General features: G+C 70.1%; 46 protein-coding genes and 1 tRNA gene (1 of these 47 running past the window's edge). 35 read left to right on the top strand and 12 right to left on the bottom strand.

The window, feature by feature from the left end; translation table 11 throughout:
* Positions 1–76 carry the 5' portion of a fasciclin domain-containing protein gene (locus BM070_RS09205; protein WP_092939299.1) on the bottom strand. It extends 485 nt beyond the left edge of the window, so 76 of the gene's 561 nt are visible here — the first part of the coding sequence; it begins with the start codon at positions 74–76; the stop codon falls past the left edge of the window.
* Between the two features lie 262 nt (positions 77–338).
* Between BM070_RS09205 and BM070_RS09200 the strand changes: the two genes are divergently transcribed.
* A tRNA-Gly gene (locus BM070_RS09200) sits at positions 339–412 on the top strand.
* A 55-nt stretch (positions 413–467) separates the two neighbouring features.
* On the opposite strand, the gene BM070_RS09195 is transcribed toward BM070_RS09200, so the two are convergent.
* Positions 468–1,403, bottom strand: coding sequence for a pseudouridine synthase (locus tag BM070_RS09195; protein WP_092939298.1), 936 nt, complete (start codon positions 1,401–1,403; stop codon positions 468–470).
* 279 nt (positions 1,404–1,682) lie between these two features.
* Here BM070_RS09195 and BM070_RS09190 point away from each other — a divergent pair, with 279 nt between their 5' ends.
* Entirely contained in the window at positions 1,683–4,067 is a 2,385-nt protein-coding gene (locus BM070_RS09190; protein ID WP_092939297.1) for an AsmA family protein, read from the top strand.
* Positions 4,068–4,116: 49 nt separating this feature from the next.
* On the opposite strand, the gene BM070_RS09185 is transcribed toward BM070_RS09190, so the two are convergent.
* From BM070_RS09185 to thiD, 3 genes are all read right to left on the bottom strand, one after another.
* Positions 4,117–4,926 (bottom strand): hypothetical protein, encoded by an 810-nt coding sequence (locus BM070_RS09185; protein ID WP_139222788.1) that lies wholly within the window; start codon positions 4,924–4,926, stop codon positions 4,117–4,119.
* 363 nt (positions 4,927–5,289) lie between these two features.
* The gene (locus BM070_RS09180; RefSeq protein WP_092939295.1) at positions 5,290–8,496 is read right to left on the bottom strand and encodes an error-prone DNA polymerase; all 3,207 of its coding nucleotides are present in this window, start codon (positions 8,494–8,496) and stop codon (positions 5,290–5,292) included.
* A gap of 62 nt (positions 8,497–8,558) precedes the next feature.
* Entirely contained in the window at positions 8,559–9,413 is an 855-nt protein-coding gene (gene thiD / locus BM070_RS09175; protein ID WP_092939294.1) for a bifunctional hydroxymethylpyrimidine kinase/phosphomethylpyrimidine kinase, read from the bottom strand.
* Between the two features lie 304 nt (positions 9,414–9,717).
* Here thiD and BM070_RS09170 point away from each other — a divergent pair, with 304 nt between their 5' ends.
* The 4 genes from BM070_RS09170 to BM070_RS09155 are packed head-to-tail and all read left to right on the top strand — an operon-like array spanning position 9,718 to position 12,872.
* Positions 9,718–10,845, top strand: coding sequence for an FAD-dependent oxidoreductase (locus BM070_RS09170; protein ID WP_092939541.1), 1,128 nt, complete (start codon positions 9,718–9,720; stop codon positions 10,843–10,845).
* A gap of 14 nt (positions 10,846–10,859) precedes the next feature.
* Positions 10,860–11,057 (top strand): sulfur carrier protein ThiS, encoded by a 198-nt coding sequence (gene thiS, locus BM070_RS09165; protein WP_092939293.1) that lies wholly within the window; start codon positions 10,860–10,862, stop codon positions 11,055–11,057.
* 44 nt (positions 11,058–11,101) lie between these two features.
* Positions 11,102–11,926, top strand: a complete 825-nt coding sequence (locus tag BM070_RS09160; protein WP_092939292.1) for a thiazole synthase — start codon at positions 11,102–11,104, stop codon at positions 11,924–11,926.
* Complete coding sequence (locus tag BM070_RS09155) at positions 11,919–12,872, top strand: thiamine phosphate synthase (protein WP_092939291.1); 954 nt, start codon at positions 11,919–11,921, stop codon at positions 12,870–12,872. Before BM070_RS09160 ends, BM070_RS09155 begins: the two co-directional genes overlap by 8 nt.
* Positions 12,873–12,973: 101 nt before the next feature.
* Here BM070_RS09155 and BM070_RS09150 read toward each other — a convergent pair whose 3' ends face one another.
* Positions 12,974–15,034 (bottom strand): hypothetical protein, encoded by a 2,061-nt coding sequence (locus tag BM070_RS09150; protein WP_139222787.1) that lies wholly within the window; start codon positions 15,032–15,034, stop codon positions 12,974–12,976.
* 180 nt (positions 15,035–15,214) lie between these two features.
* Between BM070_RS09150 and BM070_RS09145 the strand changes: the two genes are divergently transcribed.
* The 5 genes from BM070_RS09145 (at position 15,215) to BM070_RS09125 (ending at position 21,022) form a co-directional block, all read left to right on the top strand.
* Positions 15,215–16,738 (top strand): 3-hydroxyacyl-CoA dehydrogenase, encoded by a 1,524-nt coding sequence (locus BM070_RS09145; protein WP_092939540.1) that lies wholly within the window; start codon positions 15,215–15,217, stop codon positions 16,736–16,738.
* Positions 16,739–16,792: 54 nt separating this feature from the next.
* Positions 16,793–17,572, top strand: a complete 780-nt coding sequence (locus BM070_RS09140) for an oxepin-CoA hydrolase, alternative type (protein WP_092939289.1) — start codon at positions 16,793–16,795, stop codon at positions 17,570–17,572.
* 249 nt (positions 17,573–17,821) lie between these two features.
* Positions 17,822–18,541 carry a Crp/Fnr family transcriptional regulator gene (locus BM070_RS09135; RefSeq protein WP_092939288.1) on the top strand — a complete coding sequence of 240 codons (720 nt, stop codon included), beginning with the start codon at positions 17,822–17,824 and terminating at the stop codon, positions 18,539–18,541.
* A 34-nt stretch (positions 18,542–18,575) separates the two neighbouring features.
* A complete protein-coding gene (locus tag BM070_RS09130; protein WP_092939287.1) occupies positions 18,576–19,661 on the top strand; it encodes a phosphotransferase in 1,086 nt (361 codons plus the stop codon).
* Positions 19,662–19,747: 86 nt separating this feature from the next.
* A complete protein-coding gene (locus tag BM070_RS09125) occupies positions 19,748–21,022 on the top strand; it encodes an acyl-CoA dehydrogenase family protein (RefSeq protein ID WP_092939286.1) in 1,275 nt (424 codons plus the stop codon).
* 116 nt (positions 21,023–21,138) lie between these two features.
* Here BM070_RS09125 and BM070_RS09120 read toward each other — a convergent pair whose 3' ends face one another.
* Positions 21,139–22,596: an aminotransferase-like domain-containing protein gene (locus BM070_RS09120; protein ID WP_092939285.1), complete on the bottom strand. Its 1,458-nt coding sequence runs from the start codon at positions 22,594–22,596 to the stop codon at positions 21,139–21,141.
* A 502-nt stretch (positions 22,597–23,098) separates the two neighbouring features.
* Here BM070_RS09120 and BM070_RS09115 point away from each other — a divergent pair.
* The 19 genes from BM070_RS09115 to BM070_RS09025 all read left to right on the top strand — a co-directional run bounded on the left by BM070_RS09115 (position 23,099) and on the right by BM070_RS09025 (position 46,984).
* The gene (locus BM070_RS09115; RefSeq protein ID WP_245785162.1) at positions 23,099–25,414 is read left to right on the top strand and encodes a TonB-dependent siderophore receptor; all 2,316 of its coding nucleotides are present in this window, start codon (positions 23,099–23,101) and stop codon (positions 25,412–25,414) included.
* Positions 25,415–25,499: 85 nt separating this feature from the next.
* Positions 25,500–27,224 carry an ABC transporter ATP-binding protein/permease gene (locus BM070_RS09110; protein ID WP_092939283.1) on the top strand — a complete coding sequence of 575 codons (1,725 nt, stop codon included), beginning with the start codon at positions 25,500–25,502 and terminating at the stop codon, positions 27,222–27,224.
* A gap of 49 nt (positions 27,225–27,273) precedes the next feature.
* Positions 27,274–27,606 (top strand): thioredoxin, encoded by a 333-nt coding sequence (gene trxA, locus BM070_RS09105; protein ID WP_092939282.1) that lies wholly within the window; start codon positions 27,274–27,276, stop codon positions 27,604–27,606.
* Between the two features lie 4 nt (positions 27,607–27,610).
* Positions 27,611–30,421, top strand: a complete 2,811-nt coding sequence (locus tag BM070_RS09100; protein ID WP_092939281.1) for a S9 family peptidase — start codon at positions 27,611–27,613, stop codon at positions 30,419–30,421.
* The gene (locus tag BM070_RS09095; RefSeq protein ID WP_092939280.1) at positions 30,421–31,584 is read left to right on the top strand and encodes a PLP-dependent cysteine synthase family protein; all 1,164 of its coding nucleotides are present in this window, start codon (positions 30,421–30,423) and stop codon (positions 31,582–31,584) included. Before BM070_RS09100 ends, BM070_RS09095 begins: the two co-directional genes overlap by 1 nt.
* A gap of 61 nt (positions 31,585–31,645) precedes the next feature.
* Positions 31,646–32,371, top strand: a complete 726-nt coding sequence (locus BM070_RS09090; protein WP_092939539.1) for an energy transducer TonB — start codon at positions 31,646–31,648, stop codon at positions 32,369–32,371.
* Positions 32,372–32,444: 73 nt separating this feature from the next.
* Complete coding sequence (locus tag BM070_RS09085) at positions 32,445–33,326, top strand: MotA/TolQ/ExbB proton channel family protein (protein ID WP_092939279.1); 882 nt, start codon at positions 32,445–32,447, stop codon at positions 33,324–33,326.
* A gap of 2 nt (positions 33,327–33,328) precedes the next feature.
* On the top strand, positions 33,329–33,748 hold the full coding sequence (locus tag BM070_RS09080; RefSeq protein ID WP_092939278.1) for an ExbD/TolR family protein: 420 nt from the start codon (positions 33,329–33,331) through the stop codon (positions 33,746–33,748).
* Positions 33,749–33,763: 15 nt separating this feature from the next.
* Positions 33,764–34,189 (top strand): ExbD/TolR family protein, encoded by a 426-nt coding sequence (locus BM070_RS09075; protein ID WP_092939277.1) that lies wholly within the window; start codon positions 33,764–33,766, stop codon positions 34,187–34,189.
* Between the two features lie 44 nt (positions 34,190–34,233).
* A complete protein-coding gene (locus BM070_RS09070) occupies positions 34,234–35,712 on the top strand; it encodes a leucyl aminopeptidase (RefSeq protein WP_092939276.1) in 1,479 nt (492 codons plus the stop codon).
* 8 nt (positions 35,713–35,720) lie between these two features.
* Positions 35,721–37,550 (top strand): aminopeptidase P family protein, encoded by a 1,830-nt coding sequence (locus BM070_RS09065; protein ID WP_434803184.1) that lies wholly within the window; start codon positions 35,721–35,723, stop codon positions 37,548–37,550.
* Complete coding sequence (locus tag BM070_RS09060) at positions 37,547–39,613, top strand: M3 family metallopeptidase (protein ID WP_092939275.1); 2,067 nt, start codon at positions 37,547–37,549, stop codon at positions 39,611–39,613. The genes BM070_RS09065 and BM070_RS09060 overlap by 4 nt, the downstream gene beginning before the upstream one ends.
* Positions 39,614–39,794: 181 nt before the next feature.
* Positions 39,795–40,763, top strand: coding sequence for a threo-3-hydroxy-L-aspartate ammonia-lyase (locus BM070_RS09055; protein ID WP_092939274.1), 969 nt, complete (start codon positions 39,795–39,797; stop codon positions 40,761–40,763).
* Between the two features lie 133 nt (positions 40,764–40,896).
* Positions 40,897–41,526: a uracil phosphoribosyltransferase gene (upp, locus tag BM070_RS09050; protein ID WP_092939273.1), complete on the top strand. Its 630-nt coding sequence runs from the start codon at positions 40,897–40,899 to the stop codon at positions 41,524–41,526.
* A 107-nt stretch (positions 41,527–41,633) separates the two neighbouring features.
* Complete coding sequence (locus tag BM070_RS09045; RefSeq protein WP_092939272.1) at positions 41,634–42,647, top strand: BMP family protein; 1,014 nt, start codon at positions 41,634–41,636, stop codon at positions 42,645–42,647.
* A 42-nt stretch (positions 42,648–42,689) separates the two neighbouring features.
* Entirely contained in the window at positions 42,690–44,312 is a 1,623-nt protein-coding gene (locus BM070_RS09040) for an ABC transporter ATP-binding protein (protein ID WP_092939271.1), read from the top strand.
* Positions 44,309–45,370, top strand: coding sequence for an ABC transporter permease (locus BM070_RS09035; protein WP_092939270.1), 1,062 nt, complete (start codon positions 44,309–44,311; stop codon positions 45,368–45,370). Before BM070_RS09040 ends, BM070_RS09035 begins: the two co-directional genes overlap by 4 nt.
* Positions 45,367–46,290 (top strand): ABC transporter permease, encoded by a 924-nt coding sequence (locus tag BM070_RS09030; RefSeq protein ID WP_092939269.1) that lies wholly within the window; start codon positions 45,367–45,369, stop codon positions 46,288–46,290. The genes BM070_RS09035 and BM070_RS09030 overlap by 4 nt, the downstream gene beginning before the upstream one ends.
* 43 nt (positions 46,291–46,333) lie before the next feature.
* A complete protein-coding gene (locus tag BM070_RS09025) occupies positions 46,334–46,984 on the top strand; it encodes a GNAT family N-acetyltransferase (protein WP_092939268.1) in 651 nt (216 codons plus the stop codon).
* Positions 46,985–47,003: 19 nt separating this feature from the next.
* Here BM070_RS09025 and BM070_RS09020 read toward each other — a convergent pair whose 3' ends face one another.
* Positions 47,004–47,390 carry a VOC family protein gene (locus BM070_RS09020; protein WP_092939267.1) on the bottom strand — a complete coding sequence of 129 codons (387 nt, stop codon included), beginning with the start codon at positions 47,388–47,390 and terminating at the stop codon, positions 47,004–47,006.
* A gap of 150 nt (positions 47,391–47,540) precedes the next feature.
* Here BM070_RS09020 and BM070_RS09015 point away from each other — a divergent pair, with 150 nt between their 5' ends.
* Positions 47,541–48,815, top strand: a complete 1,275-nt coding sequence (locus tag BM070_RS09015; protein ID WP_092939266.1) for an amidohydrolase family protein — start codon at positions 47,541–47,543, stop codon at positions 48,813–48,815.
* Positions 48,816–48,894: 79 nt separating this feature from the next.
* On the opposite strand, the gene BM070_RS09010 is transcribed toward BM070_RS09015, so the two are convergent.
* Positions 48,895–49,614 (bottom strand): YebC/PmpR family DNA-binding transcriptional regulator, encoded by a 720-nt coding sequence (locus BM070_RS09010; RefSeq protein ID WP_092939265.1) that lies wholly within the window; start codon positions 49,612–49,614, stop codon positions 48,895–48,897.
* Positions 49,615–50,080: 466 nt separating this feature from the next.
* Here BM070_RS09010 and adh point away from each other — a divergent pair, with 466 nt between their 5' ends.
* The 3 genes from adh (at position 50,081) to BM070_RS08995 (ending at position 53,427) form a co-directional block, all read left to right on the top strand.
* Complete coding sequence (gene adh, locus BM070_RS09005) at positions 50,081–51,601, top strand: aldehyde dehydrogenase (RefSeq protein WP_092939264.1); 1,521 nt, start codon at positions 50,081–50,083, stop codon at positions 51,599–51,601.
* 235 nt (positions 51,602–51,836) lie between these two features.
* Entirely contained in the window at positions 51,837–52,868 is a 1,032-nt protein-coding gene (adhP, locus tag BM070_RS09000; protein WP_092939263.1) for an alcohol dehydrogenase AdhP, read from the top strand.
* 130 nt (positions 52,869–52,998) lie between these two features.
* Entirely contained in the window at positions 52,999–53,427 is a 429-nt protein-coding gene (locus BM070_RS08995) for a DUF779 domain-containing protein (RefSeq protein ID WP_092939262.1), read from the top strand.
* Between the two features lie 131 nt (positions 53,428–53,558).
* Here BM070_RS08995 and BM070_RS08990 read toward each other — a convergent pair whose 3' ends face one another.
* Both BM070_RS08990 and sbcB read right to left on the bottom strand, forming a co-directional pair.
* Positions 53,559–54,437: an NAD-dependent protein deacetylase gene (locus BM070_RS08990; protein WP_092939261.1), complete on the bottom strand. Its 879-nt coding sequence runs from the start codon at positions 54,435–54,437 to the stop codon at positions 53,559–53,561.
* An 8-nt stretch (positions 54,438–54,445) separates the two neighbouring features.
* Positions 54,446–55,885 carry an exodeoxyribonuclease I gene (gene sbcB / locus BM070_RS08985; protein WP_092939260.1) on the bottom strand — a complete coding sequence of 480 codons (1,440 nt, stop codon included), beginning with the start codon at positions 55,883–55,885 and terminating at the stop codon, positions 54,446–54,448.
* Between the two features lie 60 nt (positions 55,886–55,945).
* Here sbcB and BM070_RS08980 point away from each other — a divergent pair, with 60 nt between their 5' ends.
* Positions 55,946–57,328, top strand: a complete 1,383-nt coding sequence (locus tag BM070_RS08980) for a lytic murein transglycosylase (RefSeq protein WP_092939259.1) — start codon at positions 55,946–55,948, stop codon at positions 57,326–57,328.
* 8 nt (positions 57,329–57,336) lie between these two features.
* Here BM070_RS08980 and BM070_RS08975 read toward each other — a convergent pair.
* Positions 57,337–57,671, bottom strand: a 335-nt coding sequence (locus tag BM070_RS08975; protein ID WP_139222786.1) for a transposase, incomplete at its 5' end; no start/stop codon positions are given.

Here is a 57,671-nt window from a genome sequence, read left to right as displayed (position 1 = left end):
TGGAGGGCATGGCCACGGCGGAAAGAGCCAGGGTCAGGCCGGCTGCGGCCATGCGAGCGGTCGTGCGAAAGGTCATGTGAGTTCTCCTGAGTGTGTTGACTGAAAGTCGCTGCCCGAAGAACCGGGCAGCTGTGGGCTCTTACGCGGCCCATCGGGCAATGGATTGCAAAGATTCAGGCAACACCGCAAAAAGAGGAACGTCGGGCATTTCGCCTACATCGCGGGCGGGCCCCGGCTCACACGGCGGGGTGGCCCGCAAATCTGGATAGAATCGCGCCACCAAACCTGCGGCCCAGCAGGTTTCGCAGACTCAGCCGGCACTCGGCCCGGCCGCTGATGCGGGTGTAGTTCAATGGTAGAACGGCAGCTTCCCAAGCTTCATACGAGGGTTCGATTCCCTTCACCCGCTCCATCTCTCGTTCTCGTGCCAGCGGCCACCGCACGGCAACTCCCCAATCCCCGCACACTCACTTCGGCCCAGCAGCTTCCAGCGCCTGCAAGGGCAGCAGTTCGCGCCGGCTTTCGAAGCGGCGCAGCTCGCCCGTGACCGGGTCGGTGAATTCCAGTGAGCGCGCCAGCAACTGCAGCGGCCGCGAATAGTCGCCAGCCGGCGGATCGTTCACCACCGGGTAGAAAGCGTCACCCCAGAGCGGCAAGCCCAGCGCGGCCATGTGCACGCGCAGCTGGTGCCGCTTGCCGGTGACGGGCGAGAGGCGATAGCGCGCCCAGCCGCCGCTGCGCTCGATCACCTCCATGTGCGTGCAGGTGTTGGCCTCGCCTGGCACTTCGTGCATGCGAAAGAACTGCGGGCTTTCCTCGACCCGGCTGACATGGCTGCGCGGAAAGGCGACGTCTTCGCGCCAGGGCGCGATGGCTTCGTAGGTCTTGCCGACCATGCGATCGCGGAACAGCGCCTGGTAGGCCCCGCGCGTGGCGCGCTGCACCGACAACAGCACCAGGCCTGCGGTCGCCCGGTCGATGCGGTGGACCGGCGACAGCTCGGGCAGGCCCAGCTGGCGTTTGAGCCGCACCAGCAGCGTGTGCTGCAGATACGGGCCGGTGGGCACCACCGGCAGGAAATGCGGCTTGTCCGCCACGACCAGATGCTCGTCCTGGAACAGCACGGCCTCCTGGAAAGGAATCGCGGCCTCTTCGGCCAGCTCGCGGTAGTAGTAGAGCCGCAAGCCAGGCACGAAGGCGCGATCCGGCGTGGCGGGCTGGGCATGCTCATCCACGACCTCTCCGGCCTGCATGCGAGCCTGCCATTCGGCCCGCGTGACGGCCGGCAGGCGCTGCGCCAGGAAGTCGAGCAGCGTGCCCGAGCCCTGCGACGGCAGCGCCACGCAGCTCGGGCTCACGCCGTCGCGCATGGGCAAAACCTTGGGATCCTGACGGTTGTACATGCGCGGCGATTGTAGGCGGCCTTCCAGTTCCGCCACTATGAAAGCCATAGCACGCAACGGCCCAGACACGGGCGCTGCAGGCGCATGGCGCCGCCCCAAGCGACGCTGCACGAAACCTGTAGGACAAACGCGGCAAACGGGGCCCAATACCGCCATCGCATCAGGCGCCGCAATAGCATCCAGCCAACGGGCCCTTGCATAGGGGCTGCAGGCCTTGCCGCCCCCGTTGCGCCCCGGCCCCCGAAAGGCTCGCAACGGCCCCACCCCATTGATGATTCCATGCCCACCTCAGCCCCCACGCCCTCTCAAGACAACGCCGCTCCAGCCCCTCCGCCCACGCACACGCCGGGGCGCCTGATGCGCTGGACGCTCGGCGTGCTGGGCCTGGTGGCAGCCTTGGCCGTCGCCGCAGTGATCGTGCTCACGCACTGGGACTGGAACCGGCATCGCCCGTGGATCAACGCCAAGGCCAGCGAGGCCACGGGCCGCCACTTCGCCATCAACGGCGATCTGTCGGTCAAGTGGCACTGGCCGCAGCCCCTGGAGGCCGGATGGCGCCGCTGGATCCCGGGCGTGACCATCCAGGCCCAGCAATTGACGCTGGACAACCCGCCCGGCTTCACGGTGGCCGAAGAACCCGCGCGCGGCGACAAGGAATTGCCGGCCCTGCCCCGCAAGCCGCCGGCAGCGGCCGCTCCCCAACAGGCCATGGCGCGCACCGCAGCGGCCTCGCAGCCCGCCACGGCGGCCAGCGGCCCGGCCTCCAGCGCCTCGGCAGACGCCCAAGCGCAGGCCCGTTCCGCCGATGCCGCACGCGCCCTGTCGCTCGAAACAGCCCATGCCGACACGGCCGCGCCACCGGCCCGCGGCGCCCAGACCATGGGCACGCTGGCCAGCGTGAGCGCCACGCTGCGCCTGTGGCCGCTGCTCGCGCGCAAGGTGGTGCTCGATACGGTGGTGCTGACCGCCCCCGATGTGGTGCTGGCACGCAAGGCGGATGGCACCAACAACTGGACCTTCCAGGCTCAGCACAATGACGCCGCGTCGGAATCAGGCAGCGACAACCCCTGGGATCTGAACGTGGGCCAGCTCATCGTTCGCCAGGGCTGGCTGGGCTATGCAGATGGCAAGAAGGACCTGGCGCTGCGCGCGCGGATCGACACCATCGACCCCGCCGCCGAAAACGCCGGCAAGGCACAGGCCGCGAGCCCCTACGGCGTGCGCCTGGCGCTGCAGGGCCGCTACGCCAAGGCGCGCATCGAGGCCCAGGGCGAGGCCGGGCCGATGCTGTCGCTGCGCAAGCAGGTGGTGAACTACCCGATCCGGTTCCGCGCGCGCGCCGGCAGCGTGCAGGCCGAGGCCGAAGGCATTCTGGCGAACCCGGCCGATCTGTCGGGCCTGGACTTCCAGGTGATGCTCAAGGGCGCCAGCATGGCCGACCTGTACGACCTGACCGGCATCGTGCTGCCCAATACGCCGCCCTTCCAGACCCGGGGCCATCTGGTGGGCAGCCTGGCGCCCAAGAGCGCCACCTGGCAATACCAGGACTTCAAGGGCACGGTGGGCGAAAGCGACCTGCAGGGCAGCCTGACCTACACCTCCGCCGAACCCCGCCCCCAGCTCAAGGGCACGATGACGTCGCGCCAGCTGCGGCTGGCCGACCTGGGCCCCGTGGTGGGCGCGCCGAGCGGTGAAGGCCGGCCAGAGCAGGGAACTTCCAAGCGCCCCGGCAAGGTCTTGCCTGATTCCCCCTTCGCCACCGACCGCTGGAACGCAATGGACCTGGACCTGACCTTCACCGGCCAGCGCATCGTGCGGCCGGACAGCCTGCCCATCGAAGACCTGAGCGTGCACGCCAAGCTGCAGGACGCCCAGCTCACGCTCGCTCCGCTGCGCTTCGGCGTGGCACAGGGCAAGATCGATTCGCGCGTGGTGCTCGATGCCCGTGACGGCCCGCTGAAGACGCAGCTCAACGGCTCGGTCGAAGGCCTGCGCCTCTCGGCGCTGTTCCCGAAGGTGGAGCTGATGGAAAAGAGCTTCGGCCGGCTGGACGGTGGCGTGGCACTGTCGGCCACCGGCAATTCGGTGGCCCGCATGCTGGGCAGCAGCTCGGGCGAAGCGCGGCTCTACATCCGGGACGGCACCTTCAGCAAGCAGATGCTGGATCTGGCGGCGCTCAACGTGGGCAGCGTGGTGGTGGCCAAGCTCTTCGGGGAGAACGAGGAAGTCAAGCTGCGCTGCGCGGTCGCCGACTTCGCCGTGCGGGACGGCGTGGCGCAGGCGCGCTCGGTCAAGCTCAGCACCGACGAAGCGCTGGTGGAAGCCACCGGCACGGTGGATCTGCGCAACGAGCAGCTCGACCTGCGCATCAAGCCCGAATCGCTGAACTGGAAGTTCCTGTCGCTGCGCACGCCGCTCTACGTGCGCGGCACCTTCGATAAGCCCCGGGTGGGCCTGGAAGCCGGCCCGCTGTTGCTGCGTGCCGGCGCGGCGATCGCCGCTGCCGCCATCGCCCCCGTGGCGCTGGCGCTGGTGCCCATCACGGTGCCCGCCGCCGAAGACGATGAACGCTGCGCCGACATGCTGGCGCGTGCGGGCGATGCGGTGAAGGCCGGCAAGGCGGGCGCGGCTGCACGGCCCCCGGCCAAGGGCAAGGCCCCCTGAACGGCCACGGCAGGCCGGCGCACAAGGCGCAGCGGCCTGCCGCAGTGCATCAGGAGCCCGAAGCCTTGGTGCCGACGAAGACGAAGCCGCTGTTGCGGCTGGCGTTCAACCCTGCAACGTAGAGGCGGTTGCTCGCCGGGTCGAAGTAGGCGGCTCCGCTCTGGGTGGAGGTGCCCGCCAGGCATTCGCCGCCGTTGTAGCGGATGGACACGTCGAACGCGCCCACGCCATTGCGCGGAGACACCGTGCCGTTGAAGGAGCAGCCCAGGCTGCTGGTGCCGGAAATCGCGCCTGAGGCATTCACGGTCAGCGACACGGATTCCGGCCCTGCGGGGCTCACCGACGTGCCGGTGAAGCGGCCGGTGACGGCCGAGAGCGTGGCCGGCGTGTCGTAGGTCGCGCTGTAGTTCGCATTGAGCGTCACGCTGCCTGCCGCGCTCGCATAGTTGAGCTGGCTGTTGAAGGAGCTTCGGGGCTGGTAGGTGCCCACGATCGACGAGATGGAGAGCACGCCGTCGCCCTCCAGGTTGTAATCGCGGCCATCGGACGAAGCGAAGCTGCTGCCGTTCACGGTGTAAGTACCTTGCACCACACCGCCGATCACCGACGGCTTGCCGACGGCGGAATAGATCGCCCAGTAGGTCCCGTTGTCGAGCACCAGGAGATTCACGGCGCGATTGGCGCTGGAAGAGCCCAGCCAGAGGCCGTCGGCCTTCTGCGCGGAAGGGCTGGCGCCACTGCCGCCGTTCCCACCTGCAGCGCCGCTGCCGTCACTGCTGCTGGAGCCACCACCTCCACCGCCGCAAGCCGCCAGTGTCGCAGCCGCCACGACCAGAAGTCCTTTGATCCATTTCTGCATGTCACCCTCTCTTTGCGAGTTGAAGATGACGCGCAGGTTATCGGCGAAGCGGCAATGCTTTTACCAAAGCTGTAAGAACGTGTTCACGTTCTAACTTCAGGTTGGATCTGGAATCGTAATGTGAACGATGAGGCCGCTGAACAGCAGCTTTTACTCAACTGCCAGGCTGCTCTAATGAGCGCGGCAGATAACTCATGCCACCACAGCCCTTCAAGCGAGCGAGGCAGAGATACTGCAATGAGTTACTAAGCACCCCACTTTGCCTCCAGCGGTGGCCTGACGCTGCGCCACACACACACACACATGCGCTCGGCTCCCGTCCCCGAGCTAGCAATCCCAGTGCCCTGAAACTCCCGGTCACCGCTAGTGGAAATCCCGGCTGCCGTCCAGCGCCCGGGCCATGCGGCCCAGCAGCGGCGTCAGGTCACGGAAGCGCTGCGCCACCAGGTGACGCACGGGCGTGCCGCCGCCTTCGGGGACAGTGCTCTGCCACTGGCCCTGCACGGCCAGCAGGCGCGAGCGCAGCAGCGGCGCCCGCCAGCGCTCCACCAGCGCGGGCCAGACGATGACGTTCACCGTGCCGGTTTCATCCTCCAGCGTGACGAACATCGTGCCCTTGGCCGAGCCCGGCCGCTGGCGCACGGTGACGATGCCGCAGGCCCGCACCGTGCGCCCGTGCGGCACGGCCTGCAGCTGCAGCGCGCTCAACAGGCGCCAGCGGTCCAGGCGCGGGCGCAGCAGCGCCAGCGGGTGGCGGCGCAGCGTGAGGCCGGTGGCGGCGTAGTCGAACAGGATCTCTTCGCCCTCGGGCGCTTCGGGCAGCGCGAGCGATTCCTCCTCCACCGGCGCATCGCGCAGCAGCGGCGGCGCGCGCAGCTGGGCCGCCGCGTCCCAGACCTGCTGGCGGCGGTGGCCCGCGAGCGAGCGCAGCGCGTCGGCCGCAGCCAGGGCCTGCAGGTGTTGCCGGTCCAGCCGGGCGGCGAGCGCCATGTCCTGCACCGATGCGAAAGCGCCTTGTGCCGCATGGCGAGCCACCACCAGCCGGGCGGCAGCAGCGGTCTCCAGCCCGGCCACCAGCCGCAGGCCCAGGCGAACGGCCGGCTGCGGCAGGGCCACGCCGGGCAGCGGCTCCATCGGTTCTTCCAGCGTGCTGTCCCAGTCGCTGTGCGATGCGTCGATGGGCAGCACGCGCACGCCGTGGCGGCGGGCGTCCTGCACCAGTTGCGAAGGGCTGTAGAAGCCCATGGGCTGCGAATTGAGCAGCGCGCAGAGAAAGGCCGCCGGCTCGTGCCGCTTGAGCCAGCTGCTGGCATAGGCCAGCAGCGCGAAGCTGTAGGCATGGCTTTCGGGAAAGCCGTATTCGCCGAAGCCCAGGATCTGCTGGAAGAGGCGGTCGGCGAACTCCTGCGGATAGCCGCGCGCCAGCATGCCCTGCTTCAGCTGATCCTCGAAGCGGTGCACGCCGCCCTTGCGCCGCCACGCGGCCATGGAGCGGCGCAGGTCGTCTGCCTCGCCCGGGGTGAAGCCGCCCGCCAGCATGGCGATCTGCATCACCTGCTCCTGGAAGATCGGCACGCCCAGCGTGCGGCCCAGGGCATCGGCCAGCGCCGGGAACTCGATGGGCAGCGGCTCGGTGTGGCCCGCCGCCCGCCACTGGCGTTCACGCTCGCGCGCATGCAGGTAGGGATGGACCATGCCGCCCTGCACCGGCCCGGGCCGCACGATGGCGACTTCCACCACCAGGTCGTAGAGCTTGCGGGGCTTCAGGCGCGGCAGCATGCTCATCTGCGCCCGGCTCTCGATCTGGAACACGCCCACGGTATCGGCGCGGCAGATCATGTCGTAGGTGGCGGGGTCTTCCCGCGGGATGTCGGCCAGGCCCCAGCGCTCGCCGCGCAGCGTGGCGCGCAGATCCAGCGCCCGGCGCAGCGCGCTGAGCATCCCCAAGGCCAGCACGTCCACCTTCAGGAGGCCCATGGCGTCCAGATCGTCCTTGTCCCACTGGATGATGGAGCGCCCCGCCATGCTGGCCGGCTCCACCGGCACCAGCCGCGTGAGCGGCCCCTGCGTGAGCACGAAGCCGCCCACATGCTGGCTCAGGTGGCGCGGAAAGCCGTGCAGTTCGCGCGCCAGCGCCAGCCAGTAGGCGGCGGTGTGCGCGGGCAGCGGTGTGCCGCAGGCGGCGGCCAGCTCCTGCAAGCGGTCTTCGGCCACGTCGTCGTCGAACCAGTGGTGGTCCTTGGCGAAGGCGTCGATCAGCGCGGGGGCCACGCCCAGCGCCCGGCCCATGTCGCGCAGCGCGCTGCGCGTGCGGTAGCTGATGACCACCGCGGCGATCGCGGCGCGGTCGCGGCCGTATTTGCCGTAGATGTACTGGATGACTTCCTCGCGCCGGTCGTGCTCGAAGTCCACGTCGATGTCGGGCGGCTCGCTGCGCTCCTTGCTGATGAAGCGCTCGAAGAGCAGGTGCGAGTGCGAAGGGTCCACGGCCGTGATGCCGAGGTAGTAGCACACGGCCGAATTGGCCGCCGATCCGCGCCCCTGGCAGAGGATGCCCTGGCTGCGCGCGAAGCGCACGATGTCGTGCACCGTGAGGAAGTACATCTCGTAGCCGCGGTCGGCGATGAGGTCCAGCTCCTTGTGGATCTGCGCCTCGATGCGCGGCGGAATGCCTTCGGGGTGGCGCCCGCGCACGCCCTCCCAGGTCAGCCAGGCCAGGGTCTGCTGGGCCGTCATGCCGGGCAGCACTGTCTCCAGCGGATAGCGGTAGCGGATCTGGCGCAGGTCGAACGTGCAGCGCGACGCCACCTTGAGCGTGGCGGCCGTGAGGTCGGGCGGGTAGATGCTGGCCAGGCGCACGCGCGGGCGCAGGTAGCGTTCGGCATTGGCCTGCAGCGCCCAGCCGCATTCGGCCACCGGCCGGCCCAGGCGCACGGCGGTGATCGCATCCTGCAACGGCTTGCGGCTGCGGCTGTGCATGTGGACGTTGCCCGCGGCCACCAGCGGCAGTGCCAGGGCAGCGCCCACATCGCGCAGGCTCTGCAGCCAAAGGCCGTCGTCCAGCGAGAGATGCAGCTCCACCGCCAGCCAGGTGCTGCCCGCGCCGTGCGGCGGCAGGCATTCGAGCGCGGCGGCCAGAGCGGTGCGGAGGACCGCCTCGTCGCCCGCATCGGGAAAGTGGCTGCGATCGGGCGCCAGCAGCAGCTCGCAGCCCTGCAGGAGCGCGAAGGGCGAATCCGCATCGACGCGGTAATCGCCCTTCGTGGCGGCCCGGCGCGCCGCGGTGATGAATTCGCACAGGCCGCCCCAGCCTTCCACGTCGCGCGCCAGTGCCACCAGGCGCAGCGGCCCCCAGGCGAACTCGGCCCCCACGATCAGCGGCAGGCCCACGCGCAGCGCCGCCGTGTGGGCGCGCACCACGCCGGCCACCGAGCACTCGTCGGTCAGTGCCAGCGCCGCATAGCCGCGCTCGGCGGCGCGCTCCACCAGCTCGGCGGGATGCGACGCGCCGCGCTGGAAGCTGAAGTTGGAGAGGCAGTGGAGTTCCGCGTAGTCGGGCAGTGCAGGCACCGCCGCATTGTGGCGCGCCCCTCGCGGCGCTGCAGCGGGCGGGCCAGCCGCCCCGGCTTCATTCAGCCCAGCACGCGCTGCGGCACCGGCGCGTAGCCGTGGTTGAGCGGGCCGTGGCCCCGGCCGGTGTGCACGTCGGCCCCGGCCGCGATGGCGCCCAGGATGTAGCTGCGCGCCGCCTGCACGGCCTGCGCCAGCGGCAGGCCCAGCGCCAGGTGCGAGGCGATGGCCGACGACAGGGTGCAGCCCGTGCCGTGGCCGTTGTGCGTGGCGATGCGGGCGGACTGCAGCCGCTCGCGCTGGCCGCCCGTGCAGGCCAGCACATCGACCACCCAGTCGCCCGGCAGGTGGCCGCCCTTGAGCAGCACGGCCTGCGCGCCCATGGCCAGCAGCGCGTCGGCGGCGGCATCCAGCGCCTCGATGCCTTCGACCGGCCGGCCCAGCAGCCAGCCGGCCTCGTCCAGGTTGGGGGTGATGACCTCGGCCAGCGGGAACAGCTCCTGAACCATGGCGCCCACGGTCTCGGTGGCGATCAGCCGGTGGCCGCTGGTGGCGACCATCACCGGGTCCAGCACCACATGCGGCAGGCCGTGGGCGCGGATGGCCTCGGCCACCACGTGCACCACCTCGGGCGAGTGCAGCATGCCGATCTTCACGGCATCGACGCCGATGTCCTCGACCACCGCATTGATCTGCGCCTTCAGCATCTCCGGCGGAATGCCGTGGATGCCGCGCACGCCCTGCGTGTTCTGCGCGGTGATGGCGGTGATGGCCGTCATGCCGTAGCAGCCGAGCGCGCTGAAGGTCTTCAGGTCGGCCTGGATGCCCGCGCCGCCGCCGCTGTCGGAGCCGGCGATGGACAGCACGCGCGCATAGCGCCGGCCTGCGGGCCGCGCTTCGTTGTTGTGGTGGTTCATGGGCAAAAATTATCCGGCATGCGGACGGTGCCATCAGCCATGGCGGCCCCATCGCGGTCCCATGGCAGACCCTGCGGCAGATCAACCGACAGGGTTATGTCGATGTGCTGTAATCCTCCCCACGGACGAAACAGGGGTGTCCCGCCACGGCAAAGCCCATGGCGAGCGACTGAGAAATACCCTCGGGCCTGCCGCCATGGCCGGCCCCGCTACCCGATCCAGGTCATGCTGGCGTGGGGAGTTTCAACATCGGAATCACCCCCGTTTTGTCTGCCCCTGCAACGGCCCGACCAGAACGATGACGATGTCCGCCCCCCTCATCCACAACGCATCCGCCTCCATCACCGTGCTGGGCGCCGGCCTCATGGGCCGCCTGCTGGCCGTGGCGCTGGCCCGCCAAGGGCACCGCGTGGCCCTGCACGACGCCGGCGGCCCGGGCGCCGAAGGCTCCGCCGCGCGCGTGGCCGCCGCCATGCTGGCGCCGCTGGCCGAATCCGCGGTGACCGAACCCGGCGTGGTCCGCATGGGCCAGCATGCGCTCGCGCGCTGGCCCGCGCTGCTGGCCGAGCTGGCCGCGCCCGTCTTCTTCCAGCAGAACGGCACGCTCATCCTCTGGCACCGGCAGGACGCGGCCGATGCCGCCCGCCTGCGCGCCACGCTGGAGCGCAACCAGGCCGCCCAGCCCGATCTGCCCGCCATGCAGCCGCTGGACAGCGTCGGCGTGGCCGCGCTGGAGCCCGCCGTGGCGAACCGCTTCGCCCAGGGCATGTACCTGCCCGGCGAAGGCCAGCTGGACAACCGCCAGCTGCTGGCCGCGCTCGAAAAGACGCTGCAGCAGCTGCAGGTGGCGCTGCACTGGCACAGCCCGCGCTCGCCGCAGGACTTCGCCCCCGGCACGCCGGGCCAGCCCGACTGGGTGATCGACTGCCGGGGCCTGGGCGCCCGCACGCACTGGCCGGCGCTGCGCGGCGTGCGCGGCGAGGTCGTGCGCCTGCATGCGCCCGAGGTCACGCTGCAGCGGCCCACGCGCATCGTGCACCCGCGCTACCCGATCTACATCGCGCCCAAGGAAGACCATCTCTTCGTGATCGGCGCCACCGAGATCGAATCGGACGACCTCTCCCCCGCCAGCGTGCGCTCCACGCTGGAGCTGCTGAGCGCGGCCTATGCGGTCCACAGCGGCTTCGCCGAGGCGCGCATCATCGAAGCCGCCACCCAGTGCCGCCCCACCCTGCCCGACAACCTGCCCGCCGTGCGCGTGACGGCGCCGGGCGTGCTGGAGGTGAACGGCCTCTACCGCCACGGCTTCATGATCGCCCCCGCGCTGCTCGACGTCGCGCTGCAGGTGCTGGACACCGGAGAATCGCCGCTGGCAGCGCGCTTCGATCTTTCGCTGCAGCTGCACGGCCAACCCGACTGCATCCCCGCCTGACTGAACACCGCCCCATGAACGTCTTCATCAACCAGCAGCCCGCAGAGCTGCCCGCGCCCGCCACCGTGGCCGACGCCGTGGCCCATGCCGGCGCCCGCCCGCCCTTCGCCGTGGCCGTGAACCTGCAATTCGTGCCCAACACCCGCTATGCCGCCCATGCGCTCCAGGACGGCGACCGGGTGGAGATCATCGCGCCCGTGACCGGGGGCTGAGCCCCTCCGCCCGCCACGCTCCTTCATCGCTTCACCGCCCACCCATGCCCTCCACCACCACTCCCGAGACCGCACCGGCCGATGCGCTGGTGCTCTACGGCCAGACCTTCCAGAGCCGCCTGCTGCTGGGCACCGCCCGCTACCCTTCGCCCGCCGTGCTGGAGGCCGCCGTGCGCCGCGCCAGGCCGGCCATGGTCACCGCGTCGCTGCGCCGCCAGGGCAGCAACGCCGCCGAAACCGGCGCCAGCTTCTGGGAACTGCTGCGCCAGCTGGACGTGCCCGTGCTGCCCAACACCGCCGGCTGCCACAGCGTGCAGGAGGCCGTCACCACCGCGCAGATGGCGCGCGAGGTGTTCGGCACGCCCTGGATCAAGCTCGAACTCATCGGCGACGACTACACCCTGCAGCCCGACACGCTGAACCTGGTGACCGCCGCCGAGCAGCTGATCCGCGACGGCTTCCAGGTGCTGCCCTACTGCACCGAAGACCTGGTGCTCTGCCAGCGCCTGGTGGACGTGGGCTGCCAGGCCGTCATGCCCTGGGCCGCGCCCATCGGCACCGGCCGGGGCCCCGTCAACCCCTATGCGCTGCAGCTGCTGCGCGAGCGGCTCGACGTGCCCATGCTGGTCGATGCCGGCCTGGGCCTGCCCTCGCATGCCTGCCAGGTCATGGAATGGGGCTATGACGGCGTGCTGCTGAACACCGCCGTGGCTCTGGCCTCCGACCCGGTCGCCATGGCCGGCGCCTTCGCCGACGCCGTGGCCGCCGGCCGCGCCGCCCGCACGGCCGGCGCCATGACGGCGCAGGACGCCGCCCAGCCCAGTACCCCCGTGCTCGGTACCCCCTTCTGGCACCACGACCATGGCTGAAGCACACATCACCGCCCCCGATACCGTGCAAGCCATGGCCGACGCCATCGTGCAGCAGCACGGCGCCGCCTACGAAGCCTTTCCGCCGCAGCCCGCGCCGGCGGCCGGCGAGAGCCGCGACTCTGTGCACCGCGCCGCGCTGCAGGCCTGCAGCCAGCTGGGCTTCATCGCGCACGACGCCGAGACGCTGGCCCGCGCCTGGGCCGCGCAGACGCGCCGGCTGGGCGGCTTCGACGCGGCGCGCTGGCCCGACGAGCCGGCCGACTTCGGCCTGCAGCCGCGTCCGCACGCCCAACCCTTCGCCGCCTGCCCGCAGGACCTGGGCCTCTACGCCGTGCTGCCCGATGCGCAATGGGTCGGCCGCATGGCCCGCGCGGGCGTGCCCACGGTGCAGCTGCGCTACAAGTCGGAAGACGCCGATGCCATCCGCCGCGAAGTGCAGGCCGCCGTGCAGGCCGTGCGCGGCACCTCGGCCCTGCTCTTCATCAACGACCACTGGCAGGAAGCCATCGCCGCCGGCGCCTACGGCGTCCACCTGGGCCAGGAAGACCTGGACGCGCTGCAGCCCGCGCAGCTGCAGGCCATCCGCGACGCCGGCCTGCGCCTGGGCGTCAGCACCCACGGCTATGCCGAGATGGTGCGCGCCGATGCGGCCAGCCCGAGCTATGTGGCCATGGGTGCGGTCTTTCCCACCACGCTCAAGAAGATGGCCACCGTGCCCCAGGGCGTGGCACGCCTCACGGCCTACGCGCGGCTGATGCGCGGCTACCCGCAGGTCGCCATCGGCGGCATCGGGCTGCCGCAGTTCGCCGAGGTGCTGGCCACCGGCGTGGGCTCCATCGCCGTGGTGCGCGCCCTGGTGAACGCGCCCCATCCTGAGGCGGCCGCCGCCGAGCTGATGCAGGCGCTGCGCGAGCGGGGGCAGGCCCAGCCGCCGGCACGTTGACCGCACAGGGATGGGGGGCAGCCCCAGCGGCCCACCAGCCCACACCGCCATGAAAAAGGGGCCCTGCGGGGCCCCTTTCGTTAGGTGATCGACGGCGAGCGTCAGTCGGTCTTGCGCGGCCCTTTCGGGTCCAGTTCGAGATGCAGGTCGAACGGATCGTCCAGCGGGCTGTTCGGAACCTTCGGATAGGCAGCGGGGGCCGGCGCCTTTGGGGCCACCGGCGCGGGCGTGAAGGCGGACAGGTCGAGATCCAGCCCCAGATCTTCCGCCTGCGGTACGGGAGCCGGCGTCTGGGCCGTGGCGTTGGCGGAAGGCCCGCGAGGCTCCAGCGACAGGCCCTCGGCCAGGGAGTCGAAGTGGATGTCCGGCAGCGTCTGCATACCGATGGCCGACAGAGAGAACGGATCCGATGCATCGCCTGGAGCACCTGCGGCCAAGGCAGCCTGAGGGGCGCCCAGCGGTGCGGCGAACGCAGCGGCCTCGGCGCCCGGAGCCGCAGCCTGCGGCGTGGTGCGGGTGCGCGGGGGCGGCAGGCCGCGCTGGCCGGCAGGCGTGGTCTGCGCGATGGCCAGCAGCAGCAGCAGGTCTTCGTAGGCAGCGAGGTCGAACGGCTCGGGGCAGGCCGCGTCGTCGCTGCGCACCACGCAGGTCTGGATCAGGCCGACGACCGTCTCGGTGGACCAGATGGCTTCGATCTGGGCGAGCGTTTCCGGGTACTCCATCAGCGTGCGGCCCTGGCGATGGAACGCGCTGAAGACCGGCACATGCGCATTGAAGAGCGCCTGGAAGCGCTCGCTCAACTGATTGAAGGCCTCTGCGCGGCTGAGCGTATGGAAGAGGCGCAGCAGTTCGAGATAGGCGGTGGGCGACGAATCGCCGTGCGTGGCGATGTAGGCCTCCAGCACGCCGATGGCCTGGTCGTGCTCGCCGACGGACACGAAGAATTCGGCCTGCTGCTGCACATCGAACAGCTCTTCTGGATGGACTTCGCCGAAGTGGTGGGCCGGGCGGGCCACCGGCGCCGGAGCGGCGGCCACCGCGGCTGCCGCCGCCGTTGCCACGGCAGCCGTGGCAACGGCCGCACGGGGGGCGGCCGGGGCCGGTGCGACGGGGGCCTCGTTCGGTGCCCAGCGGTCATCCGGATGCGGCTCGACCGAGAGCGACTCCGCTCCCTCGGAACCCGCGAGGATGGCGCCGCCACCGGCGTAGCCGCTGGCCTGCACGGAATGATCCCAGGCGCTGACGGCTGCGCGGCGCGCGCGGCTCCAGAGCCAGTAGGCGAGCGCCAGCGCCGCCAGCAGCAAGGCGATCAGGCTGTAGACAATGATTGCCGGAAAGCTGCTGGACTCCACCGTTTCCAGGCGCTGGCGCAGATCGGCGGCCGCGGCGCGCTCGGCATTGACCTGGGCCCGCTGCCCTGCCGCAGCGGCTTCGAGCTGGGTGATGCGGCCGGCGGCCTGCTGCACCTCTTCGGGCGGCGTGTTCAAGGCGCGCCACAGGGCGGCGGCTTCGGCGCGCTGCGCGTCGGTGGTGGTAGCCACCGGCGCGGGCAGTTCCTGCGCCGTGCGCAAGGTCAGCGGAGCGTCGAGCCAAGCACCGCCCAGCGAATCGAGCGGCTCCATGATCAGGCGCGGACGGGCAGACTCCGCAGCGGCGGACGCCCCACCCCGCGGAGATGCGGAGGCACGCCGCTCGGCCTGCGCAGCTGCGCGGGAGGCCCGCGGCGGTGCGGCCTCGCGGCGCCTGGCCGGCGCGGCGGAAGAAGACGCAGCCGTGCCGGCGCCGGCCCGGCCCGTACCCGATCCACCGGCCAGGGAACCCGAAGCGGCCGGCACGCCCGGCGAGAGACGTGCCAGGTCGAGCGGCAGGCTGCCGGCGGACGAGGCGGAAGCGGTGGCCGCCGATTCGGGCAGCTCGGCCAGGAAGGTGTATTGCCGCGTGATGGCGCCGGAGCAGCCGCCCGTCAGCGTCACCGTGAGCACGGGCTCATCGGCCGTGATGAACGCACGCACCCGCACCTGCGACGCGCCGGGGCTCTGCACGGGCGTGACCTGCACCTTGGAGTCGGAAACCGGCGTCGAGCCCGAGACCAGCTTGGCGCTGATGCAGGACGAGGCCACGTCGCTGCCCGGATCGGGAGTGACGTTGAAAGTCAGATCCACGGGGGTGCCCAGCACCACAGCACCCCGGCTGCTCCCCAGCGACAACGCTGCAGCGCTGGAAGCCGCCGCAGCCAGACTGACACCGACGATTGCGTTACTTATCTTCACAATAGTTTCTTTTTTTCTCTCGTCATTCTGGCACATGAGCCCCTCCCGGAATGGGTCGCGATAATGCGCCCCATGATCAAACCATTCAGTACAGTCGGTATCGTAGGCGCTGGAGCGATGGGGCAAGGCATCGCTCAAATCGCGGCCCAGGCCGGCATCCATGTTTCCTTGTTCGACACCCGCCCGCAGGCGGCAGGCCACGCCATCCAGGCCATTGCCCAGCAGTGGCAGCGCATGGCGGACAAGGGCCGCATCGAGCCCGCCCAGGCGGCGCAGTGGCGAGAGTTTCTGTCTGCCGCCGACACGCTGGATGCCTTCAAGAGCTGTGAACTGGTGGTGGAAGCCATCGTTGAACAACGAGACGCTAAACGCGATTTATTTCTTCAATTGGAAACCATTGTTGCAGCAGATGCGCTCTTGGCAAGCAATACCTCGTCGCTTTCCATCACGGCGCTGGCTGCGGGCTTGACAAGGCCCGAACGCTTTGCCGGTTTCCACTTCTTCAATCCGGTGCCTTTGATGAAGGTGGTGGAGGTGATCGGCGGCCTGAAGACGGCGCCGGAAACCTGCGAGCGCCTGTCTGCACTCGCCCGCCAGATGGGCCACGCGCCCGTGACCGCGCAGGACACGCCGGGCTTCATCGTCAACCACGCCGGCCGGGGCTTCGGCACCGAGGCGCTGCGCATCGTGGGCGAAGGCGTGGCCGATTTCGCCACGGTGGACCGCATCCTGCGCGACCAGGTCGGCTTCCGGCTCGGGCCGTTCGAGCTGATGGACCTGACCGCGCTCGACGTGTCGCACCCGGTGATGGAATCGATCTACCACCAGTATTACGAAGAGCCGCGCTTTCGCCCGAGTGTGATCACCGCGCAACGCCTGGCCGGCGGCATGCTGGGCCGCAAGACGGGCGAAGGCTTCTACCGCTACGTGGAGGGCGCCGCCCAGGTGCCGGCCGAGCAGCCCGTGCCGCAGGTGAACGAGATCCCGCCGGTGTGGGTCTCGCCCCGCGCCTCGCGCCGCGCCGAGCTCTACCAGCTGCTCAAGGATCTGGGCGCGCGCATCGAGACCGGCACATCGCCCTCGCCCACCGCCATCACCCTGGTCGCTCCGCTGGGCTTCGACGTGACCACCGTGGCCGTGGTCGAGCGCCTGGACCCGGCGCGCACCATCGGCATCGACATGCTGGTGGAAGACGCCGCCACCAAGCGCCGCGTGCTGGCCACCAACCCGGCCACGCGCCGCGACATCCGCGATGCCGCGCACGCCCTCTTCGCGCGCGACGGCAAGGCGGTGAGCGTGATCCGCGACAGCGGCGGCTTCGTCACCCAGCGCGTGGTGGCCACCATCATCAATATCGCCAGCGACATCTGCCAGCAGGGCATCTGCACGCCCAAGGACCTGGAAACCGCCGTCACGCTGGGCCTGGGCTATCCGCTCGGGCCGCTGGCCATGGGCGACCGCTGGGGCCCGACCAACATCCTGGAAGTGCTCTTCAACATGCAGACCGTCTATGGCGACACGCGCTACCGGCCCAGCCCCTGGCTGCGCCGCCGCGGCGCCATCGGCCTGAGCCTCACGCACGTCGAAGAAGACTGAACCCACCGCGCCCGAACGGCCCGGCCCCCTGCCCGCGACATTCACGCCCTCCTCATGCCCGCAGAACTCCTCAGCACCAGCCAGGGCCAGACCCTGATCCTCACCCTGCGCAACCCCGAGGCGCGCAACGCCTTCGACCCCGCCATCTACGCCGCCGGCATCGAGGCGCTGAGCGTGGCCGAGCGCACCGACGACGTGCGCAGCGTGGTCATCACGGGCGCGGACGGCATCTTCAGCGCCGGTGGCAACCTGCAGCGGCTGCAGGCGCGCCGCCAGGAAGGCGCCGAGGCCCAAGCGCAGGGCGTGGAAGGCCTGCACAGCTGGATCGAGACCATCCGCACCTACCCCAAGCCGGTGATCGCAGCCGTCGAAGGCGCGGCGGCCGGCGCGGGCTTTTCGCTGGCGCTGGCCTGCGACTTCATCGTGGCGGCGCGCAACGCGGCCTTCGTGATGTCGTATTGCCGCATCGGCCTTTCGCCCGACGGCGGCGCGTCGTGGAGCCTGGCGCGCGCCCTGCCCCGCCAGCTGGCGACCGAATGGCTGATGTGCGGCGACCGGGTGGAGGCCGAGCGCCTGCATGCGCTGGGCCTGGTCAACCGCCTGTCCGAGCCGGGCCGGGCCCTGGCCGACGCGCTGGCGCTGGCCGCCACGCTGAACGAGCGCGCGCCCAACGCGCTCGCCAGCATCAAGGAACTGCTGAGCGAAGCGCCCGGGCAGACGCTGGACGCGCAGCTGGGCGCCGAGCGCGACCACTTCGTGCGCAACCTGCAGCATGCGAATGCGGGCGAGGGCATCGCCGCCTTCCTCGAAAAGCGCGCGCCTCGCTATCAATAGCATAGCTGCATGCGCTTGATCCGCGAGCGCTAGCGGGCTTTTTCGCTCCTCTCTTCATCCCACCGAACCGGCCTCGCCGGGGCGAGCGCAGTGGCGCCCGCTCCCGCGGGGCCGGCGGCATGGCGCGCCTTGCGCTGGCGGGCCTGCGCCCCTTCCCTGCCGCTTGACACGCAGGCGACAAAACCCGACGGAGCGGGCCGGTCCCCCACGCGACAATGGTCCGCATCCCAGTCACGCAAACGACAGAACATGGACGACCCCATTCTTACCATCGAAGAACGAGAGGCGATCAACACCGGTCGCTGGTTTTCATCCCTATCCCCTTCACTACGGCACGACATTCTTCGATGCGCCTACGTCAAACGCTTCAAGGACGGCGGACTGATCGCCGCACGCGGCGATCCGCCCGAGGAGTGGATCGCCTGCGCCAAGGGGGCCGTGCGCGTCAGCTCCACCTCCATCTCGGGCAAGCAGATCACGCTGACCTATGTGGAGCCGGGCATCTGGTTCGGCGACGTGGCGATCTTCGACGGGGACCGGCGCACGCACGATGCCTATGCCCACGGGGACACCACCATCCTCTGCGTGGCCAAGGCCGACTTCCGCAAGATCCTGGGACTGCACACCGAGCTCTACGAAGCCATGCTGCGCCTGCACGCGCGGCGCATCCGCCAGCTCTTCGGGCTGGTGGAAGACCTCAACACCCTGCCGCTGCGCTCGCGGCTGGCCAAGCAGCTGCTGCACCTGGTGCGCAGCTACGGCATCCCCAGCCTCTCGCATGGCGACGAGATCCGCATCGGCCTGCAGCTGGCGCAAGAGGAACTGGCCCAGCTGCTAGGCGCCTCGCGCCAGCGCGTGAACCAGGAACTCAAGGCCATGGAGCGCGAGGACATCATCCGCATCGAGCCGGGCGGCCTGGTGGTGCGCGACCGCGACGCGCTGATGCGCATCGCCGACTCCGATAGCTGACGCCCTCCTCCACACCGACCGCACCGCCCGATCCATGAGCAACTTCGACCATTTCGTCGGCACCCGCCCCGTTTCCGATCAGCACGCCTTCGACGTCCAGGCGCTCACGGCCTGGCTCGCTGCGCACCTGGACGGCTTCGCCGGCCCGCTGACGGTGGAAATGTTCAAGGGGGGCCAATCCAACCCCACCTACAAGCTCATCACGCCCACGCAGAGCTACGTGATGCGCGCCAAGCCGGGGCCGGTCGCCAAGCTGCTGCCCTCGGCCCACGCCATCGAGCGCGAGTTCGCGGTGATGAGCGGCCTGGCAGGCACCGATGTGCCCGTGCCCCGCATGCTGGCGCTGTGCGAGGACGAGGCGGTGATCGGCCGCGCCTTCTACGTGATGGAGTTCATGCAGGGCCGCGTGCTCTGGGACCAGTCCCTGCCCGGCATGCAGCCGGCCGAGCGCGCCGCGATCTACGACGAGATGAACCGCGTCATCGCCGCGCTGCACACCGTGCCCTTCGCCGAACGGGGCCTGGCCGGCTACGGCAAGCCGGGCAACTATTTCGAGCGGCAGATCGGCCGCTGGAGCCGCCAGTACCAGGCTTCCATCACCCAGCCCATCACCGAGATGGACCGGCTGATGGAATGGCTGCCCGCGCACATGCCCGCAAGCGCCCGCGACGAGCGGCGCGTCTCCATCGTGCATGGCGACTTCCGGCTGGACAACCTGATGTTCCACGCCACCGAGCCGCGCGTGATCGCCGTGCTGGACTGGGAGCTGTCCACGCTGGGCCATCCGCTGGCCGACTTCAGCTACCACTGCATGGCCTGGCACATCCCGCCGGGCATGTTCCGCGGCATCGGCGGGCTGGACCTGCCCAGCCTCGGCATTCCGAGCGAGGACGACTACATCCGCCGCTACTGCCAGCGCACGGCCCAGGCCACGCCCGAAGAACTGCGCGAAGGCTGGAACTTCTACATGGCCTACAACCTGTTCCGCCTCGCCGCCATCCTGCAAGGCATCGCCAAGCGGGTGGAAGACGGCACGGCCTCCAGCGCCCAGGCCCGCGCCTCGGGCGAAGGCGCCCGGCCGCTGGCCGAAATGGCCTGGCGCTTCGCGCAGCAGCAGTGACATTGGCTACATCCCTACCGCAGCCAACGCCCATCGCTGAAGACCGGCGCCGCCGCGCACTGCACCCGATTTCACACGGAGACCCCATGGACTTTGACTATTCCCCCAAGACCAAGGACCTGCAGGCACGGCTGCTCGGCTTCATGGACGAGCACATCTACCCGGCCGAGGCGACCTACGCGGCGGAGCTGGCGGCCAACACCGCCGCCGGCCGGCGTTGGACGGCACTCAAGACCATCGAAGACTTGAAGCCCAAGGCGCGCGCCGCCGGGCTCTGGAACCTCTTCCTGCCGGTGGACAGCGCCGCCGCATCGGGCTACGAAGGCGCGGGCCTCACCAACCAGGAATACGCGCCGCTCGCGGAGATCATGGGCCGCGTGCCCTGGGCCAGCGAGGTGTTCAACTGCTCCGCGCCCGACACCGGCAACATGGAGACCATCGCCCGCTACGGCAGCGAGGAGAACAAGGCGCGCTGGCTCAAGCCCCTGCTCGAAGGCCAGATCCGCTCGGCCTTCGCCATGACCGAGCCCGAGGTCGCCTCCAGCGACGCCACCAACATCGAGACGCGCATCGAGCGCCAGGGCGACGAATACGTCATCAACGGCCGCAAGTGGTGGATCTCCGGCGCGGCCGACCCACGCTGCGCCGTCTTCATCACCATGGGCAAGACCGACCCCGAGGCCGCCCGCCATTCGCAGCAGAGCATGGTGCTGGTGCCCGCCGACGCGCCCGGCATCACCGTGCTGCGGCCGCTGAACGTGTTCGGCTACGACGACGCGCCCCACGGCCACGTGGAGATGACCTTCGAGAACGTGCGCGTGCCCGTCTCCAACATCCTGCTGGGCGAAGGCCGGGGCTTCGAGATCGCCCAGGGCCGCCTCGGGCCCGGGCGCATCCACCACTGCATGCGCCTGATCGGCCTGGCCGAGCGCGCGCTGGAACTGATGTGCCGCCGCGCCTCCTCGCGTACGGCCTTCGGCAAGCGGGTGGCGCAGCAGACCGTCACGCAGGAACGCATCGCCGAGGCCCGCTGCAAGATCGACATGGCCCGCCTGCTCACGCTGAAGGCCGCCTGGCTGATGGACATGGCCGGCAACAAGGTCGCGCGCACCGAGATCGCGATGATCAAGGTGGTGGCGCCCAGCATGGCCTGCCAGGTGATCGACTGGGCCATGCAGGTGCATGGCGGCGGCGGCATGTGCGACGACTTCCCGCTGGCCTATGCCTACGCGAACGCGCGCACGCTGCGCTTTGCCGACGGGCCCGACGAGGTCCACCGCAACGCCATCGCCAAATGGGAGCTGGGCAAGTACGGCAGCTACGGCGCCGATGCCGGCGTGCCGATCACGCGCGGCAGCTGACGCAACGGAACGGGCCGCGAAGGCCTGGCCGCAAGCAAAGCAAAGCGAAGCAAACAAAGCAAAGGGGGGCACGAAGCCCCCTTTTTTCATGCTCGATGCGCGCCTGCGCGGCGGGGTCAGGCGGCTTTCGACGACGCCTCGATGGCCTGGGCGATGAGGTCCAGCATCCGGTCGTCCGTGCGCGCCACGTTCAGGCGCACGAAGGACGCCATCTCGGCCCGGTAGCTGAAGGCTTCGGCATTGGCGATCAGCTCGCCCTGCGCGAACAGGGTGCTCCAGACGGCCCGGGCCTTCACGCCCTGGCCCAACGACACCCACAGGTACATGCCGCTGCCGGTGTCCAGCGCCTCCCAGCCGCGCGCACGCACCTTGTCCAGCAAGGCCTTGCCGGCCTGCGCCAGCTGCTTGTGCAGCCGCTCGCAGTGGCGCTCGTAGTCGCCCTGCACCAGCAGGTGGTGCACCAGCTGGTCGGTCAGGGCCGGCGCCTGGATCGACGAGACCGAACGCATGAGCAGGATGCGCTCCAGCCGCTCGCTGCTGGCCGCCACGAAGCCGGAGCGCACACCCGGGCCCAGCGTCTTGGAGAAACTGCCGATGTGTATCACCCGCTCCAGCTGGTCCAGGGCCGCCAGCCGGGCGACCGCGCCCAGGCGGCTGCGGGGCAGCAGGTCGCCATAGGTGTCGTCGTCCACGATCCACATGTCGTACTGCTCCGCCAGCTTGAGCATCTGGTGGGCCTTGCGCATGGACAGGCTCGTGGAGGTCGGGTTCTGCAGGATCGAGCTGCAGAAGATGGCCGAAGGCCGGTGCTTCTCGCACAGCTCCGCCAGCTGCTCCAGATCGGGGCCGTCTTCCTGGCGGCGCACGTGCAGCAGATTCAGGCCGCTGGCCAGCAGCCGCTGGATGTGGATGAAAGGTGCAGGGTCTTCCACCACCACCGTCTTGCCGGGGGCGAGGAACGACCACACCACCAGGTGCAATGCATCGCTGGCACCGGCCGTGGTCACGATCCGCTCCGGCCCGGCCTCGATGCCGGCCGCGCCCAGCCGGGCGCTGATCGCCTCGCGCAGCGGCAGTCCGCCCTGGCTGCCCGCATAGCCGAACAGCTCGTTGCGCGGATGCGCCGCCAGCACCTGCAGCGCGGCCGAAACGCTCTTCGCGTCCATCCAGTCGGCCGGCAGCGAGCCTGTCGCCGAGCCGCCCGGGAACCGGTCGGCCTGCACCAGCCGCTCCCAGTAGGTGGTCGATGGCCGGGACCAGGCCTCCAGCGCCGCCGCCTTGCCCACCTGCCGGGCGCCCTGGGCCACATAGAAGCCGGAACCCCGGCGCGCCTGCAGATAGCCCGCGGCCGTCAGCTTGTCGTAGGCGCGCAGCACGGTTTCGTTGCTGATGCCCCGGCTCGCCGCCATGGCACGCACGGAAGGCAGGCGCTCCCCGATCTCCAGGGACATCTGCTCGATGCGCCCCTTGATGTCATCGAAGATCTGGTCGAGGAGCGGACTGGCGCCGTGCGCTGCTGCGGCGGCGGTCTTCTGGCGGGTGGGCTGGGGTTTGGCTGGATGGGTGGCGGACATGGCGGCGGGAAGGCGCGAACCGGGGAAAGCTGACGGTCCAGCATAACAGAGCCCTGCCGCAGAAAGAAACTGCTTCCCACAATTCACCGACACCTGCCCAACCGGCTCCAACACTTTCAGGATGGCACGACCGAGCGCCCCGTGCACCAGCTCCGCGCAGTCGGCGCTCCCGCCGCACCATCTCAAGCCAGAGCGCACCACCGCCGTGCGACATTCCAGTGACAGATCGGTGAATACCCCAATCCCTCGCAATCCGTCCTATGCAAAAATTCAACTGTTACGAACACTTTCCGAAGAAGCTTTCCTGAATTTCGTGCTTGGCCTTCCTCTATGGGCGCCAGGAAGATAGAACGAGACAGATGCAAGGCAATGCGTATGGAACGCTTATTGCATTTGTTCACAGCGATTTCCCAACCCACGTCCTGAGGACCCCGCAATGTCTCACCTTCAACTCCTGAGCGCTCGTTCGGCCCCCTTCCGTCATTCCTTGATCTGCGCAGCCATGGCCCTGGCCCTGCCAGCCGCCGCACAGGCCCAGCAAGGCGGCGCCACCGCCCCGGCGAAAGCCGCAGCGCCCGCCGGCAAGCGCTATACGATTCCGGCAGGCACACTGTCGGCAACACTGAAGGCGATCGCCGCCATCAGCGGCAAGGCCGTCGCTTTCGACGAGGGCGACGTGAAGGGTCTGAACGCCCCGGCCATCACCGAAGCGCCCAACGAGACGGCGGCCGTGCAGGCGGCGATCTCCGGCAGCGGCCTCACCATGGCCAGCAATGCCGATGGCAGCATCCGGGTCTTCGTGCAGCAGATGGCCGCCGTCGCCGTCACCGCCAAGCGCGACGAAGCCGAAACGGGCTTCCGCGCCACGAGCTCCTCCACCGCGACCCGCGGCGGCGCCGACCTGCTGGACGTGCCCCAGTCGGTGACCGTGCTCACGGCCAAGGTGTTCGAGACGCAGCAGGCCCCCACGGTGGAGGACGCGCTGCGCAACGTGGCCGGCGTCATCACCCGCCCCGGCGCGCAAGGCGCCAGCAGCTTCACCATCCGCGGCTTCGACACCAAGAACAGCACGCTGTCCAACGGCCTCAGCGACCCCAACTCGGTCAAGGGCAACATCGCCGGCGTGGAGCGCGTGGAAGTGCTCAAGGGCCCGCAGGCCCTGCTGGCAGGTGCCTACGGCCAGGGCGGCACGCTGAACATCGTCACCAAGAAGCCGACGGCCGAGCCCATCCGCGAAGTGACGTTCAGCTACGGCAGCCATGCGGAACGCACAGGCACCGTCGATCTGGCCGGCCCGCTCAACGAGAGCAAGGAACTGAGCTACCGCCTGATCGCGTCGGCCACCCGCGCCCATGACAATTCCGGCGGCTACGACGGCCGCACGCAGAACTACGGCATGGCGGCCCTGCGCTGGAAGGATTCGGCCACCGACGTCATCGCCGGCCTGTCTTCCGACGACTCCACCATGCCGCCCGGGGGCTACACCGTGGCCATCCGCGGCTTCATCGACCGCACGCCCACCATGCGCCTGGGCAACCCGGACAACAGCGCGGGCTTCAACACCAAGACGGCCTACTACAGCCTGGAGCACTCCTTCTCCGATGCGCTGAAGTTCACCAGCCGCATGCAGCGTGCCGAAACCACGACGGACCTGCAGCTCTGGACGCCGCTCTTCCCCATCAGCACGCCCAACGTGGTGCTGAACTACACGCCCACCAACCAGCGCGCCACCGAAACCACGATCAGCGGCGACCACTACCTGAGCTACGGCTTCAAGACGGGCCCGGTGGATCAGCGCGCCGTGGTGGGCTTCAACCACAGCCGCTACGACCTGGACACGCTCGAATACCAGGGCGCCCAGATACCGGTGGCCATCCTGCAGCCGACGCAGTACCCCTTCCCGCCCATCGTGCGGGACTCCAGCACCTTCTTCTCGAAGTCGGCCAACAAGACCAACCAGCACGGCATCTACCTGCAGGACACGCTCAAGTGGGGCCAGTGGACGGCGGTGGCAGGCGTGCGCCGCACCACCTTCGACACGGGCCCGACAAGCACGAACTACGCATCGCCGCGGATGAAGCCGCAGCTCATCGACAAGAAGTCCTTCGGCAAGAACACCTTCAACGCCGGGCTGATCTACAACCTGGACTGGAACACGTCGATCTACGGCAGCTACGGCGAGAGCTTCTCGCCCCTCTACACCAGCCAGCCGATCTGCTCGACCCGCTCGCTCGATGTGCCGCCCACCCAGTCCAAGAGCAAGGAGCTCGGCGTCAAGAGCAATGTGGACGACCGCTTCTCGTGGTCTGCCGCCGTGTTCCAGATCGACCAGACCAACGTGCTGCGCCGCAATGCACGGCTGAACTGCTACGACCTGCTGGACGGCCAGCAGTCCAAGGGCGTCGAGCTGGAAGCCGCAGGCAAGCCCATGCCCGGCCTGAACCTGATCTTCAACTACAGCTATCTCAAGCAGAAGAACGTGGCCGACCCGACCGTCGTGGTCAGCGCGGCCCCGCGCAACCAGTTCAGCGTCTGGAGCACCTACGACTTCCAGTCCGAGCCGCTGCGCAACGTGAGCCTGGCCTTCGGCATCAGCGCCTGGACCGACGCCTACCTGGGCACGCGCACCAGCGACCCGACCTCCCCGGGCGGCGCGCGCATCGATGCCGGCATCGCCTACACGCAGCCTGAATGGTCGGTGCGCCTGGGCGTGAAGAACCTGGCCAACCGCACGCTGTACGGCTATTCCACCTCGGCGATGTTCGTGCCCATCTACGACAAGCGGACCTTCATGCTGACCTATCAGCGCAAGCTCTGACCCCGCCAGTGCCCGGCCGGCGCGGCGCCATGCCGCGCCGGCCCGCATTCCCGCAGTGCCTTCCCGAAAGCCACCCGTCACGCCCATGAACACCCAAGGCACCCGCCCCCGCCTGCTGGATCTGATCCTGCCCTACTGGACCTCGCGCGAAAGCTGGCGCGGCTGGATCCTGCTCGCCATCAAGCTGGTGCTGATGTTCACCAGCGTCTATCTGGCCGTCTGGTCCAACGACCTGGCGGGCCAGGTGGTCGATGCCATGGTCAAGCGGCAGTGGGACGGCCTGCTGCCCGTGCTCGCCCTGTCGTGGACGGCCGGCATGCTCACCATGCTGGTGTCGATGGTGGTGTCCTTCGCCGTCTCGGAATTCCTGCAATACGAGTGGCGCACCTACATGACGAACTGGTACGTCACCGAATGGACCCAGCGCCGCGCCTTCTACGCCATCGAGCGCGACGACTGCGTGGACAACGCCGACCAGCGCATCTCGCAGGACATCCCCCGGTTCGTGGAGCTGACGCTGTTCCTGGCGCTCAACCCCATCCACGTGCTGATCACGGCGGTGTCGTTCACCGTGATCCTCTGGAAGCTCTCCGGCACGCTGAGCTTCACGCTCTGGGGCATCGGCTTCGCCATTCCGGGCTACATGGTCTATCTGGTCTATCTGTACTCGGCAGGCGCGCTGCTGGTCTCGCACTACGCAGGCCGGCCGCTCATCCAGCTCTTCAATCAACGCCAGACGGTGGAGGCCAACTTCCGCTACCAGGGCATGCAGCTGCGCGAGAACGCCGAGCAGGTCGCCTTCTACGACGGCGGCCCGCAGGAGCAGCGGCGGCTGATGACGTCCTTCGAGGCCGTCCGCGCCAACTGGCGCCACATCATCATGCGCACCGTGAAGATGATCGTGGCGCGCGAGACCTACATGCACACGGGCTCCATCCTGCCCACCGCGGCGGCGCTGCCGCGCTACCTCTCGGGCGCCATCACGCTGGGCGACGTGACGCGGGTGACCGGCGCCTTCGGCCACGTCAGCAGCAGCCTGGCCTTCTTCACCCATGCCTACGCCAATTTCACCGAATGGTGGGCGCTGGGCAACCGGCTGCGCGCCCTGCTCGGCGGCATCCACGAAGTCAACCAACGGCCGGCCGGCATCCATGTCTCGCGCCAGGAAGGCAGCGCCATCGCCTCGCAGACGCTGGCGCTGCGCAAGCCCCAGGGCGAGCCGCTGGCGACCATCCCGCCGCTGCGCATCGGCCGCGGCGAACGCTGGCTGCTGCGCGGCGCCTCGGGCGCCGGCAAGAGCACGCTGCTGCGGGCCATCGCCGGCATCTGGCCGTATGGCGACGGCGAGATCGCGCAGCCGGCCGACGGGAGCCTGATGTTCCTGCCCCAGCGCAGCTACATCCCGCAGGGCACGCTCAAGGCCGCCCTCTGCTACCCCGGCCAGCCGGACGACTTCGCCGACGAGCGCGTGCGCGAGGCGCTGCGCGAGGTGCGCCTGCCCGCCCTGCAAGAGCGCCTGCACGAGAGCGACCGCTGGCAGCAGAAGCTCTCGGGCGGCGAACAGCAGCGGCTGGCCATCGCCCGTGCGCTGCTGCACCGCCCCGACTACCTCTTCCTGGACGAGGCCACGAGCGCGCTCGACCCCTCCACCGAACAGGCCATGTACCAGGCGCTCCTGAACGCCCTGCCCGAGGGCACCCTCATCAGCGTGGCGCACCGCGAATCCCTCGCCCAGTACCACGACCACGTGCTGGACCTCACGCCGCAGCAAGGCGCCGGCACCCCCGGCAGCCTGCCGGTGCCCGCCTGACACGAACGACGCCCCCCCTCATCCCTGCCCCCTTCTTCCGGAGACCCTCATGATCTCAGCCACCGTCAAGATCAACGACGACAACTTCAACGAACAAGTCCTGCAGTCCAAAGGCCCCGTGCTGGTGGACTGGTGGGCCGAATGGTGCGCGCCCTGCAAGCAGCTGCTGCCCATCGTGGACGACATCGCCGACGAATACGCGGGCGAAGCCCGCATCTGCAAGATCAACGCGGACGAGAACAAGGAATATTCCAAGCAGTTCAACGTGCGCGGCCTGCCCACCATGATCCTGTTCGTGGACGGCAAGGAGAAGACCCGGCTGGTGGGCCTGGTCTCCAAGACCCGCATCGCCCAGCTCCTCGACGAATGTCTGGAAGGCTGAGCCCATGGACATGCTCGCATACCACGGCAATCCGCAGCTGCGCCAGCAGGTGCTCGACCGCCTCCAGGCGCTGGTGCAGGCCGAGAAATGGGTCCACCGGCCCATCCACTGGAACGGCGAGGCCGGCAGCGTCGTCGGCAGCCTGCTGCAGAGCGAAGACCTCGATGCCTGGGAAGCCGACTTCGGCCTGCCCAAATGGCTGGCGCTGGTGATCGACGCCATGACCGCCTCCAACCCGGCAGGCGGCGTGCCCTGGAGCCTGCGCGTGCTGCAGGGCATCGAGCCCGGCACGCCGATGGACACCGCCGGCAGCCGCTGCGTGCTGGAGCTGCTGCAGGGCGAGCGCCATGGCCTGGTGCAGCAGTCCGCACCGGCCGAGCTGGCCGAGGCGCTGGCCACCGTCACCGCGCTGCACCAGGCACGGCTCGCGGGCCAGGACGTGGCCCCGACGCAATGGCGCCAGGCCCGGCGCGCCGCCGTGGCAGCGACCAACCTGCATGCCGCCGGATCGCTGGGCGCCGCCCTCGGCACCTGCATCGAAGCCGCGGCCTGGGACCCGGCGCAGTCCCGCACCGCCGTGTCCGACACCCTGCGCGGCTGGATGGGCGTGAAGATCTGCGCCGCCATGGAAGCCTACCCCTGGGGCAAGGCCGAAGACGAGCAGATGCACGCCATGCTCGGCGCCCTGCATGCCGAGGCCAAGGCCGCCCGCCCGCCCGAAGAAGCGGGCAGCATCAACGTCTTCGCGATGCTCGAAGAGCGGCACCCGGAATGGGCGCGCCGCGCCTCGGAAGTCAACCGCTTCCGCAACAGCCAGTACGTGGAGCAGTGGCTGCGCGCCACGCTGGCCATCGAAGACATCCTGTGCGCGCCCGCCGCCCCCGCCACCGCGCCGGCGCTCATTGCCCGCGCGCACTTCTTCGCCAACCCCGCGCGCGCCGCCATCAGCATCAGCCCGGACGGCCACTGGCTCGCCTGGCTGGCCGACAGCGACGGCGTCATGAACATCTGGGCGGCACCCGCCGACCGGCCCGCCGAAGCCCGCCAGATCACGGCCGACCGGCACCGGGGCATCCAGAGCTTCAGCTGGACCTATCTGCTCGGCCAGCTGCTGTTCTCCCAGGACCGCGATGGCGACGAGAACTGGCAGCTCTTCTGCGCCGACCTGAGCGACGGCTCGGTGCGGGCGCTGACGCCCTCCACCCCCGGCGTGCGCACCGGCGTGCAGAGCGTGAGCCGCCACCGGCGCGAAGAGATCGTGATCATCACGAACGCCCGCGACCGGCGCTTCTTCGACCTGCACCTGCTGAACCTGCTCACCGGCGAGCAGCGGTGCCTCGAAACCAACACCGGCTTCGCCGGCTTCCTGCTGGACGACCGCTACGAGGTCAAGCTGGCCCTGCGCAACCTGCCCGACGGCGGCAGCGAATGCCTCAAGCGTGACGCGGCAGGCGCCTGGCAGCCCTGGCTCACGTTCTCGGCGGAAGACGCGCGCAGCTCGCGCCCATCGCACTTCGACGCCGAAGGCCGCACGCTCTACTTCTACGACAGCCGGGGCCGCGACACCGCCGCCCTGTGCGCGATCGACTGGAGCGGCGGCGCCGTCACCCAGCTGGCCGAGCACCCCCGCGCCGACATCGGCGGCATGCTGACCGCGCCGGACAGCTACCGCCCCCTGGCCTACGGCGTGATGTACGAGCGCTTCTCGCTCTACGTGCTGGATGAATCCATCCGCGCCGACATCGACTACCTGAACGCCCAGGCCGCCGGCGGCGAATGGCGCGTGGCCGCCCGCACCGAAGACAACCAGCGCTGGATGATCAGCATGTTCTCGGACACGCGCGCACCGTCCTACTGGCTCTACGACCGCCCGGCCCGCACGCTGCAGCACCTGCTGGACGTGCGCCCCGAGCTGGCCGACGCCCGGCTGGCGCGCATGCAGCCGGTGGTCATCGCCGCGCGAGACGGCCTACCGCTCGTCTCCTACCTCACCCTGCCCGTGGACAAGGACGCCGGCCCCCTGCGCAGCACCGAGCCGCTGCCCCTGGTGCTGCTGGTGCACGGCGGCCCCTGGTCGCGCGACGGCTTCGGCTACAACGGCATGCACCAGTGGCTGGCCAACCGCGGCTACGCGGTGCTCAGCGTCAACTTCCGCGGCTCGACCGGCTTCGGCAAGCGCTTCGTCAACGCCGGCGACGGCGAATGGGGCCGCAAGATGGACGAAGACCTGGAAGACGCCGTGGCCTGGGCGCTGGCGCGCGGCATCGCCGACCCGCAGCGGCTGGGCATCCTGGGCGGCAGCTACGGCGGCTATGCCGTGCTGTCCGCGCTCACGCGCTACCCCACGCGCTACGCCTGCGGCATCGACATCGTGGGCCCGTCCAACCTGCAGACGCTGCTGGCCTCGATCCCGCCCTACTGGGAGGCCGACCGCGTGCGCCAGTACCGGGCGCTGGGCGATCCGCGCACCGAAGCGGGCCTGGCCCAGCTGAACGACCGCTCGCCGCTGCACCGCGCAGCGCAGATCCGCACCCCGCTGCTGATCGCCCAGGGCGCCAACGATCCGCGCGTGAAGCAGGCCGAGGCCGAGCAGATGGTGGACGCGCTGCGCCGCAACGGCATCCCGGTGAGCTACGCGCTCTACACCGACGAAGGCCACGGCTTCGTGCGCGAGCCCAACCGCATGTCGTTCAACGGCCTGTGCGAAGACTTCCTGGCCCGCCACCTGGGCGGCCGCGCCGAGCCCTGGACCCTTGCCGACCACCCGGGCAACACGCTGCAGCTGGCCGAATACGCCACGCACGAGGCCGCATGATGGACGCAGCCCTTGCCCCCCTGCGCGCGCACGTGCCCCCCGGGCCGGGCCGCAGCCGCCAGCGCGCCTGGGAGGCCGAGTGCATCGCGCGCATCGAGGCGGACTTCCGCCGCTCGGCCGACACGCACCTCATCCCCCTGCCGCTGCCCGGCTATCCGGGCATCGACGCGTACCTGAAGGACGAGTCCAGCCACCCCACGGGCAGCCTCAAGCACCGGCTGGCGCGCTCGCTGTTCCTCTACGCGCTCTCCAACGGCTGGCTGCGCGAAGGCGCGCCGGTGATCGAGGCCTCCAGCGGATCGACGGCCGTTTCGGAGGCCTACTTCGCCCGCCTGCTGGGCCTGCCCTTCATCGCCGTGGTGCCCGCCTCCACCTCGCCCGAGAAGATCGCGGCCATCGAATTCCATGGCGGCCGCTGCCACTTCGTGGAGCGCGCCTGCGACCTGCATGCGGCCTCCGTGATGCTGGCCCGCGAAAGCGGCGGCCACTTCATGGACCAGTTCATGTACGCCGAGCGGGCCACCGACTGGCGCGCCAACAACAACATCGCGGAATCGATCTTCCGGCAGATGCAGCTGGAGCCGCACCCGGTGCCCGACTGGATCGTCTGCAGCCCCGGCACCGGCGGCACCTCCGCCACGCTGGGCCGCTACGTGCGCTACCGCCAGCACCCCACGCGCATCCTCTGCGCCGACCCGGAGATCTCGGTGTTCTTCGACTACTACGAAGACGTGCAGCAAGGCCGCCCCGACATGTCGCTGACCGTTCCCCAGGGCTCGCGCATCGAAGGCATCGGCCGCCCGCAGGTGGAACGCAGCTTCATCGCCCACTGCGTCGATGCCATGGTCAAGGTGCCCGATGCGCTCTCGCTCGCCGCCATGCGCCATGTCTCGCAGGCGCTGGGCCGCCGCGTGGGCGGCTCCACCGGCACCAACTTCGTCGGCCTGCTCTGGGCCGCGCAGCAGATGGCGGCCGAAGGGCGTGAAGGCTCCATCGTCTCCATCCTCTGCGACAGCGGCGAGCGCTACGCCCAGAGCTACTACGACAGCGCCTGGTACGCGCGCAACGGCATCGACATCGCGCAGGCGCAGCAGCGGCTGCAAGGCTTCCTCGATGGCGCGCCGCTGGCCCCGGCGCTGCGCTGCGCGCACAGCCGGGCCTGAGACCCGTGAACCGCACGCGCACCCACAGCCTGCAGACACCGCACCGGAAGGCCTGGACATCATGAACAGAAAGCCCCCCAAGAAAGAACTGCGCGACCGCGTGCCGGGCCTGGCGGTGGTCGCCGCCCTGCACGTCGGCCTGGCCTACGTGCTGGTGACCAGCACCGACCTGCTGCCCAAGAAGGAACCCGAGAAGGACGCGCTGCTGGTCACGCTGGTGGCCGAAAAGCGGCCCGAGCCGAAGATCCAGGTGGCGCCGCCCCCGCCGCCGCCTGCACCGCCGCCTGCACCGCCGCCCGCTCCGAAGCCACCGCCTCCCACGCACCAGCCCAAGCCACCGGCGCCGAAGCCGCCGCCCCGGCCGGCGCCGCAGCCCCGGCCCGTGGAGGCGCCTCCGCCCGCACCTGCGGCGCCGCAGCCACCGGCGCCACCCGCCCCGGCTCCGCCCCCCGTGCAGCCGCCCGCTCCGGCGCCCGCACCCACGCCGGCACCGGCTCCGGCACCGGCGCAGCCGGCCATGGCCTCGGTCGAACTGGCCTGCCCCAACTACGCCGCCGTGCGCGACGCGGTGGGCTACCCCTCGCGGGCCCGCCGCCAGGGGCTGGAAGGCACGGTGATGGCCGAGTTCAACCTCTCGCCCAGCGGCGCGGTGGAAGACCTGCGCATCGCCAGCGCCAGCTCGGACGTGTTCGAAGGCCCCGTGCTCGAAGCCATGCGCCAGCTGCGCTGCGTGGGCCAGGGCCGGCCGGTGCGCGTGCGGGTTCCCTTCAGCTTCCGCCTGAAATGACCTGACGCCCCGCCGCCCCGTTCCGCCCGCCCACCCCGTCCCACCTTTTGCCTTGATTCCTAGAGAAAGAGCCATGTCCCAACGCCCGTTCCACACCGTTTCCCTGCGCCACCTGGCCGCTGCACCGCTGATCGCGCTGACGCTGCTGGCCGCGCCCATCGGCGCCTCCGCGCAGGCCACGCCCGCCACCGATGCGGCGCAGACCGCGCCAGCCACGGCCACGGCCACGCCCGCCGCCGCACCCACGGCCTCCGTGGCCGCCGCGCCGCGCAAGGACCCCGAGCAGAACCCCTATGGCTTCAAGGCCATGTGGGAGCACGGCGACCTGGTCTCCCGGGGCACGCTGTTCATCCTGCTCATCATGTCGGCCACCAGCTGGTACGTGATCATCGTCAAGCTGCTGGAGCAGCGCGGCGTGCACCGCGATGCGCAGCAGGTGCAGGGCGACTTCTGGCGCCAGGGCGACCTGCGCGCCGCCTCCAAGGCGCTGCCTGAGCGCAGCGTGTTCCGCTACGTGGCCGAATCCGGGCTCATCGCCCAGAAGCAGTACGAAGGCCCGCTCACCCAGCAGGTGGACCGCAACAGCTGGCTGAGCCAGTCGGTGCTGCAGGCCATCGACGCCATCGGCGACCGCCTCCAGGGCGGCCTCGCGGTGCTGGCCACGGTCGGCTCGACGGCTCCTTTCGTGGGCCTCTTCGGCACCGTCTGGGGCATCTACCACGCGCTCACGGCCATCGGCCTGGCGGGCCAGGCCAGCATCGACAAGGTGGCCGGCCCTGTGGGCGAGGCGCTGATCATGACCGCCATCGGCCTGGCCGCCGCCGTGCCCGCCGTGCTGGGCTACAACTGGCTGGTGCGCCGCAACAAGGTGGCGCTCGATGAGGTGCGCGACTTCGGCACCCACCTGCACACCGCGCTGCTGGGCGGCAAGCCCGCCATCACGCTGGAGGCCTGACCATGGCGATGAACGTCGGCCAGGACAGCGGCGACCCGCTGGTCTCGTCCATCAACACCACGCCGCTGGTGGACGTGATGCTGGTGCTGCTCATCATCTTCCTCATCACCATCCCGGTGGCCACGCAGACCGTGCCCGTCGTGCTGCCCAAGGAAAGCAACGACCCGCGCCAGGCCAAGGTGGAAGACATCGACCTCTCGGTGACGCGCGACGGCGGCATCTACTGGAACGCCGTGCCCATCAGCCTCGATACGCTGCGCCAGCGCTTCGCCGAAGCCGCGGCCCACAAGCCCCAGCCCATGGTGCAGGTCTATGGCGACGCCTCCGCCACCTACCTGCCGGTGGGCCGCATCGTGCGCGCCGCGCAGGACGCCGGCATCGAGAAGCTGGGCTTCGTGACCGAACCGGTCCGCACCCCCTGACCCCGGAGAACCGCCATGGCCTTGCCGAGACAGGGAAAGAAGCCCGACACCGCGCTGATGATGGAGATCAACACCACGCCGCTCATCGACGTGATGCTGGTGCTGCTCATCATGCTGATCATCACCATCCCGATGCAGCTGCATACCGTGGAGCTGGACCTGCCCGCGCCCACCGACAGCCCGCCGCCACCGCCGAAGGAAATACGCATCGTGCGCATCGGCATCGGCCCCAAGGACCGCATCCAGTGGAACGGCGAGACCATCGACCTCGCCACGCTGAACGAACGGCTGACCGCCGCCGCCACCCAGCCGGACCACCCCGAGCTGCACGTGCGCCCCGACGCGCTTGCCAACTACGCCACCGTGGTGCATGTGATGGCCTCCATCAAGCAGCACGGGCTCACCAAGGTCGGGCTGACGGGCCAGGAACAGTTCGACTGAACCGCTCCGCGCCACGCCACCCCGAACGAACCGGACACCTCTCCATGAAATTCCAACTGCAATCCTTCGCCACCCCCGCCCGACTGCTGGAAGCCGAATGCGACTGCCTCGTCGTCGGCATCACCGCCCCCAGGTTCAAGGGCCTCGCCAAGGCCATCGACCAGGCCACGGACGGCCTGCTGACGCGCCTGCACGCCGAAGGCGAGCTCGCCGGCAAGGCCGGCCAGACGCTGCTGCTGCAGGCCGTGGCCGGCCTGCGGGCGCGCCGCCTGCTGCTGGTGGGCACCGATGGGCCCGCCGCCGGCCCCGCGCCGGAGCCCGCCGCCCTGGCCCGCGCCGCGGCCAAGGCCCTGGCCGCCACCCGCGCCGCGCACATCGTCTGGGCGCTGGGCGACGACGAAGAAGCCTGGGCCCACGCCGTGCTGGAGATGCAGCAGGCCGACTACCGCTTCGACGCCTACCGCACGGGCGAGCAGCCCGCGCCGCCGCCCGAACGCACGCTGAGCTTCGCCACGCCGGACGAGAAACGCCACGGCGCCCTGCGCGCGCGGCTCTCGCAGGCGCAGGCCATCGCCAACGGCGTGGCCCTGGCGCGCGACCTGGGCAACACGCCGCCCAACGTCTGCACCCCCGTGCATCTGGCCGAGGCCGCCCAGGCGCTGGGCCGGGACTGGGGCCTGGAGGTGGAGGTGTTCGACCGCGCCGCCATCGAGGCGCTGGGCATGCGCTCCTTCCTCGCCGTGGCGCAGGGCTCCACGCAGGAGCCGCGCCTGATCGTGCTGCGCTACCAGGGCGACAAGGCCAAGCGCGCGCCCGTGGCGCTGGTCGGCAAGGGCGTGACCTTCGACTCCGGCGGCATCTCGCTCAAGCCCGGCGAGGCCATGGACGAGATGAAGTACGACATGTGCGGCGCCGCCAGCGTGCTGGGCACGCTGCGGGCCTGCGCCGAGATGCGCCTCAAGGTGAACCTGGCCGCCGTGATCGTGGCCTGCGAGAACATGCCCGCCGGCAATGCGCTGAAACCCGGCGACGTCATCAAGGCCCTGAGCGGCACCACCATCGAGGTGCTGAACACCGACGCCGAGGGCCGCCTGATCCTCTGCGACGCGCTCACCTATGCGCAGCAGCGCTTCGCCCCGGCCGAGACCATCGACATCGCCACGCTGACCGGCGCCTGCGTGATCGCGCTGGGCCATGTGCGCAGCGGCCTCTACGCCAACAACGACGCGCTGGGCCAGGCCCTGCTGGCGGCGGGCGACAAGATGGCCGACCCGGCCTGGCGCATGCCGCTGGATGCGGCCTACCACGAGTCGCTCAAGTCGCGCGTGGCCGACCTCGCCAACATCGGCGGGCGCCCCGGCGGCAGCGTCACGGCGGCCTGCTTTCTCTCGCGCTTCGTGCAGGGCCCCTGGGCCCACCTGGACATCGCCGGCACCGCCTGGAAGAGCGGCCAGGACAAGGGCGGCACCGGCCGGCCCGTGCCCCTGCTCGCCCAGTACCTGATCGACCGCGCCGCATCGTGAACCAGTTCATCCACGCCACACTCCCCACGCCCGCCGACGGCACCCCTCTGGCCCGGCTGCGCCGGCACATGCAGGACCACGGCCTGGCCGCCTGCCTGATCCCGTCGGCCGACCCGCACCTGTCCGAATACCTGCCCGGCCACTGGCAGGGCCGGCGCTGGATCAGCGGCTTCGACGGCTCGGTCGGCACGCTGGCCGTCGGCCTGCAGGCCGCGGAACTCTGGGTGGACAGCCGCTACTGGGAGCAGGCCGAGCGCCAGCTCGCCGGCAGCGGCGTCGCCATGCGCAAGACCCTGCCTAGCGCGCCCCACCAATACCTCGAATCGCTCTGCCACCTGGCCGGCCCGGGCGGCGTCGTGGCGGTCGATGGCGACGTGCTCTCAGTCGCCGTGCTGCGGCAGCTCGAAGCCGCCTGCGCCGCCCACGGCCACCCGCTGCGCACGGGCGCCGACCCGCTCGCCGGTGTCTGGCCAGACCGCCCGGCCCTGCCCGCCGCCCCCATCGCCGCCCTGCCCCCGGGCGTGCAGGGCCACGAGCGCGCGGACCGCATGGGCCTGCTGCGCGAGCGGCTGCAGGCGCACGGCGCCGAATGGCATTTCCTCTCCAGCCTGGACGACATCGCCTGGCTGCTGGGCCTGCGCGGCAGCGACGTGCCTTACAACCCGGTCTTCCTCGCCCACCTGCTGATCGGCCCGCAGGGCGCCACGCTGTTCGTGGACGCGGCCCGCATGCCGGCCGGGGTGCAGCAGGCGCTGCTGGCCGACGGCATCGCGCTCGCGCCCTATGGCGATGCCAAGCGCGCGCTGCAGGCCATCGCCCCCGGCAGCCGCGTGCTGATCGACCCCAGGCGGGTGACCGCCGGCCACCTGCATGCATTGGCGCAGGGCGTGGTGGCGGTGCAGGCCACCAACCCCTGCGTGCTGATGAAGTCGCGCAAGAGCGAGCAGGAAGCCGCAGCCATCCGCCGCACCATGGTGCACGACGGCCTGGCGCTGGCAGAATTCTTCGCGGCGCTGCAAGCCCAGCTGCAGCGCGGCGAAGCGCCCACCGAGCTGGACATCGACACGCAGATCACCGCCGCGCGGGCCCGCCAGCCGGGCTTCAAGGGCCCGAGCTTCGCCACCATCGCCGCCTTCAACGCCAACGGCGCCATGCCGCACTACCGGGCCACCGAGGCCGCCCATGCCCGCATCGAAGGCGACGGCCTGCTGCTCATCGATTCCGGCGGGCAGTACGCGGGCGGCACCACCGACATCACCCGCATGTGGGCCGTGGGCCGGCCCAGCCATGCCCAGCGGCGCGACTGCACGCTGGTGCTCAAGGGGATGATCGCGCTGTCCACCCTGCACTTTCCGCAAGGCACGCGGGCGCCCATGATCGACGCCGTGGCCCGCGCGCCGATCTGGCGCGAGAGCATCGACTACGGCCACGGCACCGGGCACGGAGTGGGCTGGTTCCTCAACGTCCACGAGGGGCCGCAGTCGATCTCGGTGCGCGGCGACTCGGGCGAGGACTCGGTCATCCACGCCGGCATGGTCACCTCGGTCGAGCCCGGCATCTACCGCCCCGGGCGCTGGGGCGTGCGCATCGAGAACCTGGTGCTGGCGGCCGACGCCGGCGAAAGCGCCTTCGGCCGCTTCCTGGCCTTCGAGACGCTGACGCTCTGCCCTATCGACCTGCGCTGCATCTGCCACGAACTGCTGACGGCCGAAGAGGTGCGCTGGCTCAACCGCTACCACGCCACCGTGCGCGAGGCGCTGCTGCCCGGCCTCGCGGCCCTGGACAACGACACCGCCTGCCAGTGGCTGCTGGAACACACCCAACCCCTCATTCCATGACGCAAGCAACACCCGACACCGCCCAGCCCGCTCCCTGCGCGGGCCCGGGCATCGCCTTCACCGGCATCGACCCCGCAGGCATTCCCGCCGCCATCGGCCAGCGCCTCGACAGCGCACGCCAGGCGCTGGACGAGCTGCTGCGCCTGCCCGACATGGACTGGCCCACGCTGGAACGCCTGCTGGGCGTGCCCAACGACCAGTTGAGCCGCGACTGGCTGGTGGTGCAGCACCTGGCCGCCGTGAACGACAGCCCCGCCCTGCGCAAGGCCATCGGCGAGACCATGCCCAAGGTGGTGGAGTTCTGGACGCAGCTCGGTGCGAGCGCGCCGCTGCACCGCCTCTACGAGCGGCTGGACCCGGCAACGCTCACCCCCGCCCAGGCCCGCGCCCGCACCCTGGCGCTGCAGGGCTTCGAGCTGTCGGGCGCCCATCTGGCCGGCCCGGCGCAGCAGCGCTTTGCCGCCATCAAGGCACGCCTGGCAGCGCTGAGCAAGCAGTTCAGCGAGAACGCGCTGGACGCCACCGACGGCTGGCACTACCTCGCCACCGAGCAGGAGGTGGCCGGCCTGCCCCAGGACACGCTGCAGGCCGCCGCGGCCGCGGCCCGGGCGGACGGCCACGAAGGGCAGTTCAAGCTCAGCCTGAAGATGCCCGTGTACCTGGCCGTGATGCAGTTCGCCGAAGACCGCGAGCTGCGCGCGCGCCTGCACCGCGCCAACAGCACGCGGGCATCCGACCTGGCCCCGCCCGAACAGGCGCAGCTGGACAACACGCCGGTCATCGACGAGATCCTCGCGCTGCGCCGCGAGCTCGCCGCCATGCTGGGCTTCGCCAACTACGCAGAGCTGTCGCTCGCCACCAAGATGGCGAACAGCCCCGCCGAGGTGCAAGCCTTCCTGCGCGACCTGGCCGCACGGGCGCGCCCCTCGGCGCTGAAGGACGTGGCCGCGCTGCGCGCCTTCGCCAGCGAGTCGCTGGACATCGAAGACCCCCAGCCCTGGGACTGGGCCTTCATCTCCGAGAAGCTCAAGCAGGCCCGCTACCGGTTCAGCGCGCAGGACCTCAAGCCCTACTTCCCGTTCCCCACGGTGCTGCAGGGCCTGTTCAAGCTGGCGGAGAAGCTCTTCGGCATCTCCATCCACGCCACGGCGGCCGACGGCTGGCACCCGTCCGTACTGCCCTACCGCATCGAGCGCGGCGGGCAGACGCTGGGCCACTTCTACCTGGACCCCTTCGTGCGCCCGGGCAAGCGCGGCGGCGCCTGGATGAACGGCATCGTCAACCGCTGGAAGCGCCCGGGCGAGAGCCAGCCGCGCCTGCCCGTGGCGGTGCTGATCTGCAACTTCGCCGAAGGCGTGCAGGGCCGGCCGGCGCTGCTGGAGCACGGCGACGTGGTCACGCTGTTCCATGAATTCGGGCACGCGCTGCACCACCTGCTGACCCAGGTGGACACGCTGGACGTGGCCGGCATCCGCGGCGTGGAGTGGGACGCCGTGGAACTGCCCAGCCAGATGATGGAGAACTTCTGCTGGGAATGGCCCGTGCTGCAGGCCATCACCGCCCACGCCGACACCGGCGAGCCGCTGCCCGAAGCGCTCTACCGCAAGATGCTGGCCGCGAAGAACTTCCAGTCCGGCATGCAGACGCTGAACCAGGTCGAACGCTCGCTGGTGGATCTGCGCCTGCACACCGACCCCGCCCCGCAGACCGTGCCCACCATGCAGGCCGTGAGCCGCGAGATCGCCGTGCTGCCGCAGGCGCCCTACGTGCGCTACACGCACGCCTTCAGCCACATCTTCGCGGGCGGCTATGCGGCGGGCTACTACAGCTACCAGTGGGCCGAGGTGCTGAGCGCCGACGCCTATGCCGCCTTCGAGGAAGAAGCGCGCGAGCCGGGCGTGGCCGAGCGCAGCACGGGCGAGCGCTACCTGCGCTCCATCCTGGAAGCGGGCGGCAGCCGCCCGGCCATCGAGTCGTTCCAGGCCTTCCGGGGCCGGGCGCCGGCCATCGACGCCCTGCTGCGCCACCGCGGCATGGCGGACGCGGAGTCCGCCACGGCCTGAGTGGGTGCGAGCGCGGGCGCGGGCGCGGGCGCGGCCTGGAGGGTGCACCTCTTTTGATAGCAGGCAGCGCAGCATCCAGGCGCGCTGCGGGCCTATCAGGCCGTCACGAGGCGCGGGAGCGCAGGCGTATCATGCTGCGCACCGCCCGCCTCCGGGCCCCCCGCATCCACAGGACGCCACCATGCACTCCATCGCCCCGCCCACCTTCGACGACGTCACCGATGCCGCGCGTCGGCTGCAGGGGGTAGCGCACCGCACGCCGGTGCTGCGATCCAGCACGGCCGATGCGCAGCTGGGCGCGCAGCTCTTCTTCAAGTGCGAGAACCTGCAGCGCATGGGCGCCTTCAAGTTCCGCGGCGCCTACAACGCGCTCAGCCGCTTGAGCGATGCGCAGCGCGAACGCGGCGTGCTGGCCTTCTCGTCGGGCAACCACGCGCAGGCCGTCGCGCTGTCGGCGCGACTGCTGGACATGCCGGCGCTGATCGTCATGCCCGAAGACGCGCCCGCGGCCAAGATCGCCGCCACGAGCGAATACGGCGCCCAGGTGGTCACCTTCAACCGCTTCACCGACGACCGCGAGGCCATCAGCCGCCGCCTGGCCGAGGAGCGCGGCATGACCCTGGTGCCGCCCTTCGACCATCCGCACGTCATCGCCGGCCAGGGCACGGTGGCGCTGGAGCTGCTGCAGGAGGTGCCCGACCTGGACTACCTCTTCGTCTGCCTGGGCGGCGGCGGCCTGCTCTCGGGCTGCCTGCTGGCGGCGCAGGCCCTGGCGCCGCAGTGCCAGGTGATCGGCGTGGAACCGGCTGCCGGCAACGACGTGCAGCAGTCGCTGCGCGCCGGCCACATCGTGCGCATCGACACGCCGCGCACCATCGCCGACGGCGCGCAGTCCCAGGCGCCGGGCGAGATCACCTTCCCCATCATCCAGCGCCACGTGGCCGACATCGTCACCGCCACCGACGAGCAGCTGGTGGCGGCGCTGCGCTTCTATGCCGAGCGCATGAAGATCGTCGTCGAGCCCACCGGCGCGCTGGCCCTGGCAGGCGCGCAGCACGGCGGCATCGACCTGCACGGCCAGCGCGTGGGCATCGTCATCAGCGGCGGCAACGTCGATATGGACCGCCTCTCGCGCTTTCTCGCCGCCTGACGCAGCGCGGCCCGGCGCTGCAGGCGGCAAAATCGCAGCCTGCGGCAGCGGTGCGCAAGCGAGCCTTCCGCCTGCCACCCACCACCTTTCCCTTTCCAGCGATTCCGCTTTTCCCCAAGAAGAGGCCCAGCCCATGAGCAACGTTCACGTCATCACCCATCCCCTGGTGCAGCACAAGCTGACCCTGATGCGCCGCAAGGACGCCAGCACCAACAGCTTCCGCCGCCTGCTGGGCGAGCTGAGCACGCTGATGGCCTACGAGATCACCCGCGACATGCCGCTCTCGGACCTCGAGATCGAGACCCCGCTGGAGACCATGACCGGCCGCGTCATCGACGGCAAGAAGCAGGTGCTGGTGTCCATCCTGCGCGCCGGCAACGGCTTCCTGGACGGCATGCTCAACGTGATCCCGGGCGCGCGCATCGGCCACATCGGCCTCTACCGCGACCCGGACACGCTGCAGCCGGTCGAGTACTACTTCAAGATGCCCTCCGAGATGCAGGAACGCGACGTGATCGTCGTGGACCCGATGCTCGCCACCGGCAACTCCGCCGCCGCCGCCGTGGACCGCATCAAGAAGCTGAGCCCGCGCTCGATCAAGTTCGTCTGCCTGCTGGCCGCGCCCGAAGGCGTGGCCACGCTGCAGAAGGCCCACCCCGACGTGCCGATCTACACCGCCGCCATCGACCGCGAGCTCAACGAGCACGGCTACATCCTGCCGGGCCTGGGCGACGCGGGCGACCGCATCTTTGGCACCAAATAAGGGCATTTCGGGCGGGCATGCCAGCGGTGCAGCTGGCATGCATCTTGCCAATCCAGGGGATCGCTTCTACATCCCGGCTCGAACCCGAGCCCGCCCTGGACACCGCCATGCACAACCGCCGCCTCTTCACCGGACGCCTGCTCTGCACCTCGCTCGCCATCTCCGCCACCCTGGGCATGGCCCCGCTGGCGGCACTGGCGCAGGAGCCCAGGCTGAAGGTGGCGGCCATCTACACGGTGCCCTACGAACAGCAATGGGTGAGCCGCATCCACAAGGCCCTGAAGGCGGCCGAGGCGCGCGGCGAAATCGAATACAAGAGCAGCGAGAACGTGGCCAACGCCGACTACGAGCGCGTGATGCGCGAGTACGCCAACGGCGGCAACCAGCTGATCTTCGGCGAGGTGTTCGGCGTGGAATCCGCGGCCCGCAAGGTGGCTAAGGACTTCCCCAAGACCGCTTTCGTGCTGGGCTCCTCCGGCAAGCCGCAGGCGCCCAACTTCAGCGTCTTCGACAACTACATCCAGGAACCGGCCTACCTCAGCGGCATGATCGCGGGCGGCATGACCAAGACCAACAAGATCGGCATGGTCGGCGGTTTCCCCATCCCCGAGGTCAACCGCCTGATGCACGCCTTCATGGCCGGCGCCAGGGAGGTGAACCCCAAGGTGGAGTTCACCGTCACCTTCATCAACAGCTGGTTCGACCCGCCCAAGGCCAAGGAAGCCACCTTCGCCATGATCGACAAGGGCGCGGACGTGCTCTATGCCGAGCGCTTCGGCGTCAGCGACGCGGCCAAGGAAAAGGGCAAGCTCGCCATCGGCAACGTGATCGACACCCAGCCCCAGTACCCCGACACGGTCGTCGCGTCGGCCCTCTGGCACATGGAGCCCACGGTGGAGCGCGCCATCGGCCTGGTCAAGGCCGGCAAGTTCACGGCGGAAGACTACGGCCCCTATTCGATGATGAAGTACAAGGGCTCGTCGCTGAGCCCGCTGGGCACCTTCGAGAAGAAGGTGCCGGCCGAGGTGGTCGCCAAGGTCAAGGCCCGCGAGGCCGAGATCCTGGCCGGCAAGTTCACAGTGAAGGTGGACGACAGCCAGCCCAAGTCCACGGCCAGGTAAGCCCGGCTTGGACGAGGCCCCCGCCGCCCACGCCCCTTCTCCATGCTCGCACCACCGCCGGTCCCTGCGCCGGGCACCGTGCTGCAGCTCTCGGGCATCACCAAGCGCTTCGGCAGCCTGGTGGCCAACGACGACATCTCGCTGACGCTCCTGCGCGGCGAGGTGCTGGCCCTGCTGGGCGAGAACGGCGCGGGCAAGTCCACGCTGATGTCCATCCTGTTCGGCCACTACGTGGCGGACGAAGGCGACATCAAGGCCTTCGGCCGCCCCCTGCCGCCCGGCCAGCCGCGCGCGGCGCTGGCGGCCGGCATCGGCATGGTGCACCAGCATTTCACGCTGGCCGACAACCTGAGCGTGCTGGACAACGTGCTGCTGGGCAGCGAGCTGCTCTGGCAGCCGTTCTCGCGCCGCAGCGCGGCCCGTGCGCGGCTGCTGGAGGTGTCGCGGCGCTTCGGCCTGCCGGTGTCGCCCGATGCGCGCGTGGGCGACCTCTCGGTGGGCGAGCGCCAGCGGGTGGAGATCCTCAAGGCGCTCTACCGGGGCGCGCGCATCCTGATCCTCGACGAGCCCACGGCCGTGCTCACGCCGCAGGAGAGCGAGGCGCTCTTCGCCACCCTCTCGCAGATGGTCGCCGAGGGCCTGTCCATCATCTTCATCAGCCACAAGCTGGGCGAGGTGCTGCGCGTCTCGCACCGCGTGGCCGTGCTGCGCCAGGGCCGGCTGGTGGCCGAGGCGCCCGCCCAGGGCACCACGCAGGCCCAGCTCGCGCAGTGGATGGTGGGCCACGCCGTCGAACGCGCCGAGCGCCGCCCCGCCCGCCACGTGGGCGATGCCGTCTGCACGCTGGAGGGTGTCCACACCGCCGGCGGGCGCGATGCGCTGCACGGCGTGAACCTCACGCTGCGCGCGGGCGAGATCACCGCCATCGCCGGCGTCTCGGGCAACGGCCAGGTGGCACTGGCCGACGTGCTGTGCGGCGTGCGTGCGCCCACGCAAGGGCGCGCCACCCTGCACGGCATGCCGCTGCCCGCCCAGCCCCAGCACCTCGTCGCCCAGGGCGTGGCCCGCATCCCCGAAGACCGCCACGCCGTGGGCGTGGTGGGCGATCTGCCGGTCTGGGAGAACGCCGTCTCCGAACGCCTGGGCAGCCGCTGGTTCTCCCACCCCTGGTTCACCGCTGGCTGGATCAAGCGGGGCCAAGCCCGCCAGCACGCGCGCCGCGTGGCAGAGACCTTCGACGTGCGCGGCGGCGGCCCTGACGTGCCGGCGCGCTCGCTCTCGGGCGGCAACATGCAGAAGCTCATCCTCGGGCGGGCGCTGCTGTCGCCCGATCCGGGCACGCAGGAGCCCCCACGGCTGATCGTGGCCCACCAGCCCACCTGGGGCCTGGACATCGGCGCCGTCACCTTCGTGCAGCAGCAGCTCATCGCCGCGCGCGACGCGGGCGCCGCCGTGCTGCTGATTTCAGACGACCTGGACGAGGTGCTGCAGCTGGGTGACAGGGTGGCGGTGATGCACGGCGGCCACCTGACCGCCGCCCTGCCGGCCGAAACCTGGACGCGCGAGGCCATCGGCCTCGCCATGGCCGGCGAGCACACCGCGGCGGAAAGCACCTCGCCGGCCGCTATGGCCGTCGGTGCGGGCAACGTACCGGACACCCCATGAGACTCGAAAAACGCCACCGCACTTCCGCCGCCGCCTACGTGGCCGCGCCCGTCGGCGCCGTGGCCTTCACCCTGCTCGTCTCCACGCTGCTGGTGCTGTGGGCCGGCGCGCCCGTGGGCCGCACCTATGCGCTGCTGGCGCAGGGCGCGTTCGGCTCCGTCTTCGCGCTGACCGAAACCCTCACGCGCGCCACGCCGCTGATCCTCACCGGGCTCGCGGCGGCCGTGGCCTTCCGTGCACGGCTCTTCAACATCGGCGCCGAAGGGCAGCTCTACGCGGGCGCGATCGCTGCCGTGGCCGTGGGCGGCATGCACGGTGGCACGGGGCTGGAATGGTCGCCCTGGGTGCTGTTCCCGCTGATGATGCTGGCCGCGGCCCTGGCCGGCGCCGCGCTGCTGCTGGGCCCGGCGCTGATGAAGGCGCGCCTGGGCGTGGACGAGGTGGTGACCACGCTGCTGCTCAACTTCGTGATGCTGCTGCTGGTCTCCGCCCTGCTCGACGGCCCCATGAAAGACCCGCTGGCCCTGGGCTGGCCGCAGAGCGTGGCGCTGCAGGGCGATCTGGAACTCTCGCGGCTGGTGCCGGGTTCGCGCCTACACACCGGCCTGCTCATCGCCGTGGGCCTGGCCGTGCTGCTCTGGGCGCTGCTGGCGCGCACGGTGCCCGGCTTCGACATCCGCGCGGCTGGCGCCAACCCGCGCGCTGCGGCGTTCGCGGGCGTGCCGGTCACGCGCACCGTGGTGCTGGTGGCCCTGCTCTCGGGCGGGCTCGCGGGCCTGGCCGGCGCCATCGAGGTCGCGGGCCGCACCGGCTACGTGACGCTGGACATGTCCCCCGGCTACGGCTACAGCGGCATCGTGATCGCCATGCTGGCCGGGCTGCACCCGCTGGGCGTGGTGGCGGCAGGCATCTTCGTGGCCGGCGTGCTGGTGGGCGCGGACAGCATGAGCCGTGCCATCGGCGTGCCCACCTACATCGCCGATGTGATCGTCGCCGCCTCGCTGATCGCGGTGCTGGTGGCCGGGCTGCTCGCGCAATACCGGGTCCGCTGGAAATGACCGAACTGCTCGACATCCTCGCCAACCCGGCCTTCTGGATCGCCACGCTGCGGGTGGCGACGCCGCTCATCCTCGGCACGCTGGGCGTGCTGCTGTGCGAGCGCGCGGGCGTGCTGAACCTGGGCATCGAAGGGATCATGGTCGCAGGCGCCTTCACGGGCTGGCTCACCGTGTATGCGGGGCATGGCCTGTGGACGGGCGTGGCGGTGGCGGCGCTCACGGGCGCGGTGTTCGGCCTGCTGCATGCCTGGCTTACCGTGGGGCTGGCGCTGTCGCAGCACGTCTCGGGCCTGGGCATCACGCTGCTGGCGACAGCCCTCAGCTACTACGGCTACCGCGTGGGCTTCCCAAAGGTGAACACGCCGCCCACCATCGCGCCGTTCGCGCCGATGGAATGGCTAGGCGTGCCGGTTCTCTCAGGCCAGACACCGCTCACGCTGCTGGCCCTGCTGCTGGCGCCGCTGCTCGCCTGGGCGCTCTACCGCACGCCGCTGGGCTTGGCGGTACGCATGGTGGGCGAGAACCCGCAGGCGGCCGAGGGCCAGGGGATTTCCGTGGCGGCCACGCGTACGGGGGCCATCGTGGCGGGCTCCGCGCTCATGGGCGTGGCCGGCAGCTTCCTCACGCTGTCGGCGTTCAATGCGTTCTTTTTCAACATGGTCAACGGCCGCGGCTGGATCTGCGTGGCGCTGGTCGTATTCGCCTCGTGGCGGCCCGGCAAGGCGCTGCTCGGCGCCCTGCTGTTCGCGTTCTTCGATGCGCTGCAGCTGCGCCTGCAGCAGGCGGGCGATGCCTGGCTGCCCTATCAGGTGTACCTGATGCTGCCTTATCTGCTGTCCATCCTGGCGCTGGTGCTGGTGGCCCGCAGGGCGGCGTACCCGCAGGCGCTGATGAAACCGTACCGCAAGGGCGAGCGATAAGGGCCACGGGCGGCGGGGACGCGCGACCCACTACCATCGGCGCATGCCGAACCCTGCGACACACCTCGCCGTACCGAAGGACACGGTGGACAGCACCGTCTCCATCGACCCCACCCTGCTGCGCTCACCCCGGCTGCGCCTGCGCCAGTGGACACCCGCGGACCGCGAGCCTTTTGCCGCGCTCCACGCCGACCCGGTGGTGATGGAGCATCTCCTACCACTGCCGGACCGCGCGCACAGCGACGCACTGGCCGACCGCATCGAATCGCTGATCGACGAGCAGGGCTGGGGTTTCTGGGCGGCAGAATCGCTGGAAGACGGTGGGGATGGCGGGGGCCGCTCCCGCTTCATGGGCTTCATCGGCCTGCATCGCCCCACGGCTGCGCTCCCCTTTGCGCCCTGCGTGGAGATCGGCTGGCGGCTGGCCCGCCCTTTCTGGGGCCGGGGCCTGGCGACGGAAGGCGCACGGCTCGCGCTGCGGATCGGGTTCGAGGCGCTCGGGCTGGATGAGATCGTTGCCTTCACGGCGCAGCGCAACCTCCGGTCGCAAGCGGTGATGATCCGCCTGGGCATGCATGCATCGCCCGCAGAGGCCTTCGACCACCCGTCCGTGCCCGAGGGGGATGGGTTGCGCTCCCACGTGCTGTACCGGCTGCCGCGCACACGGTGGCTCGCTGCCACGCACGGCGGCTGACCGAACCGCAGCCCCCGGCTCAATCCGACTGCACCGGCGTGCACAGCTCCACCAGCACGCCGTCGCCGTCTTCCACATAGGCGATGGTCTGCCCCCAGGGCATGCGCTCGGGTGCGCGCACCTGCCGGGCCCCGGCGGCCACGGCGCGGGCCAGGGCGGCGGGCACGTCGTCGGTGGTGAGAGCGATCTCGAAGCTGGGCGCATCGGCACGGGCGCGCTGCGGGTTCTTGCCCAGCTGCGTCATGAGCTGGTGCGACGAGAACGCCAGCGTGGTCGCTCCCGTCTCCAGCTCCCCGTAGTCACCGCCTTCGTGCAGGAAGCGGCGCTGCAGGCCGAAGGCGGCCTCGTAGAAGGCGATGGAGCGGGCGACGTCCTGGACGTAGAGGATGGTGTAGGCGAACTGCATGGCGGGCTGGGCTGGAAGGGGCCGATGGATGGGGAACACCGAGCCTACCCTTCGCGGCCGGCGGCGCCTCTTGAAGCCCCTGGGCTGGCCCAGAATATGCACGCCACCGGCACAGCCTTTCGCCCACTCCCCACCGCCCGAACCCCGCCCATGCTCGACCTGCTGATCCACCACGCCACCCTGCCCGACGGGCGCCAGCACATGTCCGTCGCCGTCCAGGACGGGCGCATCGTGGAGGTCGCGCCAGGGCTGCAGGCCCCCGCGCACCAGGCGGTCGATGCCGGCGGCATGCTGCTGTCGCCGCCCTTCGTCGATGCGCATTTCCACCTCGATTCGGCACTGAGCTACGGCCAGCCGCGCGTGAACGAAAGCGGCACGCTGCTCGAAGGCATCGCACTCTGGGGCGAGCTGAAACCCACGCTCACGCACGAGGCCATCGTGGAACGCGCCCTCGCCTATTGCGACTGGGCCGTGGCGCGCGGCCTGCTGGCCATCCGCAGCCATGTGGACACCAGCGACCCGAACCTGCTCACCGTGCGCGCCCTGCTCGACGTGAAGGCCCGCGTGGCGCCCTACCTCGACCTGCAGCTGGTCGCCTTCCCGCAGGACGGCGTGCTGCGCCGGCCCGGCGGGCTGGACAGCCTCACGCGCGCGCTGGACCTGGGCGTGGAGGTGGTGGGCGGCATTCCGCATTTCGAGCGCACCATGGCGCAGGGGGCCGAAAGCGTGCGCCTGCTGTGCGAGCTGGCCGCCGAGCGCGGCCTGCGGGTGGACATGCATTGCGACGAGTCCGACGACCCGCTCTCGCGCCATGTCGAGACGCTGGCCGCCGAGACCGTGCGCCTGGGCCTGCAGGGCCGCGTCACCGGCTCGCACCTCACGTCCATGCACAGCATGGACAACTACTACGTCAGCAAGCTGATCCCGCTGATGGCGGAGGCGCAGCTGGGCGTGGTCGCCAACCCGCTCATCAACATCACGCTGCAGGGCCGGCACGACAGCTACCCCAAGCGCCGCGGCATGACCCGCGTGCCCGAGCTGATGGCCGCCGGCCTGACCGTCGCCTTCGGCCACGACTGCGTGATGGACCCCTGGTATGCCGGCGGCAGCGCCGACATGCTCGAAGCCGCCCACATGGGCCTGCACGTGGCGCAGATGACCGGCCAGCAGGCCATGCGCCAGTGCTTCGATGCGGTGACGGTGAACCCGGCGCGGCTGCTGGGCCTGGAGGGCTACGGCATCGCCCCCGGCTGCCATGCCGATCTGGTGCTGCTGCATGCCCGCGACCCGGTGGAGGCCATCCGCCTGCGCGCCACGCGGCTGGCGGTATGGCGGCGCGGCCAACAGGTGGCCGGCAGCCCTGCGCCGGTGGCGCAGCTCTCGCTGCCCGGCAGGCCGGCGCAGGTCAGCCTGCTGGCCGGCTGAAGCGGCACCCCCTCAAGAAAACGGCCTGCAGCCCTTGATAAAAGGGCGCAGGCCGCTATCAAAAGCGAAGCAGAAAGCCTCAGCCCTTGAGGCCGACGAACATTTCCTGCACGTCGTCGTGCGCGTCGATGGCGGCCAGGAAGCTCTCCACCTCTTCCAGCGCCTCGGCGCTCAGGTTGGCCGGATCGACCGGGTTCTTGGGCTGGTAGCCCAGCTTGGCCGACAGCACCGTGAAGCCCTGGGCCGGCAGCGCACGGCTCACCAGGTCCAGATCGGCCGGATCGGTGATGAACAGCGTCGTGCCTTCCTGCTCGCCGGGCTCGAAGTCCTGCGCGCCGGCCTCGATGGCGGCCACCTCGGCATCGGCACCGGCGTGGCCGGCGGTGGGTTCGGCTTCGATGAAGCCGACGTGGTTGAAGTCCCACGAGACAGAACCGGACGTGCCCAGCTGGCCCTTGCGGAACAGCACGCGCATTTCGGGCGCGGTGCGGTTCACGTTGTCGGTCAGGCATTCGACCATCACCGGCACCTGGTGCGGCGCGAAGCCTTCATAGATCACGCGCTGGTAATCGACGGCATCGGCGCCCACGCCCGAGCCCTTCTTCACCGCACGCTCGAGCGTGTCCTTGGGCATGGAGGCCTTGCGGGCCTGCTCCATCGCCAGGCGCAGGCGCGAATTGCCGGCCGGATCGGCGCCGCTGCGGGCCGCCACGATGATTTCCTTGACGAGCTTGCCGAACAGCTTGCCCTTGGCATCGGCGACCTGCGCCTTGCCCTTTGCTTTCCATTGCGCACCCATGGTGGCGCCTCCTGCGATTGATGGCGGGGGCCTGCCTGCCGCAGGGCGCCCCGAGCGGCAGACCGCCCCGATGGTGGGGCGGCTTGCCGGTCTTGAACCGGGCAAAGGCGCTCTGATGGCCTGCCCGGCTGCAGCGGGCGATTCTAGGCGCGCGGCAGGGGCTGGTCGCCGCCCGCAGTGCGCCGGCCAGCGTCACGGCACAACTGTTCAGAAATGGAACAGGTGGCACACCCGGACTGCGCCACGGCACAGGCGGAACACCCCGCTCGCCGCCTCGTTTCTGTCGCAAAGCCGCCAAGTGCCTGCGCAGCGGGCCTGATCGCGGCCCCAAACCAAGGGTTGTCCCGTAGCGCCGAGCCCTTCACGCCCAGCGGAAAAGCGCTGGCATGCGACTTGCCCTTGAAGGAGTGCGAGTGCGCCACGGCGCGCAGCATTCCACTGAAAACCATCTCAGGAGACAAGCACCATGAACATGGCAGAAATCGCAAGCCTCGGTATCGCCAACCCCTACAAGAAGCAGTATGGCAACTACATTGGCGGCCAGTGGGTACCGCCGGTGGATGGTCAGTATTTCGAGAACAGCTCGCCCATCAACGGCCAGGTGTTCACCGCGGTGCCGCGTTCCAACGACAAGGACGTGAACGCCGCGCTCGACGCCGCACACAAGGCCAAGGCCGCCTGGGGCAAGACCTCCACCACCGACCGCGCGAACATCCTGCTGAAGATCGCCGACCGCATGGAAGCCAACCTGCTGACCATCGCCGTGGCGGAAACCATCGACAACGGCAAGCCGCTGCGCGAGACCATGGCGGCCGACATTCCCCTGGCCATCGACCACTTCCGCTACTTCGCGGGCGCGGTGCGCGCCCAGGAAGGCGGCATCAGCGAGATCGACCACGAAACGGTGGCCTATCACTTCCATGAGCCGCTGGGCGTCGTCGGCCAGATCATTCCCTGGAACTTCCCCATCCTGATGGCCGTCTGGAAGCTGGCCCCGGCCCTGGCCGCCGGCAACTGCGTGGTGCTCAAGCCCGCCGAGCAGACGCCCGCCTCCATCCTGGTGCTGCTGGAAATCATCGGCGACCTGCTGCCGGCCGGCGTGCTGAACGTGGTCAACGGCTTCGGGCTGGAGGCCGGCAAGCCGCTCGCGTCCAGCAACCGCATCGCGAAGATCGCCTTCACGGGCGAGACCACCACCGGCCGGCTGATCATGCAGTACGCCAGCCAGAACATCATCCCCGTCACGCTGGAGCTGGGCGGCAAGAGCCCCAACATCTTCTTCGAGGACGTGCTGGCCGCCGACGACGCCTTCTTCGACAAGGCGCTGGAAGGCTTCACCATGTTCGCCCTGAACCAGGGCGAGGTCTGCACCTGCCCCAGCCGCGTGCTGATCCAGGAATCGATCTACGACCGCTTCATGGAACGCGCCCTGAAGCGCGTGGCCGCCATCACCCAGGGCCACCCGCTCGACAAGAGCACCATGATCGGCGCGCAGGCCTCGCAGGAGCAGCTGGAGAAGATCCTCTCGTACCTGGACCTGGGCAAGAAGGAAGGCGCCGAATGCCTGATCGGCGGCGAGCGCAACATGCTCGGCGGCGACCTGGCCGGCGGCTACTACATCAAGCCCACGGTGTTCAAGGGCCACAACAAGATGCGCATCTTCCAGGAAGAGATCTTCGGCCCGGTGGTGTCCGTCACCACCTTCAAGACCGAAGAAGAAGCGCTGGAGATCGCCAACGACACGCTCTACGGCCTGGGCGCCGGCGTGTGGAGCCGTGACGGCGCGCGCGCCTTCCGCATGGGCCGCGGCATCCAGGCCGGCCGCGTGTGGACCAACTGCTACCACGCCTACCCCGCGCACGCTGCCTTCGGCGGCTACAAGCAGTCCGGCATCGGCCGCGAGAACCACAAGATGATGCTCGACCACTACCAGCAGACCAAGAACCTGCTGGTGAGCTACAGCCCCAACAAGCTGGGCTTCTTCTGAGGCGAAGGCGAACTCCGGTCCCCGCGATGCGGGGCGCTCCGATGGGTGCGGATGCGCAACTGCGCAGACCGCACCCGGCAGCAGTGCGCCGCACGCGAGGGACCAGGTTCACCGTCGCGCTCACGGTTCTGCAGATGGCTTGACCTGCGTCAGCAGGTGCTGCGGGAGGGCGGCTTATGGTCAAAGCCTGCCCTCCCGATCACTCCATCCGCGCAGAGAAAAAGGAACCCGAGCCATGACCGCCAAGACCATGAAAGCCGCCGTCGTCCGCGAATTCGGCAAGCCCCTGACCATCGAAGAGGTGCCGGTGCCGACGCCGGCCGACGACCAGATCCTCGTGAAGATCGAGGCCTCCGGCGTCTGCCATACCGACCTGCACGCCGCCGAAGGCGACTGGCCCGTCAAGCCCAATCCGCCGTTCATTCCCGGCCACGAAGGCGTGGGCTTCGTCGCCGCCATCGGCAAGAACGTCAAGCACGTCAAGGAAGGCGACCGCGTGGGCGTGCCCTGGCTGCATTCGGCCTGCGGCTGCTGCACCCACTGCCTGGGCGGCTGGGAAACGCTGTGCGAATCGCAGAGCAATACCGGCTATTCGGTCAACGGCGGCTTCGCCGACTACGCGCTGGCCGACCCGAACTTCGTCGGCCACCTGCCCAAGGACGTGAGCTTCGTGGACATCGCACCCGTGCTGTGCGCGGGCGTCACGGTGTACAAGGGCCTGAAGGTGACCGACACCAAGCCCGGCGACTGGGTCGTCATCTCCGGCATCGGCGGCCTGGGCCACATGGCCGTGCAATACGCCCGCGCCATGGGCCTGAACGTGGCTGCCGTGGACGTGGAGGACGACAAGCTCGAACTCGCCCGCCAGCTGGGCGCGAGCGTCACCGTCAACGCCCTCAAGAACGACCCCGCCGCCTACCTGCAAAAGGAGATCGGCGGCGCCCATGGCGCGCTGGTCACCGCGGTTTCGCCCAAGGCCTTCGAGCAGGCCCTGGGCATGGTGCGGCGCGGCGGCACGGTCGCACTCAACGGCCTGCCGCCCGGCAACTTCCCGCTGCCCATCTTCGACATGGTGCTGCGCGGCGTCACGGTGCGCGGCTCCATCGTCGGCACGCGCCTGGACCTGCAGGAGTCGCTCGACTTCGCCGCGCGCGGCCAGGTCAAGGCCACGGTGAGCACCGAGAAGCTGGACAACATCAACGACATCTTCACCCGCATGCACAAGGGGCAGATCCAGGGGCGTATCGTGCTGGACATGGCGGCCTGACACGCGCCCCCTCTTCCCGCCCGCGCAGGGCGGGGAGCAGCCTGCAGCAAGGCGCGTGGCACGGGCTTCCACCGGACGGACCGCACAACAAGAAAGGCCCCACCCGGGGCCTTCACGGAGACGAAAGACCATGCCAGACACCCACTTGCAGGAAGCCACGGCCACCGCACCCCAGGCGGCCACGCGCGTATCGGCCACGCCGGAAGCCGTGGCGCTCATCGAACGGCTGCGCGCCCAGCACGGCCCGCTCATGTTCCACCAGTCGGGCGGCTGCTGCGACGGGAGCGCACCCATGTGCTTCGCCCAGGGCGAGTTCATGCTGGGCGACTCCGACGTGCTGCTGGGCGAGATCGCCGGCACGCCCTTCTACATGAGCCGGTCGCAGTTCGAATACTGGGAGCACACGCACCTCATCATCGACGCGGTGCCGGGCAACGGCGGCATGTTCTCGCTGGAGCGGCCCACCGGCCTGCGCTTTCTCACGCGCTCGCGGCTCTATGGCGACGAGGAATGGGCGGCCATCGAGGCACTCGGCCCGCCGCAGAGCGGGCAAGGCTGAAGGACACCTGCGGTCGGCTCGCTCCGGAGCCTCGCCTCCGCTGCCAGGTGGCCCTGGTGGCCCTGTGCCCGGATGCCAGAACCGCACTGCCGAAACCGCCGCTGCCTCGCTCGGCGGCACAGCCCGCGCCGTCAGCCCAGCAGCGCTGCAGCCTCCGCCAGCGTCTGTCCGACATCGCTCTGCAGCTTGAGGGCGAAGAGCGCGTCTCCGCGCGTGCGGCCCTGGTTCACCGCCGCGATGGGCTTGCCGGCATCCGCCGCCGCCTGTACGAAGCGAAAGCCCGAATACACCATGAGCGAGGAGCCCACCACCAGCGCCGCATCGGAGCGCTGCAGGGCCTCGCGCGCGGCCGTCACGCGCTCGCGCGGCACGTTCTCGCCGAAGAACACCACGTCCGGTTTCAGCGGCCCTTGGCCGCAGGCCGGGCAGGCCGGCACGGCGAAGGTGGAGAAATCCAGCCCGTCCAGATAGGCATCGCCGTCGGGCGCCGTTTCCGCCTGGAGATGGGCCCAGGCGGGGTTGGCCTCCAGCAGGCGCTGCTGCAGCGCGGCGCGGGGCATGCGCGCCTCGCAATGCATGCAGCGCACGGTATCGATGCGGCCGTGCAGATCGACCGTGCTCCGGCTGCCCGCCGCATCGTGCAGGCCATCGACGTTCTGGGTCAGCAGCATTTCCACATGGCCCAGGGCCTCCAGCTGCGCCAGGGCCCGGTGCGCCGCGCCCGGCTGCGCATGGCCAATGACGCGCCAGCCGACCAGGCTGCGCGCCCAGTAGCGCTGGCGCGTGGCCTCCTCGCCCATGAAGGCCTGGAAGGTGACGGGCTGCGGCCGCTTCCACTGCCCATCGGCATCGCGGTAATCGGGAATGCCGGAGGCCGTGCTGCAGCCCGCCCCGGTGAGCACGAAAAGCCGGGGGTGGGCGCGGATGAAGGCGGCCAGCCGGGCCGGCTCCGCCAGGGCGCCTTCGGGCTGGGCCGCATCGAGCGGCAGGAAAGCGGGCGTGCCGGACATGGCTGCGCCTACATCGCCGGCGCGATGCTCTCGGCGTAGTCGTAGAGCGCGCCCAGGATCTCTTCGCCGCGCTCGTCGGCCTCGCCGCCCAGCGTGTCCAGCCGCGCGAACAGCTCGTCGAAGGTGAGCGCGCCGCCCTGTCCCTCCATCAGGCAGGCCACGCGGTGTTCTTCCCAGCGCTCCAGGTCTTCCTCGGTGAGCGTGTGCGGGTAGTTGCGCGCCCGGTAGCGCCAGGCCAGCTCTTCGAGCCGCTCGTCGTCGAAGCCCGGGCGGGCCTCGGCGAGCTTTTCGGGCGGCAGGCTGCGCAGGCGCTCCAGGCGCCGGCGGTCCTCGTTGCCGACGAAGCCGCCGTAGAGGTCTTGATCCACATCCGGCGCCGGCCCGTCCTGCGGGCGGGAGAACACCTTGGCCCAGATGGCGGTGAGGTCCGGCAGCGCGCGCGCCGCCGCGGCATGCCGCGCGGCCTGCTCCAGGTCGATGCCCCAGCGCTCGGCCGTGTCGCGGGTCAGCGTGTTGACGTTGCCCACCACCATGGGCGACTTGTTCAAATGCACCGTCTTGACCGGCAGTCGTGTGACGCCTTCGGGCAGTTCATCACTGCGGGTGAACATGCGCAGGCGGATGGTGTCGGCATCCAGCCGGGCCAGCTCGGACGGGTCGTGCGACAGGTCCCAGGCGATCAGCTCGTTGCGGTTGGTCGGGTGGCTGGCCAGCGGCCACATCACGCCCAGGCAGCCGCGCTCGGTCGGGAACATGCCCGAAACGTGCAGGAAGGGCCGCGCCGTCTCCACCGTGGCGGGCAGGCGCAGTTCGGCCGCCACGCGGTCCTTCTTGTGCAGGCTGAGGGCGAAGTCGAACAGCTTGGGCTGGCGCTGGCGGATGAGCCGCGCCAGCGCGATGGTGGCGCGAACGTCGGAGAGCGCATCGTGCGCGGCCTCGTGCGCCAGGCCGTTGGCCTTGGAGAGATGCTCGAGCTTGAAGCTGGGCGAGCCATCTTCCTTGCGCGGCCATTCGATGCCGTCGGGCCGCAGCGCATAGGTCATGCGCACCACGTCCAGCAGATCCCAGCGGCCGCACTGGTTCTGCCATTCGCGGGCATAGGGGTCCATCAGGTTGCGCCAGAACATGAAGCGCGTGATCTCGTCGTCAAAGCGGATGGTGTTGTAGCCCACGCCGATGGTGCCGGGCCGGGCCAGTTCCGCCTCGATGCGGGCGGCGAATTCATGCTCGGGCAGGCCGCGCTCCAGGCACAGCTGCGGCGTGATGCCGGTGATGAGGCAGGCCTCCGGGTCGGGCAGATAGTCGGGCGCGGGCCGGCAATAGATCATCAGCGGCTCGCCGATCTCGTTCAGCTCCGCATCGGTGCGGATGCCCGCGAACTGGGCCGGCCGGTCGCGCCGGGTGTTGGCACCAAAGGTTTCGTAGTCGTGCCAGAGAAAGGTGTGCATGGGTTCGCGGCTGCAGGAAACACAAAGCCGCAAGTATGCCGGGGCCGACGACAATGGCGCATGCTCTTCACATCGAATCGCCCGTCGTTCACCGCACTGCCGCCAGGCGCCGCCCCGCGCCGCCTCCTGCCCTGGACCTTGCCGCTCGCCTCTGCCGCGCTGGCGCTGGTGGGTGGCTGCGCCACGCCCGTGGTCCCCACCGGCCCCGCCACGCCTCCCAGCAGCCCTCCCGCCGTGCCCGCACCGGCCACCACGGCACCCGGCACGGCACCCGGCACGGCTGCGCCGTCCCCTGAAACTGCCGCACAGGTCGCCGAAGAGAAAAGCTTCAAGGCCTGGCTCGATGCCTTCGGCCGCGAGGCGCTGGCCGCCGGCATCCGCCCCGCCACCGTGCAGCAGGTGCTGCTGAGCGCCCGCCTGCTGCCCCGCGTCATCGAGCTGGACCGCGCCCAGCCCGAATTCACGCGCACGCCCTGGGCCTATCTGGACAGCGCCGTCTCCCCGCAGCGCGTCGCCGCCGGCCGCGCCAAGCGGATGGAATACCGCGTGCCGCTGGAGGCCGCCGAGGCGCGCTACGGCGTGCCGGCATCGATCATCACCGCCATCTGGGGCATGGAAAGCAACTACGGCGGCAACTTCGGCAGCTTCCGCGCCGTGGATGCGCTGGCCACTCTGGCCTTCGAGGGCCGGCGCCGCGACTGGGCGCGCTCGGAGCTGCTGGCGGCCTTGCGCATCGTGGACCAGGGCGATATTCCGGCCGATCGCATGGTCGGCTCCTGGGCCGGGGCCATGGGGAACACGCAGTTCCTGCCCTCCGTCTTCCTGGCCCATGCCGTGGATGCCGACGGCGACGGCCGCCGCGACATCTGGGGCAGCATTCCCGATGTCACCGCCGCCACCGCCAACTACCTGGCCAGCGCAGGCTGGCGCCGGGGCGAGCCCTGGGGCGTGGAAGTGCGCCTGCCGGCCGGCTTCGACCACAGCCGCGCAGAACTGAACGTGCGGCAAACCTCGGCGCAATGGGCCGCCGACGGCGTGCAGGCCATGGACGGCACGCCCCTGCCCGCCTTCGACGCGGCCTCGGTCATCGAGCCGGCCGGCGCGCGCGGCCCGGCCTTCCTGGTCGGACCCAACTTCCGCGCCATCCTGCGCTACAACAACTCCATCAACTACGCGCTGGGCGTGGGCCTGCTGGCGCGGCAGATCGAGGGGGCGCCCGGCCTCACGGCCACCTGGCCCCGCGATCTGCAGCCGCTCTCGCGCAGCCAGGTGCTGCAGCTGCAGAACGGGCTGAACCAGCGCGGCTTCGCCGCCGGCACGGCCGATGGCGTCTTCGGCCCCGCCACCCGGGCGGGCCTGCGGCAGTTCCAGCGCAGCCTGGGGCTGGAGGCAGACGGGTATCCGACGACGGAGCTGCTGCAGCGGCTCATGACTCCGGCCTAAGAACCTGTTTACGATCTTCGACACAGCAAAGCCAAGAATGCCAAGTGGACGAACTGCAAGCTGGTGTTGAGCGACCTCTCGCAGTTCTTCCATAAACGCCTGTTCTTGTCCAACCAGGCAAAGCTGCGCTCCACCACCCAGCGCTGAGGCATCACCTTGAACGCGTGCAACTCGCTTCGCTTGGCGATCTGAACGGTGACGTGCTCGCCCAGGATCTCTTGCACGCCCAGGGCGAACGGCTTGCCCACGTAGCCGCTGTCGCACAGCAGGCTTCGCACCCTGCCCAGCGCAGGTCGGCAGCGCTGCAGCGCCTGCAAGGCTCCTTTGCGGTCCGTCACTTCTG

This window comes from Paracidovorax wautersii (assembly GCF_900113035.1).
In the GTDB taxonomy this organism is placed as follows: Bacteria; Pseudomonadota; Gammaproteobacteria; order Burkholderiales; family Burkholderiaceae_C; genus Paracidovorax; species Paracidovorax wautersii.
This window is presented reverse-complemented; position numbering and strand designations above follow the sequence as displayed.

Coding starts and splice junctions, on each gene's coding strand:
- BM070_RS09110 (WP_092939283.1), top strand. CDS start 25,500: ATGAACACCCAAGGCACCCGCCCCCGCCTGCTGGATCTGATCCTGCCC.
- BM070_RS09025 (WP_092939268.1), top strand. CDS start 46,334: ATGCCGAACCCTGCGACACACCTCGCCGTACCGAAGGACACGGTGGAC.
- BM070_RS09130 (WP_092939287.1), top strand. CDS start 18,576: ATGAGCAACTTCGACCATTTCGTCGGCACCCGCCCCGTTTCCGATCAG.
- BM070_RS09185 (WP_139222788.1), bottom strand. CDS start 4,926: ATGCAGAAATGGATCAAAGGACTTCTGGTCGTGGCGGCTGCGACACTG.
- BM070_RS09135 (WP_092939288.1), top strand. CDS start 17,822: ATGGACGACCCCATTCTTACCATCGAAGAACGAGAGGCGATCAACACC.
- BM070_RS09015 (WP_092939266.1), top strand. CDS start 47,541: ATGCTCGACCTGCTGATCCACCACGCCACCCTGCCCGACGGGCGCCAG.
- BM070_RS09125 (WP_092939286.1), top strand. CDS start 19,748: ATGGACTTTGACTATTCCCCCAAGACCAAGGACCTGCAGGCACGGCTG.
- BM070_RS09100 (WP_092939281.1), top strand. CDS start 27,611: ATGGACATGCTCGCATACCACGGCAATCCGCAGCTGCGCCAGCAGGTG.
- BM070_RS09190 (WP_092939297.1), top strand. CDS start 1,683: ATGCCCACCTCAGCCCCCACGCCCTCTCAAGACAACGCCGCTCCAGCC.
- BM070_RS09140 (WP_092939289.1), top strand. CDS start 16,793: ATGCCCGCAGAACTCCTCAGCACCAGCCAGGGCCAGACCCTGATCCTC.
- thiD (WP_092939294.1), bottom strand. CDS start 9,413: ATGAACCACCACAACAACGAAGCGCGGCCCGCAGGCCGGCGCTATGCG.
- BM070_RS09170 (WP_092939541.1), top strand. CDS start 9,718: ATGTCCGCCCCCCTCATCCACAACGCATCCGCCTCCATCACCGTGCTG.
- BM070_RS09045 (WP_092939272.1), top strand. CDS start 41,634: ATGCACAACCGCCGCCTCTTCACCGGACGCCTGCTCTGCACCTCGCTC.
- BM070_RS09095 (WP_092939280.1), top strand. CDS start 30,421: ATGGACGCAGCCCTTGCCCCCCTGCGCGCGCACGTGCCCCCCGGGCCG.
- upp (WP_092939273.1), top strand. CDS start 40,897: ATGAGCAACGTTCACGTCATCACCCATCCCCTGGTGCAGCACAAGCTG.
- BM070_RS09040 (WP_092939271.1), top strand. CDS start 42,690: ATGCTCGCACCACCGCCGGTCCCTGCGCCGGGCACCGTGCTGCAGCTC.
- BM070_RS08980 (WP_092939259.1), top strand. CDS start 55,946: ATGCTCTTCACATCGAATCGCCCGTCGTTCACCGCACTGCCGCCAGGC.
- BM070_RS09195 (WP_092939298.1), bottom strand. CDS start 1,403: ATGTACAACCGTCAGGATCCCAAGGTTTTGCCCATGCGCGACGGCGTG.
- BM070_RS09030 (WP_092939269.1), top strand. CDS start 45,367: ATGACCGAACTGCTCGACATCCTCGCCAACCCGGCCTTCTGGATCGCC.
- BM070_RS09075 (WP_092939277.1), top strand. CDS start 33,764: ATGGCCTTGCCGAGACAGGGAAAGAAGCCCGACACCGCGCTGATGATG.
- BM070_RS09070 (WP_092939276.1), top strand. CDS start 34,234: ATGAAATTCCAACTGCAATCCTTCGCCACCCCCGCCCGACTGCTGGAA.
- BM070_RS09160 (WP_092939292.1), top strand. CDS start 11,102: ATGCCCTCCACCACCACTCCCGAGACCGCACCGGCCGATGCGCTGGTG.
- adh (WP_092939264.1), top strand. CDS start 50,081: ATGAACATGGCAGAAATCGCAAGCCTCGGTATCGCCAACCCCTACAAG.
- adhP (WP_092939263.1), top strand. CDS start 51,837: ATGACCGCCAAGACCATGAAAGCCGCCGTCGTCCGCGAATTCGGCAAG.
- thiS (WP_092939293.1), top strand. CDS start 10,860: ATGAACGTCTTCATCAACCAGCAGCCCGCAGAGCTGCCCGCGCCCGCC.
- sbcB (WP_092939260.1), bottom strand. CDS start 55,885: ATGCACACCTTTCTCTGGCACGACTACGAAACCTTTGGTGCCAACACC.
- BM070_RS09115 (WP_245785162.1), top strand. CDS start 23,099: ATGGCCCTGGCCCTGCCAGCCGCCGCACAGGCCCAGCAAGGCGGCGCC.
- BM070_RS09060 (WP_092939275.1), top strand. CDS start 37,547: ATGACGCAAGCAACACCCGACACCGCCCAGCCCGCTCCCTGCGCGGGC.
- BM070_RS08995 (WP_092939262.1), top strand. CDS start 52,999: ATGCCAGACACCCACTTGCAGGAAGCCACGGCCACCGCACCCCAGGCG.
- BM070_RS09020 (WP_092939267.1), bottom strand. CDS start 47,390: ATGCAGTTCGCCTACACCATCCTCTACGTCCAGGACGTCGCCCGCTCC.
- BM070_RS09080 (WP_092939278.1), top strand. CDS start 33,329: ATGGCGATGAACGTCGGCCAGGACAGCGGCGACCCGCTGGTCTCGTCC.
- BM070_RS09120 (WP_092939285.1), bottom strand. CDS start 22,596: ATGTCCGCCACCCATCCAGCCAAACCCCAGCCCACCCGCCAGAAGACC.
- BM070_RS08990 (WP_092939261.1), bottom strand. CDS start 54,437: ATGTCCGGCACGCCCGCTTTCCTGCCGCTCGATGCGGCCCAGCCCGAA.
- BM070_RS09155 (WP_092939291.1), top strand. CDS start 11,919: ATGGCTGAAGCACACATCACCGCCCCCGATACCGTGCAAGCCATGGCC.
- BM070_RS09055 (WP_092939274.1), top strand. CDS start 39,795: ATGCACTCCATCGCCCCGCCCACCTTCGACGACGTCACCGATGCCGCG.
- BM070_RS09010 (WP_092939265.1), bottom strand. CDS start 49,614: ATGGGTGCGCAATGGAAAGCAAAGGGCAAGGCGCAGGTCGCCGATGCC.
- trxA (WP_092939282.1), top strand. CDS start 27,274: ATGATCTCAGCCACCGTCAAGATCAACGACGACAACTTCAACGAACAA.
- BM070_RS09035 (WP_092939270.1), top strand. CDS start 44,309: ATGAGACTCGAAAAACGCCACCGCACTTCCGCCGCCGCCTACGTGGCC.
- BM070_RS09145 (WP_092939540.1), top strand. CDS start 15,215: ATGATCAAACCATTCAGTACAGTCGGTATCGTAGGCGCTGGAGCGATG.
- BM070_RS09090 (WP_092939539.1), top strand. CDS start 31,646: ATGAACAGAAAGCCCCCCAAGAAAGAACTGCGCGACCGCGTGCCGGGC.
- BM070_RS09085 (WP_092939279.1), top strand. CDS start 32,445: ATGTCCCAACGCCCGTTCCACACCGTTTCCCTGCGCCACCTGGCCGCT.